Source organism: Acinetobacter pittii ATCC 19004 = CIP 70.29 (assembly GCF_000369045.1).
Taxonomy (GTDB): domain Bacteria; phylum Pseudomonadota; class Gammaproteobacteria; order Pseudomonadales; family Moraxellaceae; genus Acinetobacter; species Acinetobacter pittii.
In genome coordinates this window covers 288,356-346,026 of sequence record NZ_KB849790.1, presented here as the reverse complement: position 1 = coordinate 346,026, position 57,671 = coordinate 288,356, and the positions used below count along the sequence as shown (strand labels likewise).

At 36.4% G+C, this 57,671-nt stretch carries 57 protein-coding genes and 1 tRNA gene (2 of these 58 running past the window's edge); 20 read left to right on the top strand and 38 right to left on the bottom strand.

Annotated features, from left to right (window positions below; genetic code table 11):
• The 7 genes in view from metI to F928_RS14210 are tightly spaced (at most 14 nt apart) and all read right to left on the bottom strand, a layout consistent with a single transcriptional unit that may run on beyond the window.
• Nucleotides 1-445: the 5' portion of a methionine ABC transporter permease gene (gene metI / locus F928_RS14240; RefSeq protein ID WP_005069679.1), read on the bottom strand. Its footprint begins 215 nt before the window's first position; 445 of the gene's 660 nt are visible here — the first part of the coding sequence; the start codon lies at nt 443-445; the stop codon falls past the left edge of the window.
• Nucleotides 426-1,502 carry a methionine ABC transporter ATP-binding protein gene (locus F928_RS14235; protein WP_080632718.1) on the bottom strand — a complete coding sequence of 359 codons (1,077 nt, stop codon included), beginning with the start codon at nt 1,500-1,502 and terminating at the stop codon, nt 426-428. The genes metI and F928_RS14235 overlap by 20 nt, the downstream gene beginning before the upstream one ends.
• Before the next feature lie 5 nt (nt 1,503-1,507).
• Complete coding sequence (gene metQ / locus F928_RS14230; protein ID WP_005076387.1) at nt 1,508-2,341, bottom strand: MetQ/NlpA family ABC transporter substrate-binding protein; 834 nt, start codon at nt 2,339-2,341, stop codon at nt 1,508-1,510.
• A gap of 13 nt (nt 2,342-2,354) precedes the next feature.
• Entirely contained in the window at nt 2,355-3,185 is an 831-nt protein-coding gene (locus F928_RS14225) for a MetQ/NlpA family ABC transporter substrate-binding protein (protein WP_005076385.1), read from the bottom strand.
• Nucleotides 3,186-3,199: 14 nt separating this feature from the next.
• Nucleotides 3,200-4,612, bottom strand: a complete 1,413-nt coding sequence (gene soxA, locus F928_RS14220; RefSeq protein ID WP_005076383.1) for an LLM class flavin-dependent oxidoreductase — start codon at nt 4,610-4,612, stop codon at nt 3,200-3,202.
• Complete coding sequence (locus F928_RS14215) at nt 4,612-5,835, bottom strand: SfnB family sulfur acquisition oxidoreductase (RefSeq protein WP_005076382.1); 1,224 nt, start codon at nt 5,833-5,835, stop codon at nt 4,612-4,614. Before F928_RS14215 ends, soxA begins: the two co-directional genes overlap by 1 nt.
• Nucleotides 5,836-5,847: 12 nt before the next feature.
• Nucleotides 5,848-7,083, bottom strand: coding sequence for an SfnB family sulfur acquisition oxidoreductase (locus F928_RS14210; protein ID WP_080632717.1), 1,236 nt, complete (start codon nt 7,081-7,083; stop codon nt 5,848-5,850).
• A 345-nt stretch (nt 7,084-7,428) separates the two neighbouring features.
• Here F928_RS14210 and F928_RS14205 point away from each other — a divergent pair, with 345 nt between their 5' ends.
• The 5 genes from F928_RS14205 (at nt 7,429) to gltL (ending at nt 11,994) form a co-directional block, all read left to right on the top strand.
• Nucleotides 7,429-8,193 (top strand): glutathione S-transferase family protein, encoded by a 765-nt coding sequence (locus tag F928_RS14205; protein WP_005076380.1) that lies wholly within the window; start codon nt 7,429-7,431, stop codon nt 8,191-8,193.
• Between the two features lie 533 nt (nt 8,194-8,726).
• Nucleotides 8,727-9,620, top strand: coding sequence for an amino acid ABC transporter substrate-binding protein (gene gltI, locus F928_RS14200; RefSeq protein ID WP_005076378.1), 894 nt, complete (start codon nt 8,727-8,729; stop codon nt 9,618-9,620).
• 94 nt (nt 9,621-9,714) lie between these two features.
• Nucleotides 9,715-10,557 carry an amino acid ABC transporter permease gene (gene gltJ / locus F928_RS14195; protein ID WP_002114400.1) on the top strand — a complete coding sequence of 281 codons (843 nt, stop codon included), beginning with the start codon at nt 9,715-9,717 and terminating at the stop codon, nt 10,555-10,557.
• Between the two features lie 2 nt (nt 10,558-10,559).
• Nucleotides 10,560-11,237 carry an amino acid ABC transporter permease gene (gene gltK / locus F928_RS14190; RefSeq protein WP_005076376.1) on the top strand — a complete coding sequence of 226 codons (678 nt, stop codon included), beginning with the start codon at nt 10,560-10,562 and terminating at the stop codon, nt 11,235-11,237.
• 13 nt (nt 11,238-11,250) lie between these two features.
• The gene (gltL, locus tag F928_RS14185; RefSeq protein WP_002114298.1) at nt 11,251-11,994 is read left to right on the top strand and encodes an amino acid ABC transporter ATP-binding protein; all 744 of its coding nucleotides are present in this window, start codon (nt 11,251-11,253) and stop codon (nt 11,992-11,994) included.
• Between the two features lie 51 nt (nt 11,995-12,045).
• Here the strand turns inward: gltL and F928_RS14180 are convergent, their stop codons facing one another.
• Entirely contained in the window at nt 12,046-13,359 is a 1,314-nt protein-coding gene (locus F928_RS14180) for a DcaP family trimeric outer membrane transporter (protein ID WP_005076375.1), read from the bottom strand.
• A gap of 344 nt (nt 13,360-13,703) precedes the next feature.
• Here F928_RS14180 and F928_RS14175 point away from each other — a divergent pair, with 344 nt between their 5' ends.
• On the top strand, nt 13,704-14,174 hold the full coding sequence (locus tag F928_RS14175) for an Lrp/AsnC family transcriptional regulator (RefSeq protein ID WP_002050132.1): 471 nt from the start codon (nt 13,704-13,706) through the stop codon (nt 14,172-14,174).
• Nucleotides 14,175-14,219: 45 nt separating this feature from the next.
• On the opposite strand, the gene F928_RS14170 is transcribed toward F928_RS14175, so the two are convergent.
• The 3 genes from F928_RS14170 to F928_RS14160 all read right to left on the bottom strand — a co-directional run bounded on the left by F928_RS14170 (nt 14,220) and on the right by F928_RS14160 (nt 16,435).
• On the bottom strand, nt 14,220-14,969 hold the full coding sequence (locus F928_RS14170; RefSeq protein ID WP_002114471.1) for a YebC/PmpR family DNA-binding transcriptional regulator: 750 nt from the start codon (nt 14,967-14,969) through the stop codon (nt 14,220-14,222).
• Nucleotides 14,970-15,130: 161 nt separating this feature from the next.
• Nucleotides 15,131-15,676 (bottom strand): 1-acyl-sn-glycerol-3-phosphate acyltransferase, encoded by a 546-nt coding sequence (locus F928_RS14165; RefSeq protein WP_005076374.1) that lies wholly within the window; start codon nt 15,674-15,676, stop codon nt 15,131-15,133.
• 186 nt (nt 15,677-15,862) lie between these two features.
• Nucleotides 15,863-16,435 (bottom strand): TetR/AcrR family transcriptional regulator, encoded by a 573-nt coding sequence (locus tag F928_RS14160; protein ID WP_005076373.1) that lies wholly within the window; start codon nt 16,433-16,435, stop codon nt 15,863-15,865.
• A 278-nt stretch (nt 16,436-16,713) separates the two neighbouring features.
• Between F928_RS14160 and F928_RS14155 the strand changes: the two genes are divergently transcribed.
• Nucleotides 16,714-17,577: a heme oxygenase-like domain-containing protein gene (locus tag F928_RS14155; RefSeq protein WP_005076370.1), complete on the top strand. Its 864-nt coding sequence runs from the start codon at nt 16,714-16,716 to the stop codon at nt 17,575-17,577.
• Between the two features lie 169 nt (nt 17,578-17,746).
• Here F928_RS14155 and F928_RS14150 read toward each other — a convergent pair.
• Both F928_RS14150 and F928_RS14145 read right to left on the bottom strand, forming a co-directional pair.
• Nucleotides 17,747-17,823, bottom strand: a tRNA-Ile gene (locus tag F928_RS14150).
• A gap of 1,111 nt (nt 17,824-18,934) precedes the next feature.
• Nucleotides 18,935-19,819 carry a LysR family transcriptional regulator gene (locus F928_RS14145; protein WP_005076369.1) on the bottom strand — a complete coding sequence of 295 codons (885 nt, stop codon included), beginning with the start codon at nt 19,817-19,819 and terminating at the stop codon, nt 18,935-18,937.
• Between the two features lie 89 nt (nt 19,820-19,908).
• On the opposite strand from F928_RS14145, the gene F928_RS14140 reads away from it, so the two are divergent.
• Nucleotides 19,909-20,346 carry a PACE efflux transporter gene (locus F928_RS14140; RefSeq protein WP_005076367.1) on the top strand — a complete coding sequence of 146 codons (438 nt, stop codon included), beginning with the start codon at nt 19,909-19,911 and terminating at the stop codon, nt 20,344-20,346.
• 59 nt (nt 20,347-20,405) lie between these two features.
• Here F928_RS14140 and F928_RS14135 read toward each other — a convergent pair whose 3' ends face one another.
• From F928_RS14135 to yyaM, 3 genes are all read right to left on the bottom strand, one after another.
• Nucleotides 20,406-21,821 carry a purine-cytosine permease family protein gene (locus F928_RS14135; RefSeq protein WP_005076365.1) on the bottom strand — a complete coding sequence of 472 codons (1,416 nt, stop codon included), beginning with the start codon at nt 21,819-21,821 and terminating at the stop codon, nt 20,406-20,408.
• 241 nt (nt 21,822-22,062) lie between these two features.
• Nucleotides 22,063-22,527 carry a hypothetical protein gene (locus F928_RS14130; protein ID WP_005076363.1) on the bottom strand — a complete coding sequence of 155 codons (465 nt, stop codon included), beginning with the start codon at nt 22,525-22,527 and terminating at the stop codon, nt 22,063-22,065.
• A gap of 225 nt (nt 22,528-22,752) precedes the next feature.
• Nucleotides 22,753-23,682, bottom strand: coding sequence for a DMT family transporter (gene yyaM, locus F928_RS14125; protein ID WP_005076361.1), 930 nt, complete (start codon nt 23,680-23,682; stop codon nt 22,753-22,755).
• A gap of 94 nt (nt 23,683-23,776) precedes the next feature.
• Between yyaM and hvrB the strand changes: the two genes are divergently transcribed.
• Entirely contained in the window at nt 23,777-24,628 is an 852-nt protein-coding gene (gene hvrB / locus F928_RS14120) for a LysR family transcriptional regulator (RefSeq protein WP_005076359.1), read from the top strand.
• A gap of 62 nt (nt 24,629-24,690) precedes the next feature.
• Here the strand turns inward: hvrB and F928_RS14115 are convergent, their stop codons facing one another.
• From F928_RS14115 to F928_RS14085, 7 genes are all read right to left on the bottom strand, one after another.
• Nucleotides 24,691-25,317, bottom strand: coding sequence for a sterol desaturase family protein (locus F928_RS14115; protein ID WP_005076356.1), 627 nt, complete (start codon nt 25,315-25,317; stop codon nt 24,691-24,693).
• A 103-nt stretch (nt 25,318-25,420) separates the two neighbouring features.
• Nucleotides 25,421-26,419 (bottom strand): AraC family transcriptional regulator, encoded by a 999-nt coding sequence (locus tag F928_RS14110; protein WP_005076352.1) that lies wholly within the window; start codon nt 26,417-26,419, stop codon nt 25,421-25,423.
• An 81-nt stretch (nt 26,420-26,500) separates the two neighbouring features.
• Nucleotides 26,501-26,680, bottom strand: a complete 180-nt coding sequence (locus F928_RS22530; RefSeq protein ID WP_005076350.1) for a hypothetical protein — start codon at nt 26,678-26,680, stop codon at nt 26,501-26,503.
• Nucleotides 26,681-27,238: 558 nt separating this feature from the next.
• A complete protein-coding gene (papC, locus tag F928_RS14100; RefSeq protein ID WP_005076347.1) occupies nt 27,239-28,258 on the bottom strand; it encodes a fimbrial protein in 1,020 nt (339 codons plus the stop codon).
• Nucleotides 28,255-30,711, bottom strand: coding sequence for a fimbria/pilus outer membrane usher protein (locus tag F928_RS14095; RefSeq protein WP_080632733.1), 2,457 nt, complete (start codon nt 30,709-30,711; stop codon nt 28,255-28,257). The genes papC and F928_RS14095 overlap by 4 nt, the downstream gene beginning before the upstream one ends.
• 139 nt (nt 30,712-30,850) lie before the next feature.
• On the bottom strand, nt 30,851-31,594 hold the full coding sequence (mrkB, locus tag F928_RS14090; protein WP_005076341.1) for a fimbrial biogenesis chaperone: 744 nt from the start codon (nt 31,592-31,594) through the stop codon (nt 30,851-30,853).
• Between the two features lie 73 nt (nt 31,595-31,667).
• Entirely contained in the window at nt 31,668-32,240 is a 573-nt protein-coding gene (locus F928_RS14085; protein WP_005076339.1) for a fimbrial protein, read from the bottom strand.
• Nucleotides 32,241-32,649: 409 nt separating this feature from the next.
• On the opposite strand from F928_RS14085, the gene F928_RS14080 reads away from it, so the two are divergent.
• Together F928_RS14080 and F928_RS14075 are read left to right on the top strand one after the other, a co-directional pair.
• Entirely contained in the window at nt 32,650-33,000 is a 351-nt protein-coding gene (locus F928_RS14080; protein WP_005076337.1) for a hypothetical protein, read from the top strand.
• A gap of 63 nt (nt 33,001-33,063) precedes the next feature.
• Nucleotides 33,064-33,276 (top strand): hypothetical protein, encoded by a 213-nt coding sequence (locus tag F928_RS14075; RefSeq protein ID WP_005076335.1) that lies wholly within the window; start codon nt 33,064-33,066, stop codon nt 33,274-33,276.
• A gap of 48 nt (nt 33,277-33,324) precedes the next feature.
• On the opposite strand, the gene bioB is transcribed toward F928_RS14075, so the two are convergent.
• On the bottom strand, nt 33,325-34,314 hold the full coding sequence (gene bioB, locus F928_RS14070; RefSeq protein WP_005076331.1) for a biotin synthase BioB: 990 nt from the start codon (nt 34,312-34,314) through the stop codon (nt 33,325-33,327).
• An 87-nt stretch (nt 34,315-34,401) separates the two neighbouring features.
• Complete coding sequence (queG, locus tag F928_RS14065) at nt 34,402-35,502, bottom strand: tRNA epoxyqueuosine(34) reductase QueG (protein ID WP_005076330.1); 1,101 nt, start codon at nt 35,500-35,502, stop codon at nt 34,402-34,404.
• 26 nt (nt 35,503-35,528) lie between these two features.
• Here queG and F928_RS14060 point away from each other — a divergent pair, with 26 nt between their 5' ends.
• A complete protein-coding gene (locus F928_RS14060; RefSeq protein WP_005076328.1) occupies nt 35,529-36,989 on the top strand; it encodes a bifunctional ADP-dependent NAD(P)H-hydrate dehydratase/NAD(P)H-hydrate epimerase in 1,461 nt (486 codons plus the stop codon).
• A gap of 4 nt (nt 36,990-36,993) precedes the next feature.
• On the opposite strand, the gene ruvC is transcribed toward F928_RS14060, so the two are convergent.
• Nucleotides 36,994-37,539 carry a crossover junction endodeoxyribonuclease RuvC gene (ruvC, locus tag F928_RS14055; RefSeq protein WP_002121356.1) on the bottom strand — a complete coding sequence of 182 codons (546 nt, stop codon included), beginning with the start codon at nt 37,537-37,539 and terminating at the stop codon, nt 36,994-36,996.
• A 198-nt stretch (nt 37,540-37,737) separates the two neighbouring features.
• Here ruvC and F928_RS14050 point away from each other — a divergent pair, with 198 nt between their 5' ends.
• Complete coding sequence (locus F928_RS14050) at nt 37,738-38,331, top strand: helix-turn-helix domain-containing protein (RefSeq protein WP_005076324.1); 594 nt, start codon at nt 37,738-37,740, stop codon at nt 38,329-38,331.
• Nucleotides 38,328-38,873 carry a GNAT family N-acetyltransferase gene (gene yncA, locus F928_RS14045; protein ID WP_005076321.1) on the top strand — a complete coding sequence of 182 codons (546 nt, stop codon included), beginning with the start codon at nt 38,328-38,330 and terminating at the stop codon, nt 38,871-38,873. The genes F928_RS14050 and yncA overlap by 4 nt, the downstream gene beginning before the upstream one ends.
• An 80-nt stretch (nt 38,874-38,953) precedes the next feature.
• Here yncA and bla read toward each other — a convergent pair whose 3' ends face one another.
• Nucleotides 38,954-39,775: an OXA-213 family carbapenem-hydrolyzing class D beta-lactamase OXA-272 gene (gene bla / locus F928_RS14040; protein WP_005076320.1), complete on the bottom strand. Its 822-nt coding sequence runs from the start codon at nt 39,773-39,775 to the stop codon at nt 38,954-38,956.
• Between the two features lie 416 nt (nt 39,776-40,191).
• On the opposite strand from bla, the gene fxsA reads away from it, so the two are divergent.
• Nucleotides 40,192-40,758, top strand: coding sequence for an FxsA family protein (gene fxsA, locus F928_RS14035; protein WP_002121432.1), 567 nt, complete (start codon nt 40,192-40,194; stop codon nt 40,756-40,758).
• Nucleotides 40,759-40,824: 66 nt separating this feature from the next.
• Here fxsA and F928_RS14030 read toward each other — a convergent pair whose 3' ends face one another.
• Nucleotides 40,825-41,016, bottom strand: coding sequence for a hypothetical protein (locus F928_RS14030; protein WP_002121357.1), 192 nt, complete (start codon nt 41,014-41,016; stop codon nt 40,825-40,827).
• 259 nt (nt 41,017-41,275) lie between these two features.
• On the opposite strand from F928_RS14030, the gene F928_RS22525 reads away from it, so the two are divergent.
• Nucleotides 41,276-41,524: a hypothetical protein gene (locus F928_RS22525; RefSeq protein ID WP_002121448.1), complete on the top strand. Its 249-nt coding sequence runs from the start codon at nt 41,276-41,278 to the stop codon at nt 41,522-41,524.
• 128 nt (nt 41,525-41,652) lie between these two features.
• Here F928_RS22525 and metK read toward each other — a convergent pair whose 3' ends face one another.
• Complete coding sequence (gene metK / locus F928_RS14020) at nt 41,653-42,819, bottom strand: methionine adenosyltransferase (protein ID WP_005069601.1); 1,167 nt, start codon at nt 42,817-42,819, stop codon at nt 41,653-41,655.
• A 536-nt stretch (nt 42,820-43,355) separates the two neighbouring features.
• Here metK and tkt point away from each other — a divergent pair.
• Nucleotides 43,356-45,344, top strand: a complete 1,989-nt coding sequence (gene tkt, locus F928_RS14015; protein WP_005076314.1) for a transketolase — start codon at nt 43,356-43,358, stop codon at nt 45,342-45,344.
• A gap of 55 nt (nt 45,345-45,399) precedes the next feature.
• Here the strand turns inward: tkt and F928_RS14010 are convergent, their stop codons facing one another.
• Nucleotides 45,400-45,807 (bottom strand): OsmC family protein, encoded by a 408-nt coding sequence (locus F928_RS14010; protein WP_005076313.1) that lies wholly within the window; start codon nt 45,805-45,807, stop codon nt 45,400-45,402.
• 213 nt (nt 45,808-46,020) lie between these two features.
• Here F928_RS14010 and yceI point away from each other — a divergent pair, with 213 nt between their 5' ends.
• Nucleotides 46,021-46,611, top strand: a complete 591-nt coding sequence (gene yceI, locus F928_RS14005) for a YceI family protein (protein WP_005076311.1) — start codon at nt 46,021-46,023, stop codon at nt 46,609-46,611.
• A 45-nt stretch (nt 46,612-46,656) separates the two neighbouring features.
• Here the strand turns inward: yceI and F928_RS14000 are convergent, their stop codons facing one another.
• Complete coding sequence (locus tag F928_RS14000; protein ID WP_002121452.1) at nt 46,657-47,247, bottom strand: lecithin retinol acyltransferase family protein; 591 nt, start codon at nt 47,245-47,247, stop codon at nt 46,657-46,659.
• A 193-nt stretch (nt 47,248-47,440) separates the two neighbouring features.
• Between F928_RS14000 and F928_RS13995 the strand changes: the two genes are divergently transcribed.
• A complete protein-coding gene (locus tag F928_RS13995) occupies nt 47,441-48,187 on the top strand; it encodes a phosphodiester glycosidase family protein (RefSeq protein WP_005076308.1) in 747 nt (248 codons plus the stop codon).
• Between the two features lie 35 nt (nt 48,188-48,222).
• On the opposite strand, the gene F928_RS13990 is transcribed toward F928_RS13995, so the two are convergent.
• From F928_RS13990 to putA, 4 genes are all read right to left on the bottom strand, one after another.
• Nucleotides 48,223-48,453 carry a hypothetical protein gene (locus F928_RS13990; protein WP_000011679.1) on the bottom strand — a complete coding sequence of 77 codons (231 nt, stop codon included), beginning with the start codon at nt 48,451-48,453 and terminating at the stop codon, nt 48,223-48,225.
• A gap of 248 nt (nt 48,454-48,701) precedes the next feature.
• Complete coding sequence (gene trmA, locus F928_RS13985) at nt 48,702-49,787, bottom strand: tRNA (uridine(54)-C5)-methyltransferase TrmA (protein WP_002121354.1); 1,086 nt, start codon at nt 49,785-49,787, stop codon at nt 48,702-48,704.
• A gap of 108 nt (nt 49,788-49,895) precedes the next feature.
• The gene (locus tag F928_RS13980) at nt 49,896-50,369 is read right to left on the bottom strand and encodes a GrpB family protein (protein WP_005076305.1); all 474 of its coding nucleotides are present in this window, start codon (nt 50,367-50,369) and stop codon (nt 49,896-49,898) included.
• 105 nt (nt 50,370-50,474) lie between these two features.
• A complete protein-coding gene (gene putA, locus F928_RS13975; protein WP_002121411.1) occupies nt 50,475-54,227 on the bottom strand; it encodes a trifunctional transcriptional regulator/proline dehydrogenase/L-glutamate gamma-semialdehyde dehydrogenase in 3,753 nt (1,250 codons plus the stop codon).
• 124 nt (nt 54,228-54,351) lie between these two features.
• On the opposite strand from putA, the gene F928_RS13970 reads away from it, so the two are divergent.
• Entirely contained in the window at nt 54,352-54,840 is a 489-nt protein-coding gene (locus F928_RS13970) for an Lrp/AsnC ligand binding domain-containing protein (RefSeq protein ID WP_002121376.1), read from the top strand.
• Nucleotides 54,841-54,873: 33 nt separating this feature from the next.
• Here F928_RS13970 and putP read toward each other — a convergent pair whose 3' ends face one another.
• The 3 genes from putP to gcvH form a co-directional block, all read right to left on the bottom strand.
• Nucleotides 54,874-56,364 carry a sodium/proline symporter PutP gene (putP, locus tag F928_RS13965; protein WP_002121403.1) on the bottom strand — a complete coding sequence of 497 codons (1,491 nt, stop codon included), beginning with the start codon at nt 56,362-56,364 and terminating at the stop codon, nt 54,874-54,876.
• Nucleotides 56,365-56,775: 411 nt separating this feature from the next.
• Nucleotides 56,776-57,483, bottom strand: a complete 708-nt coding sequence (npdA, locus tag F928_RS13960) for an SIR2 family NAD-dependent protein deacylase (protein ID WP_080632713.1) — start codon at nt 57,481-57,483, stop codon at nt 56,776-56,778.
• A 99-nt stretch (nt 57,484-57,582) separates the two neighbouring features.
• Nucleotides 57,583-57,671 carry the final stretch of a glycine cleavage system protein GcvH gene (gcvH, locus tag F928_RS13955; protein WP_002121417.1) on the bottom strand. Its footprint extends 286 nt past the window's final position, so the window shows 89 of its 375 coding nt (coding positions 287-375); its start codon lies beyond the right edge, outside the window; the stop codon is at nt 57,583-57,585.

The following is a 57,671-nucleotide window of genomic DNA, read 5'->3' as shown; positions in this document are numbered from 1 at the left end:
CTGCCACAATACCTGGCAAAGCCTCTGGTAAAAGTACATGCCAAATAATTTGTTTGCGGTTACAACCCATGGCTTGTGCAGCTTCAATTAAGCCTTGATCGACTTCGCGTAAGCTGACTTCTGCAATACGCGCAAAGAAAGGAATTGCAGCAATAGTCAGCGGAACAACAGCTGCCCAAACCCCATAACTTGTACCCACAATCCAGCGAGTAAGCGGAATAAGCGCAACCATTAAAATAAGAAAGGGTACAGAGCGAGTAATGTTGATGACCCAACCTAAAGCTTGATTAATCTTTTGTGACGGATGAATGCCGTGCTCAGAAGTACTGACTAAAACAACAGCAATCGGTAAGCCAATTAAAAAAGCAATAAATGCAGATGCACCTACCATGAGTAAGGTATCTACAGTTCCAGTAATTAATAAATCAATGAGCTGGTCGTGCATAGCCAAGTACCTCAAATTGTGCAATTGCAGTTAATGCATCTTGTCGTATAGATGAAATATCAATTTCTACGTTAGGAATACCGACTAAAAGTGAACCAATAATATGCCCTTGAATGGTATCGACCTGACTTTGATATAAATTGATGGGCGCTTTAAATTTGGCAAGTAATTCTTGAATATCTGGAACCTGATGTGCTTCAGCCTCATATTTCAGTTTTACAATAATATGAGTCGAATCTTCATCGGGTAGAGGACTGATTTTAAAAGGCAGGGTAATTTGCTCAAGGTTTAACAATTCTTGAGTAATTTGTTGTTCTGGTCGTGAAAATACAGACCAAACTTGTCCAGCCTCTACTATCTCACCTTGATCAATCACCACCACTTGATCACAAATTTCTCGAATGACCTGCATTTCATGAGTGATGAGTACAATCGTTAGACCCAGTTCCTGATTAATCTTTTTAAGTAAAGCCAAAATAGTGGCGGTACTTTCAGGGTCAAGTGCCGAGGTGGCTTCATCACAAAGCAAAATTTCTGGGTGGTGAACAAGTGCACGTGCAATACCGACACGTTGCTTTTGTCCGCCTGAAAGTTGCGATGGGTAGTAGCCAGACTTATCTGCAAGACCTACGAGTGCCAAAACTTCATTTACACGTTGGTCGATATCTGCTTTGTTGTAATTGGAAACTTTTAAAGGCAATGCCACATTTTCCCAGACTGTTTTTGCAGACATTAAATTGAAATGTTGAAAAATCATTCCAATTCGTTGGCGAGTTTTAATAAGCTCGGCATGACTCAATTCAGCAATGTTTTGTTGATGAATATGAATACTGCCTGTATTTACTTGTTCTAAGCCATTTAAAGTGCGGAGTAGGGAAGATTTTCCTGCACCACTTTTACCAATAATGCCTAAAATCTTACCTTGAGGAATATCAAGGTTAATTTCTTTTAAGGCATGCAGTTTTTGACCCTGCGATTGGTAAAACTTATTTAAACCACGAATTTTGATATGGGGTAGAGAAAAATCAACTTGTGATCCAAAACTCACCATTGTCATTCTCCTTATTTCCAGCCTTGAAACCACATACCTTGGCCAAAATCTTTATCCAGAATGTCTTGTGCTTGTTTTGAGTTCTGGAATGCTTTAACAAAGGTTGCAAGTTTTTGGTTTTTATCTTGGTAATCGCGACGGGTCACAAACAAAATTGCATATTTTTTATCGATTGGATCTAAAAATAATGCGCTATGTGGGTCGGTTACCTTTGCCATTTTTAAGTAGTGAGGGAAGCCGAAAATTAAATCGACATCGTTATATGCATGTGCTGTTTGAGGGCCTTCAACCTCAACAAAGCTTAGCTGTTTGGGATTAGCAATAATGTCTTGAGTGGTTGAAAGTTCATTATTAATGTCTTTAAGTTGAATTAAACCTGCACGGTGCAATAAAATTAAAGCACGGGCTAAATTGACCGGATCGTTTGGAATAGCTACACGTGCTTTTGAAGGAAGGTCTTCAAGTGATTTATATTTTTTTGAATATAAACCGACATGACTTCCTGAACCCACACCAAATGCATGTAGGTCATAGCCCGTTTCTTTAACAGCATTACGTAGAAATACGCTTTGCTGGAAAAAGTTCGCATCAATATCGCCGTTTTGTACGGCAACATTGGGTGCTCGCCAATCAGAAAATTCAACGAGTTCGACATGAACACCTTGCTTTTCTACTTCATTGGCAACGCTTTGTAATAGCTCAGCATAAGGCGGGCTAATCCCGATCGTTAAAACATCATCGGCTTGTTTATTTTTAATATAACGGTAACCTACGAGGCCCAGAACTACGATTAAAATCGTAATTCCGAGTAACCAAGGTTTATGCTGTTTGAACTGAATCGCCATAATCTTTCCGTTATTACTTCCAGCCAGGGAACCAAAGTGTTGGCCCAATCTCAGCATCTAACACAGCTTTAACTTTTGGCGAGTTTTGATAGATCTCAACAAATTTCTTTAATTTGTCGCCCTTATCTTGGTAGTCATCACGCACTACAAACAAAATTGCATAACGTTTATTGGTATTGTCATCAAGTAGAAGTGCACTTTCAGGGTCAGCTGTTTTTGCTAAGCGTAGGTAATGCGGATAGCCAAAAGCCAAGTCAACATCATCAATTGCACGAGCAGTTTGTGGTCCTTCAACCTCTACGAATTGCAAATTTTTAGGGTTTGAAACTACATCTTTTAGTGCAGATAAATGATTATTTGAATCTTTAAGCGTTATTAATTTAGCTTGCTGTAAGAGTAGCAGGGCACGACCTTGATTGACTGGATCATTTGGAATGACTACGCGCGCGTTTGGTGGCAATTCATCTAAGCTTTTGTACTTCTTTGAATAAAGTCCCACATGTGATGCTGCACCCACTGCAAATGCCTTTAATTTAAAGCCAGTTTCTTTAATTGCATTATCTAAGAAAGGTTGGTGCTGGAAAAAGTTCGCATCAATATCCCCGTGATTTAAAGTAATGTTTGGTGTATTCCAGTCAGAAAATTCGACCAGTTTTACATTTAAACCCTGTTTCTTTGCTTCATCGGCAGCAGCTTGTAAAGTTTTTGCAAATGGTGGGCTAATACCAATCACAAGTTCATTTGAGCCACTTTGGCGATGTTTATTCCAAAAGAATAAAGCAACAATAAGGACTACAACGACTAAGCCTACGCCTAGCCATTTTTTTGAGGCTGTTTGAGCCATGTCTATCTCCAAATTTAAGCGGTTATTTCTTCAATTGTTGTTAGGTTTTTGCTGTTGTTATAGGGACTACATCGGAACGCTTGAACAGGGTGTTGTTTTGGTAATTGATCACCCCGATTAAAAATTTTGTTCCGCAGTGAACCCGTTTTATATGCAGTTTTATAGCGACCACGCTGTTGTAGCTCAGGAATAACCAAGCGAATAAAGTCGTGGTGAGACTCTGGTGCAACTGTACGTGTCAAATTAAAGCCATCAATATCTGTTTCATCTAAAAGATGAATTAAGTATTCAGCAACTTCTTCGCCACTACCCACGATGAGGGGATAACGCCCACCTAAAACATGCTGAGCTTTTAAGTCATTTTTCGTGATTTGTTGCTCTTTAAATTTTTCGGTAATCGAAACAATACTGTTACTTTTTTGGTAAGGAATCGCTTCATCGTCGGCAAATTTACTTAAGTCGATACCAGTTGAACTCGCATAATGTGCTAAGCCTGCTTCAGGACTTGCATACTGACGATATTCATTCAGTTTCTGTACAGCGAGATCATGTGTTTCAGCAACAACAACGGTTATACCGACAAAGACTTTAATGTCATCTGCTGAACGGCCTTGCTGTTCTGCAAGAGCACGAATCTTTTTCACTTGTTCGCGTATTTTTTCGGGTTTGTCGCCTCCAATAAATACACATTCAGCATGGCGAGTCGCAAACTGCATGCCTTTTGGTGAAGCACCTGCTTGAAACAGTGTTGGGGTGCGTTGCACAGAAGGAGACACCTGAAAAACACCTTCACTCTGATAATATTTTCCGTGGTGGTGAATGGTGTGAACTTTAGAAGGGTCTGTAAAAACACGCTGTGCTTTATCTTTTTTAACTGCGTCGTTTTCCCATGAACCTTCCCAATATTTATAGCAAAGTTCTAAAAACTCTTCGGCTTGTTCATAGCGAGCATCGTGGTCTTTTAAACCTTTTTGACCAATTAAGCGTTCGGCGCTATCTAAATAACCTGTCACGATATTCCAGCCAATACGACCTTGAGTTAAATGGTCGAGACTCGCAAAGCGGCGTGCAAATTGATACGGATGCTCATAGCTTAAGTTTACAGTGACCCCAAAACTTAAGTTTTGAGTGACTGCTGCCATAGCTGAAATGAGTGTAGATGGGTCATGGCTCGGAAGCTGAATGGACTCTTTTAAAGTCAGGTCAATACCGTTTTGATAGACGTCATACACACCTGTAATGTCCGCAATAAATAAACCATCAAATAAACCACTTTCTAAGGTCTTGGCTTGTTCTGTCCAATAACTGAGTTCGTTAAAACGATGTGATTCATCACGTGGATGTGTCCATAAGCCATGATTGATATGACCAACACAGTTCATGTCAAAGGCATTGAGTAAAATTTCTTTCGCTTTGAAATCTGCCACTACAATGTCCCCCGACGAGGTGGAAGCACACCGTTAAGAACGTAGTTCCCAATAAAGTAATATTTCCATCGTGCGGCATCATGTAAGGTATGTACACGGGCATTACGCCAAAAACGGTCTAGACCATCTTGAGACTGACTACCACGGCTACCAGCAAGTTCAATCAGCTTAGACGATGCTTTTAGAGCGATATCGCTACTATGAGCACGCACTTTAGCCACATCAATGGATGCTTTAGCAATAGTTTCAGGTGTGGTCTCAATTTTTGCGGCATCGATTGATTGCGCAGCTTGTTTTAATAACACTTCGCTTGCCCGTACATCGACAGCAATACGTCCTAATTCATAAATCGTTAAAGGATCTTGGTTGGCTGTTTCTACATTTGAATCAATCCATGGGCGAGCTTGATGTACTCTTTGCAAGCTTTCTTCAAAGGCTGCACGTGCAATACCGACCTCAATCGATGCATGCATAATTTGCGCAAAAGGACCCACTAAGGTTGGTTGTAAAAATGCAGTATCAAAAGGAATAACATCATCTGCATCGACAAAAACCTGATCAAATTTAACTGTACCGCTGCCTGTAGTTTTCTGTCCAAAGCCAGACCAGTCATCAACAAGTTTTAATCCTTGTGAACCACTTTTTACAAAGGCTAGATACTCTCGACCCGCATCGTCTAAAACTAAGGTTGGAATACGGTGAGCAAATAAACTTCCTGTGCAGTAAAACTTTTCACCCTGAATGAGATATCCATTTTCGTATGGACGAATATTGGTTTGTTTATGAGTTGAAGTTTTGGTTTTAAACTCAGCAAGTGCATTACCAAAGCGAGTGCCATTTAAAACTTCGCCATATAAACGTTGTTTTTGAGCTTCTGTGCCTGTATTTCGTAATACTTCTAAAGCATAAAAATGGTTTTGTGGAATTTGTCCGATTGAACCATCGGCACCGCTTAAAAGAGCGATTACTTTAGCAACGGTATGGCTTGAAACTTCGGCACCGCCATATTGCTTAGGTACTGTAATTGCCCAAAGACCAGATTGGCTCAAAGCATCGATTTCGGTATAGGGTAAAATTCGTTTAGCATCTCGCTCAACTGCGGTTTTTTTAAATTGCTCAGCAAACTGTTTGGCAACTTCTAATGCTTCAGCATCATTTTGAATAATGTGCGCTTGGCCAGATGCCGATGTTTGTTTGGTTTGAACCGATTGATATGAAGTCATGACAATTTCTCCTTAAATCCAAGCATGGCGGGTAGGGAAATGACCATTAAGGTAATAATTGCCAATGGCATGTAATTTCCAGCGAACAGGGTCGTGTAAGGTATGTACACGGGCATTTCGCCAATGTTGATCTAAATTATGTTGGCTTAAGCTTGAACGACTACCACCCAGCTCCAGCAATTTTTCTGAAATTTGTAGAGCCGCATCATTGGCGTAGACTTTCGCTTCAGCCACCAAAATTGAAGCTTTAGCTACTTGTTCATCAGTCACCGTTTGAAGTTGGTCAAGTTCATCTAAATATTCAGCAGCTTCATCCAATAATAAAATTGCAGCATCGAGCAAAATATTTAACTTACCTACCTCTTGCAGGGTGTAATGTTCAAAGCTGGCTTTTTCAACATTTGCATCAATAATTGGACGTGCTTTATGAATAGTTGATAAAGTATCGTCAAATGCGGCTTCTGCAATCCCTACATCAATTGCCACTTGTAATAACTGAGAATAAGCACCGCGATAAGTAGGGGCTTTAGTTAATAAGCGTTCATCAAAAATGAGTTCTGGATTAACTTCAACATGATTTAATTTAACCGTACCACTCGCTGTCGTACGTTGCCCAAATCCATTCCAGTCATTAATGACTTCAATACCTTGAGCCTCTCGGTTAACAATCACTAAAACGACATAGCCTTCGGGATGAATCGCTTTAATTGCAAGCCAATGCGCAAAACTTGTTCCCGTCGAATAAAACTTTTCGCCGTTTAAAATATATTTGCCGTTTTCAACAGTAAGAGTGGTTTTTAAGGTTTTTGAATCATGGGTATTACGTTCTGGTCCACCATTGGCAAGACGCTTACCGGCTAATATTTCTGAAAAGATAAATTGTTTTTGTTGTTCTGTACCCATGATTTCAATCAGATTTAACAAGCTAATCTGATTTTGTGGAATCTGACCAACATTCGCATCGCCTTTACTTAGAATACGGAAAACTTGTGCCAGTGTTTTATTGGAAACAAAAGCACCGCCGTATTTTTTTGCAATGCGAATACCACCTAGGCCTTTTTGGCTAAAGTTTTCGATTTGCTCATGCGGTAATAAGCGTTGTTGATCACGTGTATTACGACCCTCTAAAGTATAATCCGCCACTTGATAAGCAGCATTAATCGCTTGTTGATCATTTTGAATGATTTGGACGTATGCAGTCGTTTTTGATAGAGAATTAGACATAATGACACCTTGTATTGCTGTCATTACCTTACAAAAGAAATATTTTTCCACTAAACGAGGACTTATGCTCAGCTTATGAAATAAAGTGCAAAGCATTTTTTTTGCTTTTTAATGAAAAAATAGAGATATTGAAAGATTATAAAAAACAATAGTTTAAGTTTGTTATGCGGAAAAATAATAATAGAATTGGTTTTAATATGAAAAAGAGCAATAAGTACGGTAAAAAAAGATATAAAAAAAATAGACTTAAGTGTCAGTGAAAAATGAGCACAATATCCATTGTTTTAACTAAAAATAGCTTCTAAAGTATCTACTTACCGACGACCATTTTTGTACAAATAGTCAAATAAAAATAAACGTGGAGATTTTATGCGGGTTTTGTATCAGTTTCCTTTGTCCCATTATTGTGAAAAAGCTCGCTGGTTGTTAGACCATAAAGAACTTGATTATGTGGCTCATAACTTAATTCCAGGCTTTCATCGTGCTTTTGCACAACTCAAAACAGGCCAAAATTTACTGCCTATTTTGAAAGATGATCATCAATGGATCGCTGAGTCGACTAAAATTGCACTTTATCTGGATGATACTTATCCAGAGCATTCACTGTTACGTCGTGATGAACAATTAAGGCAACAAACATTAAAAATAGATAGTTTGGCTGATGAGCTGGGTATTCATGTCCGTCGTTGGGCTTTAGCTCACACGTTGGCGCATGGAGACCATGCTTTAGAAATTATGATGGGTGAACAAGGCTATTTACGTCAGTTTGAAAAAATATCGAAGCCATTCCTCAAAACACTGGTAAAGAAGAACTATAAACTTGAAGAAGAGCTAGTCAACCAGTCAAAAGAACGTATGGATGAACTCATAAATGAACTAAATAACTGCTTAATCGAAAATCAGGCACGTTATATGGTAGGTGATCGCTTAAGTCTTGCTGATATTTCTGTATGTTCTATGCTTGCTCCTTTATTAGAAATAAAGGGCACGCCATGGGAGCGGGAAGAAGCTGAAGGTGTTTCGGAAGAATGGAATAACTATCAGCAAAATTTACTCGATTTACCTCTAGGTCAGTATGTTTTAAGAATATATCAAACTGAGCGTAATGCGCGAGTAGATTGGCGCGGAATTTAAAATTATAAAATGCCCTGAGAAAATCGGGGCTTATTTTTATCTTTGCTAGTTATTTTATTAATGTAGATATTACTATCAATTTTCTAAATGATTTTTATTAAGCCATTTGTTTATATTATTTTGATGCCAAAATTACTTTTTACAATATAAATTCCATTTTATCTAAATGACTAATAACTTTAATTTTTATGATTTTTTGGAAAATACAATTTTTCTAAATACTATTTTTAGCCAAAGTTAAGCCACTTTATTGTGCATGTGTTTACAATGTAATCAATAATTGCCACATTTAAGTGTAAATAGATGAGCTTAATAATAGACAGAAGATTAAAACATAGATTAAAGTAGAAACATGTGAGCAGTTTTAAAGGTATTAATTCTGCAAAACAGATTGAATAGAATAAGTGAAGCAAATGGATGGGTCCGACTTGGAAAAGTTGGCTCGATAATTGCAATTTAATAAAAAATCACTCTATTGCTCTATATGAATGATTCTATAGATAAATAGAGAGAATGATCATCAAGGAGTTCTTATGAAACGTTCTGCAACCTCTCTCATTATTTCAACAGTTATGCTTTGTACGGTTGGCGCTACTTCTCAAATTCAAGCAGCAGATACATTAGCTAAAATTAAAAGTACCGGAAAAATCGTAATTGGTCATCGAGAATCCTCAGATCCAATTTCATATGTTGTTGCAGGTAAACCAGTAGGTTATGCAGTCGATATCTGTAACCAGTTTGCAAATGACATTAAAAAAGAATTGAAAATGCCTGGCTTAAAAGTTGAGTACAAGGCAGTAACTTCATCAACACGTATTCCTGAGCTTTTGGCAGGCAATATCGATATGGAATGTGGTACCACTACAAACTCTAAACAACGTCAGCAACAAGTTGGTTTCTCAACTAACTACTATGCAACAGAAGTGCGCATGGCTGTTAAAGCAAACTCTGGCATTAAGAGTTTGGCAGACTTAAATGGTAAAGCAGTTGTTACTACTCAAGGCACTACATCTGACAAATACATCAAGATGAATGAAAAAGGTCAGGCTGTTAATGTTCAAAATATTTATGGTAAAGATCATGCTGACTCTTTTGCCATGATGGCATCTGGCCGTGCTGCTGCATTTGTAATGGATGATAATATTTTAGCAGGCTTGATTGCTAAGTCTTCTACACCTAAAGCTTTCGCAATTGTAGGTCCGGTACTTTCATCTGAACCTTATGGAATTATGCTTGCTAAAGATGATCCAAAATTTAAAGCGGTTGCAGACCGTACTGTAAATAACTTGTGGAAAACTGGTAAAATGGACGCTTTATATAAGAAGTGGTTCTTATCTCCAATTCCACCAAAAAACACGAATTTGAACATGCAACAAAGTTCATCTTATAAGAAATTAAAAGCTAACCCAACAGATGCAGGAATCTAACTGGATCTTTTTGTCCTAAATTTACTTGTGTAAGTGTAAAGATTCATTTGCACAAGTGGTCTATTTTCTAAAGATATTAATTTAAGGGGCAAACATGTCAGTCGGCTCGCTAAACTGGACTATATTCTGTGCGGAGTCTAATGAATATGGTGTCGATAAAGCCGCATGGGCAGAATCAGTTTGTAAAGCTATTGGTAGCTCAAGCTACAATGCTTATGCTGAGGCACCCACATGGTTACAAATGTTAGGTTCAGGCGTGTTCACTATGGTTTGGACAGCTATTATAGCCTTTCTTATCGCATTTTTATTAGGTTCTCTCCTAGGGGTAATTCGTACATTACCCAACAAACCTCTCGCATTTATCGGCAATTGTTACGTTGAAATTTTCCGTAATATTCCACTTATTGTGCAACTATTCTTCTGGGCTTTTGTTTTTCCCGAGTTTTTACCGGACAGCTTAAGTGCAGGTAGTGGGGATGTAGTTGCTGGTGGTTGGTGGAAAAATATTTTAAATCAGCAACCTGCGGTTATTGGTGTTTTTGCATTAGGTCTCTACACGGCTGCCCGTGTATCTGAGCACATACGTGCCGGAATTAATACCGTTTCTCGTGGACAGAAGTTCGCAGCTTCCGCTATGGGTTTTACTACTGCACAAAGCTATCGTTATGTCATTTTACCGGTTGCATATCGTACCGTATGGCCAACGATTACATCTGAAGCAATGAACGTTTTTAAAAATTCAGCTGTTTTATATGCGTTGAGTGTGTTGAATTTCTTTGCTTACACTAAAACCATGCGTGAAGAAACTTCTCAGGACATTATCATTCTTATTCTCTCTACACCTGTTTATTTGATTATCACTTATAGCATTAAGTTTGTGATGGCATGGATTGAGAAACGAATGGCTGTACCTGGCTTAGGTTCAGGAGGGAAGTAATCATGGATTTTTCTTTATTACAAAACCCTGATGTGATCGCGGCACTCAAAGAAGGTTTCATTTTTACGCTTACCGTAACGGTATTAGCAATGATGGGCGGTATCCTAATTGGAACCCCATTGGCAATGATGCGTTTATCTAGCAGTGCCATCGCAAGTAATTTTGCAAAATTTTATGTTGATCTGTTTCGTGGTATTCCACTGATTCAGGTGATCTTTATCTTCTACTTTTTGTTGCCGAAAATATTTGAGTTTCAATCTGATACCTATTGGGGACCGTTGTTTTCGAGTGTTGTAACTTTTGCCATTTTTGAAGCAGCTTTTTTCTCGGAAATTGTACGTTCTGGAATTCAGTCTATTTCAAAAGGTCAGGTACATGCAGGCTATGCGCTAGGTTTTACCTACGGTCAATCAATGCGCTACGTGGTATTACCTCAAGCCTTCCGTAATATGCTCCCAGTATTGTTAACTCAAACAATCATTCTATTTCAGGACATCTCTTTAGTTTATGTGATTAGTGCACCTGACTTTTTAGGCCGTGCAGATACATTGGCTAATACTTATGGACCTGAAACAAAAGCAACATTCTATTTAATCGTCGCTGTAGTGTATTTCTGTAGCTCGTTTGTGCTGTCGCATTTAGTCAAACGCTTACAGCAAAAAATTGCCATCATTCGCTAATTGGAGATTTTAAATGCCAATGATAGACATCCAACATATCTCTAAATGGTATGGTGATTTTCAGGTTTTAACAGATTGCACGACGAGTATTGAAAAAGGTGATGTCGTTGTTGTTTGCGGACCATCTGGTTCGGGAAAATCAACACTCATCAAAACAGTAAATGCTTTAGAACCATTTCAACAAGGTGACATTATTGTTGATGGAATTTCGCTTAAAGATCCAAAAACAGATCTTGCTAAATTCCGTTCACGAGTGGGAATGGTCTTTCAGCACTTTGAACTTTTTCCGCACATGACTGTTTTGGAAAATTTGACGATTGCTCAAGTTAAAGTGTTAAAGCGTTCAGTTGCAGATGCTCGTGCAAAAGGTCTGAAATATTTAGAGCGTGTAGGCTTACTTGCTCATAAAGATAAATTTCCGGGTCAGTTGTCGGGTGGTCAGCAACAACGTGTAGCGATTGCTCGTGGCTTGTCTATGGACCCAATCTGTATGTTGTTTGATGAACCAACTTCAGCACTTGATCCTGAAATGGTCGGTGAGGTTCTTGAAGTTATGGTACAGCTCGCACATGAAGGCATGACCATGATGTGTGTTACGCATGAAATGGGCTTTGCTAAAAGAGTATCTAACCGTTTAATTTTTATGGATGAAGGTAAAATTTTAGAAGACTGCCCAACCCATGAATTCTTTGACAATTTAGAAGCTCGTCATGAGCGTGCTAAACTTTTCTTAGAAAAAATTCAGGCGATGCACTAATAACCCTAATAAAAAAAGAGCCATTAAAGGCTCTTTTTTTATATCTAATTTTTAGAAACTATACTTTGCTAGCAGGTTGATACGTGAATAATCTCCCTTGTCACCCGTAAAAGTTTCACGTTGACCGTAAGTATATTCGGCTCCTAAATCAATATTTTTAACTGGGTTCCAGATTAAATTGACTAAAGCGTTATAAATTTCTTTGTTATAGCTAGTATTGGTTAAATTGCTATTTGCATAGACATTATCATCTTTATATTGAATACCACCTACAGCAAAAGTAGAACGCAGAATAGGGCTCCATTTACGCTGATACCCAATTACTGCGCTATCGAATTCTCCTAAATTAATATCTTGTGTTGTTGTGTCATAGTTATAAGCCGAATTGCTATAAAGTAAATAACGGCCATCACCTTTAACATGATAGTAGTTAGCAACCACGCTATCTTGAGGCGTTAAATCATATTTACCACCAACACCGACACCCCAGCCAAATTTCTCTTCAGAAGTGCTATCTTTTGGAGCCACACGGTTTTCATGGGCAAGACCATGTAACTGTAATAGGCCTTTGTTATCCGTAGTTTTGAAATCATATCGTGCTGTTAAAGCAGGAAAACGGCTTCCACCGGCAGCATTACCAGCTTTTTCAACATCGCCACCCTCTAAGGCAACTAATATTTTTTGTTGTGCATTAATTGGCTGGGTGTAACGAACCTGTACTGTACGTGTAGTACCTGTACCAATAGCGCCATTAAAATCTACTGTTTCTGGTGATGTATCTGTGTTTACAAAAGGTGAGGTCGTTTGACCAGCTAACCATTTTCCTAAAGACATATAGGCATGACGAACACGGAAAGTACCATTGCCATTATCTCCATTGCCACCCATGAAATCGGCTTCAATTTTACCTGTTAAATCTCCATATTGAGTTGGACGAGTAATATCTAAGCCAATTCGTGAAGTTGCTGCAGATACATTTAGTGAGTCTTGTTTTGGATCATCTTTATTGAGTGGATAATTGGCACCATTTGAAATACTGCCATTTGAACCTTTAAAGTCATAGGTTGCATCTGCGCGAACACTACCATAAAGCTTGACTTGAGTTTGCCCATCGGCCATAGCCATCCAACCTGGTTTTGATGCAGGAGGTGTAGGGGTGGCAGGAGTCGCGGGAATTGTTGCTGGAGCAGTGACAGTTAAAGCTGTTTTTTGTTGATCAGATAGTTTCTGAACGAGTAGTTTTAATTCCTTTACCTCATCACGTAAGGCGTTAACTTCAGCATCTGTAGCGGCATGCACAGGCATCGTCACGCTCATTGCACCTAAAGAACTCATTGCTAACACTAGTGTTTTGATTTTATTCACAGGAACTCCCCCGACATGGATAAAAATTTTCCTGCAAATACATAACAAAAATGATGCCAACTTTAAGAAACTTGAAAAATAGTCAAATTTTGATGATTACTTCCTTTTTAGCGTTAAATAGTAATGAGAATAAGGATTTTGCATCGATAAAACAGATTTAAGCATAAACCGACTCTCTAAAATGAATCGCCCCTGACACTACTTGCACGTTTAAAAGGCATAAAAGAATTAGGCTCTATAAAGGAAAAAGAGTTTTACTGTCTATAAACCTTTGTATTTTCAATGCAGAGGTGGTGGTATAGGGTTATACTGTCTTTACTGTGAAATTCTGGCTGGAGATAAGAGTGGAGTTAGATCGTTTTGATAAACAAATTCTAGAAATTTTGTCTCATGAAGACTTAAATTTGAATGAACTTTCAGAACGGATCAATCTGTCAGTCAGTTCTGTACATCGCCGTATTAAGCACCTGATTGAAGCCAACATCATGGGACAGCTCAAAAGGGAAATTAATTTTAGTAAGCTTGGTTTTACTTTACATATTTTATTGCAAGTTTCATTGAGTAAACATGATAGTGAAACATTTGATAAGTTTCTGTCTGAAATAGAAGCAATTCCAGAAGTAACCAATGCATTCTTGGTAACGGGTCAGAGTGCTGATTTTATTTTAGAGCTTGTAGCACGCAACATGGATGACTACAGTGAAATTTTATTAAGACGTATTGGAAAAATCGACAACGTAGTTGCTTTGCATTCTAGCTTTGTCATTAAAGAATATAATGTATTTAATTGCTATAACTTGCTCAACAAGCTATAAAAAAACGCACCATTTGGTGCGTTTTCTTTGACTCAAATGTTTGATTTAAGCATCAAGTTGAGCCAAAACCTCATCCGAGAATTCAACGTTAGTATAAACGTTTTGTACATCGTCAAGATCTTCAAACATATCAATCATTTTAAGAATTTGTTTTGCTTGGTCAACATCTGTAATTTCAGCTTTTGTAGATGGACTCATCACAACTTCTGCGTTATCAGATTTTAAACCAGCAGCAGTAAGGGCATCTTGTACTTCACCGAAAGTTTCTGGTGAAGTGATTACCAAAATTTCATCTTCTGAAACTTCAATATCTTCAGCGCCAGCTTCTAAAGCAACTTCCATGATTTTATCTTCTAAAGAAACATCTTCAAAAGTAATCTCACCACGTTTAGTAAATAGATAAGATACAGAACCCGCAGTTCCTAAGTTACCATTTGTTTTACTAAAACAGTGACGTACGTCTGGTACTGTACGGTTTAAGTTATCTGTCATTGTTTCAACAAGAACAGCAACCCCGCCAACACCATAACCTTCATAAGTTACTTCTTTTAGATCATCATTATCTTCACCACCAGCACCACGTTGGATAGCACGGTTAATGGTGTCACGTGTCATATTAACTGAGAGAGCTTTTTCAACTACTGCACGCAGACGAGGGTTGCTAGCAGGATCTCCACCACCAAGTTTGGCAGCAGTCACAATTTCACGAATATATTTAGTAAAAACCTTACCGCGACTTGCATCTTGTTTAGCTTTACGATGCTTAATATTGGCCCATTTAGAATGACCCGCCATGGACGTGAACTCCAAAAAAAGAAAATGCAAAAGTGCTGGAATATTAGCATAGGCTTGGTTTTGTTGAAAACTGTTGCCCTGCGTTTTGTTAGCCAATTGAATAAGAACAATAAGCTTAAGACCTAATGATTGAGATTAGGTCAAATCAGGTCCAATTTGATTTAGTTAATTTTTACATCTATACCAAATTGAGCGTAGAGCTCTTTAATGGTTTCCAAGTCTTTTTGTAAATCAGTCGGGTAAATTTTACCTAAAATTCCACCTTGTTTACTTCGAGCATTGGCATACATTAAAACAATAGGAACATTGGCTGCTTTTGCAATATGCCAAAAACCTGTACGGATAGGCTTACGTTCAGAGCCATCTTTAGCACGTGTAGCTTCTGGAGCAATCACTAAGTTAAAAGTTTCATGGGTTTGAAATTGTTCAACCATTTGCGAAACGATATCTTTACTTGCTTTACGATCAACAGGAATGCCACCCAATTTTTCTAAAATTGGCTTAAGTGGGCCTTTGAAAAGTTCTTTCTTTATTAAAGTATGAATTTTGATGTCTAACATTTGGAAGAGGGCAATCGAGAGCACTGCATCTAGATTTGAAGTATGTTCAAAGCCAATAATAACTTGTTTTCTCTCAAGAATTTGTGGGTCTACATTGTAGGTCCAACCAACGGCTTTAAAGATAGAGTTACCTAGAAATTTTTTCATACATCAGTGCAAATTGATAAATTTTCAGGATTCTAATATGAGTTTGTAAAAAAGCCTAGAAAAATTATGAAAGCTAAAGTAGAGCACAAAAGTTAAGGATTATCTAAGTTCTAAAATACTTTAAAAGTTCTTTTTTTATTTTTCTCAAACTTCGTCTGAAAGTAATAAACCTAGATAATTTTAAAATTAAGATACTGGCTGTGGTATCTCTTCATTAATTAAATATTCAATATATTTCCAAATTTTTTCAGGGTTAATAAGGTTTTTATCTGTCGTTCCATCAATAATCATCCCATCAATAATAGAAATAATGATATGAACAAGGGGAGTTGGGTTTTCTATACCTAACTGAGTAAGTTTTTCATGTAACAGATTAGTCAACCATTTTGTATATTCATAAAATGGTTCACGAATTGAAGTATATTGTTTAGATACTTCAATAAATGCCTTTTTAAATAAACAGCCATTAAATGTTTCGCTATTGATCCATTCAATATACCAATTAAAAATAATATGAATTTGCTCAAGAGGACTAGCATCTTGATGTAAACTCAATTGTTCATTGATTGAGTTTTGAATATTTATATTTCGATGTTGCAAGCATTCCATAATTAAATTTTCCTTTGACGGAAAATATTTATAAAAAGTCATTTTTGCAACATTTGATTCAGCAATAATACGGTCAACACCAGTAGCATTGTACCCAATCTGATTAAATAAATTTAAAGCAGTATTTATAATATCTTCTTTTTTTGACATTACTATTCCATATAGTTAAAACTAATTATAACTTAATCTAAAATATTAAATTTTTAATACAAATTATGATAATAAAAAACTGATTTTGATTCAAGTTGAGATTGTGATAATGATTATCATTAATTGGAGTTTTTTTAAATTTTTTATTTGATTTCGTACGATTTTAATTCTAATATTAATCAATGAAGGAACATATTTAAATATTAATTTAAGTCATTGTTTTTATAATAAAATATGTAAAAATCGATCATGCTTCAATAAGTTTAATGAGAGCGGATATGCCTAAGAAATTTGAGAATTTTAATAATCCTAGAAAGAAAGCACTCGCAGGGATGAAACAAAGCATTTCAGCTGAACTATGGGAAAAAAATTCAAAGTTTTTGACCCGATTAAGAGCAAAGATTGCGAAACATCCTGTATCTCATCATCCTGCAATCGATACTTTAAATAATGGCGAAATTAATAAAGAAGATTTAAAAAAAATTCATTTAGAGTATCGCCATGCAATTGTGCAAACTTTTACTGATGCATTGCTCATGGCTCAATTTCAAACTAAACAATTAGAGCCGAGATTGCATGCTGGTGCAAAAATGTTCCCGCGTTTTCTTTTAAGTTTAAATATTTTTGATGAGTTTGGATTTCGGCCAGGATTAGATAAAGACGGCTACTATCAGGGAAATCCTGAATATGCTCATTATCCCTTATTTGAAGATATATTGAATGATTTTGGTATTACAGAACAAGATCGTCTAACTTATCATCCGACTGAAATTGCAGATCAGGTTAGAGTATTTTTAGAAAATGCTTATGATGACTATAAAGCTGTTTCAGCCTTATTAGCAGTCGCAGAGGAAGAAGTCATTCTATATAGTCCACCTTTACGTAGAGCAACTAAAGCAGTTGGTCTAGATGTGGAGGGTGGTGGTTATTATCATGTACATGGTATCTCTGAGGATGAAAGTGCTGAAGCAGCAGATGATGATCATGAAGAAGATTTATGGTATGTCTTGATGCAAGCTTGTACAGAAGAAGACTATAACTATATTGAAAAATTATGCTTAGAGTATTGTGATTTATGGGAAAAGTTTTGGGATACACAATTAGAGAATTCGGAGCCCATGCGAAAGCAAATCTTAGCCTAATACATGAAAGATGGATATTTAGTACGGAACGTAAGTGTATTTTAAAACATCTAAAATTTAGGGATAAAATAAATTTAAATTTTGAGTATTTTTTATAAGAGTAAAGCATATTCTATTTGGATATATATTAAAAAACCCCATAAACTTTTTGTTTATGAGGTTCGGTATTTGGTGGGCCCACACAGACTTGAACTGTGGACCAACGGATTATGAGTCCGCTGCTCTAACCAACTGAGCTATAGGCCCTATAAGTCAGAAAAGCTTTTAATCTCAATGCTTTTCAGTGCGTGCAATACTAATCAATTTTTTAATTAAACACAAGTCATTTTCTGAAGTAGACGCAAACTAAACCCAAAAATATTGTGTCATATTGGTTAATATTTCAAGCGATAGTGATTCTAGCTTATGTGTACTTCAAGAGTAAAGTGGGAGAAGTTATTTATCGATCAATTAGAATTTATTCCAACAATCTATTGTAACGATGACTTAATTGTATTTGTAATTTGAGACATTAATTTATATAAAATAAATTTTGTTTAAAATATAATCAGGAAGTGTAGATGTGCTGTTTGAGTGTTGTGAAAATATAGAATTAGAAAAACTTATTTAAGATAAATATAAAGGGTGATTAAAAATATTATATATTTTTATATTGTAATTAAGCTTTAGATACATGGTAGATTGCCTTTTTTAATTATATTTTTGAAAAATAATAGTTACAATAATTCTCTTAATAAGTTCTATCCTATATATAGTAAAAAATATAGACTATTATTGTTAAATGACTTAAGAAAAATAATATTATTAATTTTTAGAGTAGGTGTGAAACTTAAATTCAACTTAATAAAAAGTAAAAATTAACATATAAAGTTAGCAACTTTAATTATGAAATATAAAAATAATGAATAGAAGATTTCAATATTTTTGAGGTAAATATATTTAATTAAAATATAATAACTTTTATTAAGTTGTTGTTGTGTTTTTCTAAAAAAAAGCTGTTAAGGGCAGTAAGAGAAATTTTTATCATTAAAATATCTTTCCTTCTCTAAAGTATTTTCTAAATAAAACCTAAATTGTGATTGTCTTCACAACAATACAAATATTTGTATCTTATAAACTTTATTCTTGACTAAAACACTTGGTTTTAATAAAGTATAAGTGTATTTTTTACAAAACAAAATATTATTGCTTAATCCTGAAATACAACAAGAGGCCTACTTTCTAAGTAGGCTTTTTGTTTTTAGTAGTATTTAGAGAGATGGTACAGAGTAATAAGCTTAAGCTTTAAATAAACTAGATTTAACAAGAGTAAAAATTATAAAAAATCTTTAGACTTTCAGAACTATCCTATAAAGTTTTATAAATTTTCTTGAATAATTTGAATTAACTCTCTAGCTGCTTTAGGTAAAGGGCGGTCTTGGAGCCAAATTAAATAAATAGATAGAGGTAAATGATTTTTCGTATTTTTAAAATCTAAAAGGACTAAGTGACCTTGATCAATTTTATCTTGTACTAGTGATAACGGAAAATTTCCCCAACCAAGTCCAGCTTCAACCATATTAATTGCTGTTTGTAGACTATTGGTTTTCCAGTACATTGCACCAATAATTGAGCGGGAATCTGTCATTTCATGCTCACTACTCGCCACAACAATTTGTCTAATATTAATTAATTCCTCAATAGAAAAGCGTTTTGTTCTATCTTGTAGAAGAGCATGGTTAGAAGAAATCGTAGCCGCCACTGTTTCGGTCATTACCAATTGTAGATTCTCGCGCATTTTTATATTGAGGTCTGAACCCGCTAAGCAAAGACTGATTTGCTCCGTATAAAGTAAATTAACAATGTCGTCTTGGGGAGCAGTAATAACTTCTATGTTCAGTAAAGGGAATTTATCGGCTAGTTTCTTTATTGAATGGAATAATAATTTTGTATTTACATCGGAAACAACGCCAATACGCAATTTACTTTCAAGTCCTAAAGAAAGTTCATGTGCATGAGTGCTAAATAGCCTAAGTTGTTCAGAAATGATCCGTGCTTGAGGTTCTAAGGCTAATGCTGTAGCTGTAGGAATGACCTTTCGAGGAGTCCGTTCAAATAATATATAACCCAATTCTGCTTCTAAATTAGCAACGGCCATACTTACTGCTGAGGGGACTCGATTTAGTTTACGAGCAGCCGCAGAGAAAGAACCCGTATCGAGTACGGTTATGAAAAGTTCAATATTTTCACTGTTAAAATTCATTTTGATATCAGTTGAACTGAAAGCTATTAACTTTATATATGATTTTGACTGAAATTAAAATATAAGGAATTAAGCAGAGTTTAGTGATTATGCAAGGTATAAAGCGTCGAATTGTATATGTTTCTTCCTATGAAATAATCGGAATGGTTATTTCATCAGTAGGGTTAGCGATTTTGGCAGGTGATAGTGTTGAACATACTGGACCACTATCTGTCATGATTACGACCATCGCTGTAACTTGGAATTTTATCTACAATATTTTATATGAGAAATGGGAAGCTAAACAAAGCAGTCATATCCGTACAGTTAAGCGTAGAGTTGGACATGCCATCGGGTTCCAGCTTACTTTGGTTCTGTTTTTAATTCCGCTTATTTCATGGTGGATGGATATTTCACTGATTGCTGCTTTTTGGTTAGATGTGGCCTTTATTATCATTATTCCTGTCTATACTTTTATATTTAATTGGAGTTTTGATAAGTTATTTGGATTGCCTATTTCGGCACAGGCTAAAGCGCTATCAGAATAACCGTAAAATTATTTTATAAGCTATCAAGGTGATCGACGTTGATAGCTTATCTAGTTTCATTATTTGATTTGATCAATGACTAACTGTTTTGAAAACTTGAGTTGAGCTTTCTTGGCGAAAATGTAGTAAATCAATGCAGTAGAGATAAGTCCTACAAGCCACGATAAATCGATTCCTCCTAACATTGCCGCAATTTGACCCGTATAGAATTTACTATCAATAAATGGTAGTTGAATCAAAATACCTAGAAAGTAGCAGGTAATTCCAATCCGATTCCAACGGCCATACTTACCATTTGGATCATAGAGTGCATCTACATCACATTCTTCTTTAGAGATAAAGTAGTAATCAACAAGATTAATAGCACTCCACGGAATAAAAAAGGTGAGTAAAAACAAAATAAATGCTTTAAAGGCGCTTAAAAAAGTATGTTCACCTAAAATTGCAATAAAGGTTGAGACTACAACCATAGCAAGGACAATCAATAATCTTGTTATTTTTGAGATTTGATTTGTCGATTTGAAACTATTCCAAATCGTAGCAATACACATAAAACTGCCATAGGCATTTAAGGTCGTCAGAGTAACTTTCCCAAAAGCGATACTAAAATATAGAAAGGTTACGACAAGGGCAATTGGGTTCATACCCACAACATATTGAACTTCATTTCCGACAAAATTGCCGTTTGCAACCTGAGCGATTAAAACGCCTAAGCTCATAGAAATTTGTGAGCCAATTAAAGAACCTAAGCCGACTGCCCAAAAAACACGAGATGAAGATGTTTTAGTTGGAAGATACCGAGAATAATCTGCAACATAGGGACCAAAAGAGATTTGCCAAGAAGCTGAAAGGGAAACTGCTAACAAGAATGAAGACCAGCTGAAATGACGTACTGCTAAGAGTTCAGAAAAATCAGAAAGTGCGAAGATCTGAGTCAAAATAATCACAAAAGCAATCAAACCAATAATACTGGCTACTTTGCCTACCAAATGGATTAAACGGTATCCAATTGTTGCGAATAAAATGATTAAACTTGCATAAATTAAGATACCAGTTGTATTGCTGACATGTGCCAAATGTGCAATTGCTTTACCCGCTAATACCTCTCCAGTTGCGGTAAAACCAATATACATAAGGCAAACGAGTATGATTGGAATACAAGCGCCATAAACCCCAAATTGCACACGGCTTGAAATCATTTGAGGGAGACCAAGTTTAGGACCTTGGGCAGCATGCAGTGCCATGACGGCAGCACCAAAACATTGTCCTACTAATAAGCCGATAATAGACCAAAAAACATCTCCGCCTAACACAACGGCTAGCGCGCCTGTCACAATGGCTGTGATTTGTAAGTTGGCACCGAACCATAGGGTGAATTGAGCAAATACTCCGCCATGTCTTTCATTTTCAGGAATAAAATCAATACTTCGATTTTCTATAAAACTACTATTAGGTTTCCCAGCCGATGAGTCCATTTCACTCTCCTTATCCTTTAAGAGCCATCCTATTCTTATTTATTCATATTTGTATAAGCAAATATAAACATGTATATACAAGTAATTTTGAGAAGAATCAAATATTTTTGAAGTATGGGACGTTAAAATTGAGTTAAATAATTCATAGATAAATAGAAAAAGTATTTGACTGATTTTATTTTTTTAAAGTTAAATGATAAAAAAATAATATATAAAAAAGCCCTCTGAAGAGGGCTCGATTTTATGCGTTTGCGTCTAAAACAAGTTGGAAATAAGTGGGAAGTTCAGAAAATTGTACCAGTTGGGTCTTATCTTCTTGCTTAAAATAATACTGATAATTGGGGGTGTCTAAATGGTTATGTAGATATTGGGTTGCATCTGTAAACTGTGCTTTTGCAATCGGCTTATCTTTCTTGCATTTAATAATAACAGGGTTTACGGAGTTTAATTTTACAGGAACGCCATTTTCAAATTTAGCAGTTTCAATCAATAAGGAAATTTTGAAATCACCGAAGGTTACACAGAAGTGACCTCCATTTTCAGTCTTAATTTCTCTGTCAGAGAAAAGATCTTTAAATAAATTCTTAAGGGATTCTCTGTGTTTATCTAAAGCAACTTGAAATTCATGATCACGTTGCTCGATCTTTTCTTGCTCTTCTTGTAGCAATTTGGCTTGCTTTTCAATTGTTGTAAAATCCAGCTTCATTTTAATATCTCCTTTGGTTGTTTTAAAACTATATATGGCAATCTTTTATTAAGTTTTAAAGAAACATACAGTATTTGTTACAACGGAATAATTAAGATGAGCTTTTGTATAAACCATCACAAATGTAAAAAATATTTTGAAAATATAAGAATTTAAAGAAATAATTTATATACTTGAAATGCTGCTACATATTAAAGATAGATTTTTAATGTAGCAGCATATTTCTTATTTTGTACAATGTTTTGCCATAAGTGGAGTGCTTTTAATTTTAAAAAATCCTCCGCTACTCATTACACCAAGCATTACTAAAACTGTTCCTACTAATTGCCAGATATTAAGGGCTTGTCCAGTAAGTAGAGCAATTATCATACTGAACACTGGCACAAAGTTAAAAAAGACAGAAGCACGACCAGCACCTAACTTTTGTATGCCATTAAACCAGAATAGATAAGCAATCATGGTAGAGCAGATAACAACATATCCCATGGCTAAGTGCGCATTTATAGGGGCAGATGTAATCGCTGTAAGAGGATCTTCAAATATCACACTCAACAAACCAAGTGTTATTGCCCCGAACAGCATAGAAAAAGTTGTTGTTTCTAAGGGAGTAGCATTTTTTACATAACGGCGAGACAGTACATTTGCAAGACAAAACCCAAATGCGCCCAATAATATAAATAGATCTCCAATGTCTATTTTGAGGTGCAGCAAAGTCGTTATATGTCCCTGACTAATCACCAGTAACACGCCACTTAAGCCAAATAAAACGCCTAAGAATTTATTAGTAGTAAGTTTTTCACCATCTAAAAGGATTGTCATTAATAGAGTCATTAATGGCGTGGTTGCCATAATTAAAGCACCGTTAACAGCTGATGTGGTTTGAAGTCCATAAAAACAGCCAATGTTAAATCCCGCAATTCCGATAATACCAATAATCAGATAGATAGCTAGATTCTGTCTTAAGGCTGTCCATCTAAGCTGGCCTGTTATTGAAAAGATTAAGAGTAAGCCTAGACTTGCAATAAAAAAACGTTCAGACGCAGCAGATAACGGGGGCATATGTTGAATAATATAAGACATTGCATTAAATGCTGATCCCCAAAAAAACATCGTTAAGACAACACCAGCATAGGCATAAGCCACCGTTCTGTTCATGGACAGGCTCCCATTAAGAAAGGTTTTATTCTCGACAAATCTATAAAGGTGTACAATTCCATATTAATACACTTCTAATGTGAAAATTTGCACAATGATTGATTGGGAAAATTTGCATTACTTTTCAGTTTTTACAGAAGAAAAGTCACTTTCTGCTGCTGCCAGAAAATTGGGAGTAGATCATGCAACTGTATCTAGAAGAATTGCCCAGCTAGAACAAAATTTAAAACTTAAATTAGTTGATCGTAGGCCACGGACATACATTCTGACTCCTGACGGAGAACGTCTTGCACAAGTAGTTGCTCGTATGATGGAAGAAACTTTTTCTATTGAACGTTTAACTCAAGCAGGTCAGCAAGAAGTAATGGGAAGTGTCTCTATTAGTATGCCTCCTTTAACTGCTGCACATCTCATCATGCCTCATTTGGGTAAATTTTATCGCTATTATCCGCAATTAAAATTACGGGTGCTCGGTGATGTTCATTATGTTTCTTTACAGCATAGTGAGGCTGATATTGCGGTACGATTTGGACGTCCAAAGGAGGAAAATTTAGTTGCTCGCAAAGTAGGTGAAATACCTTTTGGAATATATGTAGGTCCAAATTATTTAGCTTCAACAGATCCTGAAAATTATGATTGGATTAGCGTAGAAGTGGGGGGAGTGCATGGTCAAAAACAGCAAAAGTTAAAAGAAAGGTTAAATCATAAAGAACCTATAATGGTTACCAATAATCCCGAGTTACAGTGGAGAGCTGCATGTGGGGAAATTGGTTTAGCGGTCTTACCAGATTTTTTAGGAGCTCTTAGTAATTTGGTCAGATTACAAGATGATTATCCGATGAGTGCTGAAATATGGTTAGTCACACACGAAGATTTACGGCATAGCCCTGCAATACGTGCAGTAATGGATTTTCTTATGTCTTGCTTTGAGCCATTTAAAGTCTAAGCTATTAACTGCATTCATTTAAAAAGCTGCTGGAGTCCGCAGCTTTTATATTGAGATAAATTTTAAGCCAGACTGACTTCTATTCCTCTACGTAAATTAGATTGGTCCTGATCGGAGTTTAAATCAATTTTGGCATACGATTTGGCAAGTATGCGTCGAGCAGCAAAATTAATTGGTTTTTCTATCAACTTAGGTAATTTGATACCTAAGGGGTTGCTTTCGGTTTGAGATACCTCGGTTTTGACCCTAGTTCCCATAATATAGTCAAACCATGGTTTGGTAACGCACCAATTAGCATTTTGATTGCTTGTCATATGATGATCATAGTGCCAAGGGATGCGTTTCTTAGCATATTCAGGATCTAAATGGGCTTTTGAATGTACACGCCAATAATTCCATAAGCCATAATAAAGCCCAGCTGTAAAAAAGGGCGCTACTGGTAAGAATACTGTTGCAGCACCAGCTAAACTAATTAATGCTGTTTTTTCATTATAAATTTCTGCATTTTTGAACATTGATTCTGCATAACCTTCATCAAGAAAATTATTTAAGCGAGCACGTTTATGATGAGCAATATGAGTAAAAAAAGGGCTGTTACGATACTTGGTTGGATATTCGTGTAACCAAACTTTATGGAAGTACCATTCAAGGCCATTTGCAACAAAAATACCGACAGGAAACCCGAGCATACTAATTACTTCTCATGAATCATAATTTAAATGCATTGTAAAATAAGAAAGTTTTATCGCTTTGACTCCATAGGCAGTCCAAGAACTGCCTATAAAATCAATTTTATTGCTTTTGTTTGCGTTGGCGATATGCGCTTGGAGTTTCACCAGTCCAACGTTTAAAAGCCCGTGTAAATGCGGAGGGTTCAGAAAAACCAGTTAAATAAACAATTTGATCAAGAGTTTCTTTGGTGTTTGCAAGTAAACGTCTTGCAAGCTTCTCTCGATGCTGGTTTAAAATTTTCTCGTAATTAGTATTAATTGCTTGTAAATCAGCTCGAAGGGTACGCGGGTTACGATTTAATTGTTCAGCAATAAATTTTTGATCGAATTGACCAGATTCAAGTAAACCATTGCTGAGCAAGCGCTTAATCGCATAAACAAGTTGATGCTTTTCTAAGTTTGATAGTTGCTGTTCAGCAATTGTTTCATGAATTTTTAATAATTCAGGTTCAGCCGCTGGTGATGCTTTATTCAATAATGTACTAGGAAAAATTATAGCGCCTTGTTTTTGGTTTAAAATTACCGGGCATTTCCAAGCTTCTTGATAATTATTAGCTGAAGCACCTTGTTGATAAGGTAATGTAATTTGGCTAGGCCTAAACTCGTTATTTGTAATATATTTAAAAAAATTAAGAAAAATACCGATGCCACATTCAAGATAATGTCTTACAGGGTGTTCAAAACCTACTAATAACGCGATATCTTTTTCAACAATTAAAGAAAGATTAAATACATTGGTTAACAGGTCCTGATATCTTAAAGCACGTTGTAAACCTTCACCGAAAGTAGAACTACTTAAAAATAAATATTCAATAACTAAACCTCTGAAAGCAGGCATTTGACTACCTACATGCAAACCAATATCAGGATCTTCACTTATTTCTTCTGCCGCTGTCCAAAATCGCTGTTGAGTAGAATTGTCTCTACGAATATTTTTATCGGGCGGTTGATTGGGTAAATTTACACTTGCAAAAATAGATGCTGCATCTAATCCCATTTGCTGCATAGTTTGATAAGTCATCCATAAAAAAATTCCAGCATCGGAAGAATTTTTTGACATGTTTTTTATAAATATCCAGAAAGTTGTACAATGCATTCAATCATGAATTTATTGTTAATACGATATTCTTACCTATAAATTTCATTGATCAGAAAAAAAGCCTGCATCTTCACGTGCCTGTTCTAAAGCTAAAATAAAAGATATTAGTAAAAGTAGCCCTATGAGGAAAAGAAAAAGATCAATTTTACTGATCGCGTAACCTATACTTGTAGCTCCTAGACCTAGTAAAACAATACATAATATTTTCCAAAAAATGAGCATGTTACGTTCTGATAAAAGCCTAAGAATATTGTTTGTAATTGAAGGGGATTTCTAAATTTATTTATGTTTTTTTTATTATAGTTTATGTAATTCTTTATAATTTCATAAAATTCGTTTTTTATTAAGCTTTTGAAAAATAAATAAATTATTTTTAGGTCATATAAATCAATTTCTTTCATTTTTTCTTAAAATTAAGTTTTTATTAATTAATAGAATGATAATTCTTTAGAAACACTATAAAATAGGAATGTAAAAAATAAATTTAATTTTTTAATTAATATAAAACAATAGTTTACTGTGCTTATTTAAATTTTTGTTAAAAAAAAGACTTGATTTTTAAGCTAAATTTTGGAATTATAGTTATGCAAATTGTGATCTATTTCCCACAATTTGTATTTCAGGTTAAGTGGTTATCACTAATGCTCATTTGCTATTTTTGCTTATGAGCATTTTTTTATGTGACTTTTTAATATAACTACAAAATTTTTGAAGCGTTAAATTTTAAGATTATTTAGCTGAGCTAAGCTTAATTATTTTTAATAAATTTTTAGAGATAAATTAATCATATTGAATAGTTACAGTTGCTGTTGCCGTAACCTCACCCGCGCTTACATTAGCCGCTGTTTGATAGTAACGAGCAGTTAAGGGGATATCGTACTCTATAGTCTGATTAGAGCTGACTGTGCCTATATTTTGTTTTATTGTTTTTTGAATTGGGGTAGTGGCACCATTCATATTCCATAATAGTTCTACACCCACACCATTGGCTTTGGTTGAGTTTGCTGCACTATTATTAATGACCTGATTATTTTTGGGATCAGAATTATAGTCAAAACTTAAGCTGATGGTGTTACTTGTTGCTATACCCGAGTTGTTTTCGCCGCCGTTACATAAAATCGATAGATTAAAGCTCTGCTCGCCTTGTGTTGAACCAATCGCTTTAAAACCTGACTTTGTAACAGTCGGGAGTTGAATAGGTATATCTACACCATTTTGAATTTCACATGATGAAGACGCGATCAAAATAGGAGCATTACTTAATACTGTAGTAGTTAAAAATGGTCGGTTTTGTTGACCTGATACATAATAGGTGCTGTAACGTCCTGCTACTAATGCTCCTGAACCTGTGGTCATGGATGTTTTAATAACTTCCATAACAAAATATCCCGGTGAAAGGGTATATGCAGTATTTGGGGTTAAAGTACGTCTATATGGGTAATACCCAGAAAAATCTGAAGCATCTGCTGCTTCACGATAAAGACGAATACCAATACCGGGAATATTGGTTGCATATACATTATTACCTATTGGGCTAACTGGATAATTTAAGGGGAGAGCCGCAATAATTTGATCACTAGCACGACTACATGTTGCAGTGGAATTATTGGGAGAAATCGTAAAAGTATTCCTTTGTAAGATAGTCCCTATAGGGTCAGTCGGTTTTACGACGATTTTACCAATGTTCATCGGGATATCGACGGTGGTAAATCCCTTACTTAAATTACAATTTGCATTTGTATGGCTATAAGCAAATAGACTCGCTGCCAAAAATCCAATTTTTTTTAAAATATTATTCATTTACAGACTGCCTTTGTCATAATAATTGATTGATTGTTATGCTTTATTTGATCCGTGATATCGTATTCAAGTTCGCATTTTTCAGTATTCCTTTCTCCCCATCTCACATATAAAAGGTCATGGGTTAAGGGGGTTCGTAAATAAATACGGCTGCCTTGCGCAACAATACCTATTACTTCGTTATTCTGGTTATATACCTGTGCGGCAAAAGGTAAATGTGAGCCATCTAAAGTGGTCGGTCTGATAAAAAGTGCGTAACCTTTTTTTGTTGTGAATTGAACTTTAGTGATTGAGCCTGCATAGGGAGCAATACGTAAGCTACTTTCAGCTAGCTCAACCTGTGTAGACATGTTTTGTGGGTCAAGGCTAATGTCATTCATATGGTAAGGCGTAACATATGGGATAACCGCATATCCCTTTTTGTTTATGCTGAGGCCTGGTGTATTACCGACTTGTGCTCCTGTTGCATCTGGTGCATAAACTAAAACCATTGTTTGAGCTTGATCTGGACCAAACAGAATTCCTTGGGAGTGAGTAACGATATTGCCACTCAAGTTAAGCATTTCTTGTTGATATGAGTCAGCGTAACTAAAAGAAGCACCTAATGTTGTGTAGTTTGTCTTATAGTTGCCATTGATATTGAGATTCGTTTGCCCATGGTTTTGACTGAAAATTGATGCGCCGTAATTCAACCGGTTTCCTGTAAAACCGCTAAAACTCAGAATTTGGCTATCTTCACTTATAAGACTATTAAAATTTAAAGAGCTTTTCTTAAAATCTAAGGGAAAGGATAGAGAAATGAGATATTGAGTATCTTGGTTAGCTCGCCCGCTAGCTTCAATAGTTTCACTATTAATTGCAGAGAAACTATAAGTTAAATCTTTAAATTGGTTGCTATAACCTAATTGGAATTGCTTATTAGTAGTAGACTGGTTCCAATAGTTTGTCCACGAACCTACTAAATAGAAATTTCCCCATTGGTTTGGAAGAGCTTGATTTAAATTAAGCTGGAATTCACTTTTTTGCTTACCTACCGAAAAACTATCAATGTTTTGCTCTTGTAAGTCCCGAATCAAAATTGCATCATGTAGTTTGAGATAGTTTTGTGTTGAATAACGATAAGTTGCTAGTGTTAAGTTAGTATGCGTTGGAGAAAATAACTTATTGTAACTTAGACGATAACTTTGCCCTGTCATTTTAGGTTGATAAGAAAAATTGGCATTTGAATGTGTTGCATCAAAAGAAATAGCGCCAATAGGCATTGAAAAAGCTGTACCTAACAATACAGAGAAATACTGCTGTGTTCCTTGAATTGCGCTATAAGTTGTAAGGTAATTATTGATTCCGCGTTGATATTTACCCTGTATTAGCCATGGAGTTAACTTAATGTTTGGGTCTCGAAATTGTCCTAAGGTGAATGAATATCGGCTCATTTGAGGACGTAGCATTTCAATTACAGAAGCATATGGAATAGAATATTTTTGAACTACTCCATTAGATTCAAGTACCGAAACTTGTAACTCACCTCCAAATCCTGTGGGATAGAGATCATTAATTTCAAAGTTTCCTGGTGGGACTGTGGTTTGGTAAATTAAATTACCTTGTTGTCTAACTTCGACTTTTGCATTGGTTTTGGCATAACCTCGAACTCTTGGAGCATAACTGAGCATACTATTTGGAAGCATTCGGTCATCACTTGAAATATTCATTCCACGATAGGGCAAAGAGTCAATAAAATCGCTATTAGTAAAATATTCTCCTAAAGTCACCACACCATGGATATCTGGAAATGCCTTTTGTACATATGTATTTGTCGAGGTATAAGAAAAATTATTAGATTGAGAATTAGATTGGCTTTGCCATTTCCATTGTCCATTATGGCGAAACTGCCAACTTGCTAAATTTGCTCCAAGATTGGTTCCCATAAAAGCATAACTATTTGCATGTTGTTCATTGACTATTCGATATGCTGTAGCGTTATAGCTTAAAAAAGCTGCATTAATACCACGATCCCACAAATGTGGATCGATATAGCCTTGCGGATTTTTTTCTAAGACGACTTGCGGGATCGAAATATCAATTCTTAAACGGGAACTATCAAATACATAAAAAGCACTATCTATCCATGAAGCGAGCGCTTTACATGAAAGAGATGAATTAGAGTCATGTTGACTTAGAATATTAGCTTTTACCCCATATTCAAGCAACATGACCTCTGTAAAACATGTTTCAGCATTTATGTTAGGGGCTGAGGCAGTAAATCGCATACGCCGTTTACCCAGCCATTGACCATTAACATAAACATCTAAGCTATATTCACCAGGCAAGATCGGGTTTCCGTATTTGAAGCGAGCTATATCAATTTTTTGTGCATTACCTACTAAGAAATTGCTATCAAATTCAGCCTTCGTAAAATGTGGAACATCAGTATTATTTTCAGCATATATAGCCACAGGCATGAATAGCGTAATACTTGAGACGACATACCAAGTAAAGGGGCTTTTTAAACATATATAAGGTATAAACCATTTAGACATAGTTCTAGAGCCTACTCATGATAGGTTTTAAATTTTCTTAAAAAATACAATGAGGTTAGAATTTTATTGGGTGCTCAACTCGTCCACCGTAATCATTGATATACACAAAGCTCATATCTCCTAAGTTTTTATTTTTTAGTTTAATTTTATCCTCTGAATAAGGGGCAATCATTAAGCCTTGTTGCAATAAGTCTGTTTTATGGCCTTCACTTCCTTGAAAAATGGAGGTAATAGTAAGAAAAAAAGGTGTCGGATTTTTTATCATTAGATATTGATCATTTATTTTCCACTCGACTTTGTCACTTAATTGATCAATATTTTCTTTTAGATCTATAGGGCGGTAAAAAAATTTAATTCGCGAACGAACAGCGAGTTGCAAAAAATTGTTAGAGGTTGTTGTGGTTTGACCTTGTTGAGTTCTTCCTTCAGGTTTAGGAGGGATATCTAAAACATTAAGCCAAAAAATAGATTCTTGTTGTTGGCTTAGTTGAGATGTAGTAGGTAAAGCTGTAATTCTTAAGGTTTGCCCCTTAGTTGCTTCTACTCGTGAAATTGGTGGAGTAATAATGAAAGGTACATTTGTTTCATCTGGTGTTGACTTTGCATTTCCATCATCGATCCATGCTTGAACAAGAGACGGGGCCGTGCCGTTATTACTTAGTTGTAATGTGATCTCACGTGCATTTGAAGGGTAAATGACACGAGTACCATGTAAAACAATTTCAGTATGGCCTGTAGTAGTGAGCACTACTTGCAGACACACTAATCCCCAAAAAAATTTACGACCACGAAAAAGCATCAGTCATATTCTCAATAACAAATAATAGGAAGGAGATAGCTTCTATTCATGAATAGAAGCTTCATTTTTAAGTTTATTGATAAATGATCGTGTATTTTACTTGCGATGTTACCGTACCAGCAGTAGAAGCACCTGTAGCATAATATTCAGCATAATAGTTAAGATCAGCACTACCGCCTGCTGAAACATTTACCCATTGTGAATTCGTTTGAGTTTCATTTGTGCTTGTAGCAAGTACAGGAATCACAGCATTATTACTGCCAAGTAATTGAATATTTACATTTGTTGCTGCACCAGAAGTTGCTTGGTTTAATAAACGACCCGTATTAAAGTCAACGGTTGCGCCTGGTTCAAAATAAGTTGCGACTTTACCTGCAGCGGTACAGTTCGTTAAATTAATTTGAAAAGGTGTACGACCAGCTACATCACCAGCATTTTTTAAAGTTTGAGATGAAACAGTAGGCAAATTGATTGTTAAATTTTTATCTCCAGTATCAATAGTACAAGTATTATCCGTGACAAGACCATTAATAGTAATTGTGCCATCTGCTGCTTGTGCATTTGCTATATTTAAGAAAGAAACTGCTGCCACAAAAATAAATTTTTTCATAAAATCCCCAGAATAGCTTTTTAAAATAAAATCCATTACTTTTCAGTAAGTTTATTCTGATTAAGTAAGGCGAAGGAAATATATCACTTTTCAATCAAAAAACAAGAAAAACATTATATTTATATATATTTTGATCAATTGCTTTTATTAATGAAAATTAAAAAATTTATTTTTTATCATTTGGTAAAATAATTAATTAGTTTTTATTTAAAATAGAATTTAAAAATTGGTAATATCTAAGTTATTGTATTTTATTGAATTAATGAAATTTTAAAATGTTTAAGATAATATATATCTAATGTTTTTGATTAACACATTGTTTTTTAATGATAAAATTGTTTTGTGTATATCTTATAAATATATTTAATTTTTTAAGAATTTTTTAAGGTTCAATTCCTACTGTTTTAGTTGTAATTCAATAAAAGATAATCTGGAGTTCAGTTCCATGAATACTATGAAGTATAGCTATAAACCTAATTACTTTTTCTTTGCTCATAAATTAGTTTTATTTTTAAAGGATTATCTCATCAAGCATCCGACGGAGCAGCAAACAACGTTTAACTTGCAAACGATTTATGACATCTTTAGCCATGATCTTGCTTCAAGTACGACAAACCTTGAAGGTATCTTAAATATTGCAGATGAATATGTCTTTGAAACAGAAGATGGCTTACTTCCATTAATTAGCAAGCATTCAGTCAATCTCAAAAATCATGTACTTTCTTTAGAATTTACACCTCAAGCCTTGTCAAGGTTATTATCAGGACATTCGTTAGTAAATCCTAAAGCAGCTTAGATTTTCTTTTAAGGTAGAGTGAACTCATATAAAATTCATAAAATTTATTTTTAAGAGTTATTTATGAGTAAAGACTTCAAGGCCTTAACTTATATTGCGGATGAAAATGTAGCAGATACAGTGACTTGGCTTTTACACCATCAAGATGTTTTTGATTCTTTCAATTTTGATGTGTTGAGCCAAGAACTCACAGTAACGCATGCAGCAGGAAAGGATATTATTCGAGTCGGAACCTTTCTAAATGCTACTTACGGAATATTAGTAACTTCTATATAAATGAAAAAAGCCCTGAATGATCAGGGCTTTTAAATTTTCTAATTTGAGTTAAGCACTCATTGCATCTACTGATAAATCAGCAACTGTTGGCTTTGGTTTTTCAGCCGTTAAACCTAGTTTATTAAATAAAGCTTGGTCTTTACCTTCACCGGCATTTGGTGTGGTTAGTAGTTTATCACCAGAGAATAATGAGTTTGCACCTGCCATAAATGCTAATGCTTGGTCTGAATCACTTAATGATTCGCGGCCCGCAGAGAGACGGATATAGCTATACGGCATGATAATACGCGCCACAGCAATAGTACGAATCCACTCAATTACATCAAGCTTTTCAACATCAGCTAAAGGTGTTCCTTCAATAGGAACAAGCATATTGATTGGCACAGATTCAGGGTGAATTGGTAGGGTAGCTAGTTCATGTAATAAACCAATTCGGTCTTCACGAGTTTCGCCTAAACCCACAATACCGCCACTACAAACTTTCATACCAGCTTGACGAACATAATCAAGGGTATTTAAACGGTCATCAAAAGTACGAGTACTAATGATGTGAGAATAATACTCACGAGATGTATCTAAATTGTGGTTATAGTAATCTAAACCAGCAACCTTTAGGCGTTCTGCTTGAGATTGGTTAAGCATCCCTAAAGTCATACAGGTTTCCATACCTAATGCTTTAACTTCACGTACCATTTCTAAAACATAAGGCATATCGCGCTCATGTGGGTTACGCCAAGCAGCACCCATACAAAAACGTGATGAACCTGAATCTTTTGCAGCTTTCGCTTCACTAATCACTTTTTCAACAGCAATACGTTTTTCTGCTTCTAGTTTTGATTCGTAATGTGCCGATTGTGAGCAGTATTTGCAATCTTCAGGACATTTACCCGTTTTAATAGATAAAAGGGTACTGACCTGAATTGAATTGGCAGTGAAGTGCTCACGATGTACTTGCTGAGCCTTGAAAACTAAATCCAAAAAAGGTTGTTCATATAAAGCTTGGATTTCTTCACGATTCCAATCATTACGTAGAGTCATTGTCATATCCATGATGATGGCATTAATTCACTATACATAATCATACAGAATTCGTATTAAAGCTATAGGGCAAAAAACATCATTTTTTTAATTTGATAGCTGAAGTTGATTAAGTTGCTGTTCAATTGCCCAATCAATATGCACATTGACGATTTCGTCATGTAAATTTTTGCCATTTTGTAGTTGATCTACAATTTCTTTTGAATAAGGAGCATTTCCTAATCCGATTGCAATATTACGTTTAAATGATTGATAACCTGTCCGGCGGATAGGGCTACCTTCCGTATTGGCTAAAAAAGTGGCTTCATCCCACTGCCAGATATCAAGCAGACTAATATTATCTAACCCATGTCTAGGATTAAAATCAGAAATAGATGCTGTTTTGGCAAAGCTATTCCAAGGACAAATTAACTGGCAGTCATCACAACCAAATATTCGGTTTCCAATACCTGCACGTAATTCTTCAGCAATAATTCCTTTATATTCGATAGTTAAATAGGCAATACAACGTCTTGCATCTAACATATAAGGCTCGACAATTGCTTGCGTCGGGCAAATATCAATACAAGCGCTACAAGAACCACAATGTGCTGTTGCAGGCTCGTCGAAAGGTAGCTCGAGTGATGTAAATAGCTCACCTAATACGAAAAAAGAACCTGACTTTTTATGAATGAGCAAAGTATGTTTACCTGTCCAACCCATTCCAGCACTTTCAGCTAATGATTTTTCAAAAATAGGCGCTGAATCTGCAAAAGGACGAGATTCAAAGTCACCAACTTTTTCACGAATTCGTGTTGCTAGCGTTTTCAATCTACCACGCATGACTTTATGGTAATCACGGCCACGTGCATAGCGGGCGATAATGGCAGAATTAGGCTCTAAAGGTACATATCGAGGCTTTGGAGATTCCACAAGATAATTCATGCGGACACAAATAATACTTTTTGTACCAGGCACTAATAGTGTTGGATCAGCTCGCTTTTCTAGATTTTCTTCTAAATAGGTCATGTCTGCATGATAACCACGTTCAAGATACTCTAAAAAACGTGGCATTTGCTCTTGAGCATCTGGTTTTGCGATGACACAATCAGCAAAACCCAAGTCTAATGCTTGAGCTTTGATCCATGCTTTTAATTCATGTGGATCAATTTGTTGCACTGCAATGCGTGATGTGTCGGAAGATGTCATAAACCAAAATGCAAGAGGATAATAATATGCAGGCGGTAGTTTACCATAGCGATGATATTCGAGCATGGGAGCGGCGCTGGTTTGCTGCGCAAAACTCCTCATTAGGTTTAATGCAGCAAGCGGCTTGGTCAATTGCCCAGCAACTTATTGAGCTTTTTAACGATCGGGCTATTAAGAATATTGCTATTTGGTGCGGACAAGGCAATAACGCAGGTGATGGTTACTTTATAGCAAGTTATCTGAAACAAGCTGGATTTCAGGTTGAAATCTTTGCAGCTCAATTGGGTGAGTCAGCCGATTTACATTGTGCAGCGCAATTTGCTAGAGAAATAAAAGTCCCAATTCATTCAAATTTTGAGATTAAAAGAACATTTGATTGTCATATTGATGCTTTATTTGGCATAGGCTTAAATCGTGAATTAAATACTAATTGGCAACAGGCTATTCAACAATTTAATGAACAATCTGGTCTAAAAATTTCAGTTGATATACCTAGCGGATTACAAGCAAATACAGGACAAGTCTTACCCTGTTCAGTAAGAACTGATCATACCTTTACTGTTTTAGGTCTTAAAGCAGGACTATTTACAGGGCAAGGTAAAGAGTACGCAGGACAAATTCATTTAATTAATTTAATTCCTATAGACCACGAGGTGAAACCCTTAGCTTATTTGTCACCCACAAATATTAGACTTCCTCAGCGTATGGCATTTGGCCATAAGGGAAGTTATGGGCATGTTTTAGTGGTGGGTGGACATGAGCAAATGGGCGGTGCAGTTATTATGGCTGCTGAAGCTGCCTTTCATGCGGGTGCAGGCAAAGTGACAGTGGTTTGTCATCGCAACCATCATCAGGCCATTTTGTCGCGGGCACCTAATATTATGCTTCGTGATATTAATGCTTTAGATGAAAACAATATTAAAGAGATTCTATCTCAGGTCGATGCAGTATGCTTTGGAATGGGATTAGGCCGTGACGATTGGGCAAAGCAGATTTACCAACAATGGTTTAATTTGTTAAATCAGAGTATACGCCTAGAAGTTGTTTTAGATGCAGATGCTTTATGGTTTCTGGCTAAACAGCCTGAAAAATTAAATACACATATTTATGCCACACCTCATCCTGGAGAAGCTGCTACTTTACTTGGTTGCTCTACAGCGCAAATTGAAAATGACCGAATTGCTGCAATTTATGCCTTACAACAAAAATATGCAGGCCATTGGGTGCTTAAAGGAGCGGGTAGCTTAATTTTAGAAGATAATTTGTATATCTGTACGCAAGGTAATGCTGGTATGGGAACGGGTGGAATGGGAGATGTGTTAGCAGGAATGCTTGCAAGCTTGAAAGCCCAATTCCACCAAGATATTGCGTTACATGAGATTGTTACCCTTCATGCACAAGCAGGAGACCTTTTAGCTAAAAATGGTATGCGTGGCTTGCAGGCTTTTGAGATGAATCAGGCAATTATTCAAGTCGTAAATCAATAAATTTTTAACGTCTGCGACTGCTAGAACGACTTCGCCCACGTGCCATACCACCTAAAGCATTTAAAACAGACAGTTTGCTCATACTTCCCGATGCATGAGCATGGCAAATGGCAGCAGCAAGAGCATCGGCTGCATCGGATTGAGGCTTAATCGTCAAATTAAGTAATCGCATGACCATCATTTGAACTTGTTCTTTATCGGCAGCGCCATAACCAACCACAGACTGTTTAATTTGACGGGCAGTATATTCTGCAACTTGTAAATCTAAATTCACTAATGCGGCTATGGCAGCACCACGGGCTTGTCCTAGTTTTAAGGCAGAGTCTGGGTTTTGAGCCATAAAGACTTGCTCAACCGCAGCTTCAGTTGGGCCATGGAATTTCACAATTCTCTCAACGCCAGCAAAAATACGTTTTAAGCGTTCTGGCATTTCTTGAGTTTCTGTTCGGATTGTACCGGCATCAACAAAACGTAGTTTACTACCATCTTTTTCAATGATTCCATAACCTGTTAAGCGTGAACCCGGATCAATACCAATAATCAATGCCATGTGAAGACTTATATAAATAGTTTAGAGAGTATTGTTACATAGCCAAAAAGGTTCTGCATGCGTAATTTAAAGAATGCTGCGATGAATGGTTATTTTGCGGTTTTTTATCGAACCAATTTATATCTTTAAAATCATTTGATGTAATTCTATTTTAATGGAATACTTATCTATAATTTTGGAATTGAAGTTTATCGGTAGATGGAAGATATTAATATCCGCATTGCGCAGCAAGTGCGTGAAATACGTCTAGCGCGTGGATATACCCTAGATGTTCTTGCTAGTCGATGTCAGGTAAGCCGTTCTGCAATTTCACTCATTGAAAGAGGAGAAGCGAGCCCTACAGCTGTTGTTCTTGAAAAGCTAGCAAATGGTTTAGGGGTGCCTTTGACTCAGCTATTCGATTCCCCCCAGAATACTCAATCGCCTCAACCTATGGTACGGCGTACTCAACAAGCAGAATGGAAAGATCCAGAAACGGGATATATTCGCCGTCAAGTTTCGCCTCCAAATTGGAAATCTCCATTTCAGATCGTTGAAATTGAATTTCCAGCTCAATCTCGAGTTACTTATGAAACAAGTACGAATTCCAAAGTTGTATTACAGCAAATTTGGGTAATAGAGGGGCAAATTGATATTCAACTGGGTGAAAACTTTTATGCTTTACAAAAGGGTGATTGTTTGGCGATGCAATTAGATCAACCGATCATATATAGCAATCCTTCTTCTAAAGCTGCTCGATATATTTTAGTTGTATGTAATGAGCTCGTCTCTATTCTTAAGGAATCTTCATGATTAAAAATCTTAATCCAAATTTACGTTTAATCGATTGTCATGAAGCTACACATGCAAAGGCTATATTAGATATTTTGAATGAAGCAATTATCAATTCTACTGCTTTGTATGACTATTTGCCGCGCTCTGAAGAGTCGATGAAAAACTGGTTTGCAGTTAAAAGAGAAAATAGTTTTCCTGTCATTGGTATTGTTGATGAGACAAACAAGTTATTAGGTTTTGCAAGTTGGGGAACGTTCAGAGCTTTTCCTGCCTACAAATATACGGTCGAACATAGTATTTATATTCATCATGAACATCGTGGCGGCGGATTAAGCAAAATTTTAATGCAAGAACTGATTAAGCGTGCTCAAGAGGCAGACTTACATGTATTGATAGGCTGTATTGATGCAACCAACCAAGCAAGTATTGGTTTGCATGAAAAAATGGGCTTTATTCATGCAGGTACTTTTAAGCAAGTCGGTTTTAAGTTTGGGCAATGGTTAGATGCTGCTTTCTATCAGTTAAATTTAAATACACCACATACCCCAGTTGATGGATAAACAATAAAGCTTTCAAATTTCAAGTTTAAGCAATAGCCTAGTTTATAATGTGAAATATGAACCCGGCTAAAGAGTCTAAACTATAAAATACCTAGCTGCTCTAATCCTTTATAAGCAATTTCTTTTCGAATAGAACTAGGTATGCCTTTCTTCATTTCTAAATTAAGTGAGAAAGCTATAATTTCTCCCTGAGGTTGAACTACCCAGCCTGTAAACCAACCCACTTGAGGGTCAACATCCCATCCCCAACCACTTTTGGCATAAATTTTTCGTCCATTTTTTTCTTCAATGAACACCATAGATTGAACTTGTTCTTGTACATTTTTACTAAAGGGAAGAGTTTTGTTGGCTAATTTGTAAGCAAACCGTACTTCTTGTTGAGGTGTAATTTTAAGTGGACCAACAAGCCAAAAATCATCTACTTTTGAACCAATATCAGCATTACCGAAACCAATGCGTTTTACCTCTTTAGACATAAGATCAAGGCCAATTCGTCGAGCTAGTTCCTGATAAACTGGAATAGCAGAAGCTTTCATAGCATCACCTAAGGTCATGTCTTTTTCCCAATCGGGAAATAAACGCTTTTGCCCATACCATTTAAACACTTCAGTTGGTGTTGCTTTATGATGCTCAAGTCCTATCAAAGCATTTAACATTTTAAAGGTAGAGGCGGGAACATATTCGGTTGATGATCTTTTAAGATCATTACCATAGATTTCCTCTGTTTGCCCACGTTTTATAACTAAAACACCTTCAGTTTGTGCTTGATCAAACAATGATTTAATTTTCTCTGAGTTTTTATTGGTAGAAATTGACTGTATTTGATGTTGTTGTACGGTATTAAAAGAACATGCCGACAAAAACATCGTACCAATGGCAAAGAAAAGAGCTTTTTTAGTCATGAGTTTATGTGGGTTTAAAAGAATTATTCTTTAATTTAACTTGAATAGAGGTACTTTTAGATAGAGAAAATGTAAGTTATTTAGGAAATTCTATATCTATGCACTACTTTTTTAAATTTTATAAAACAACTATATAAATAAAGGAATATATCCAATTTTTCTAAGAACCTAAGTTTTCAACTAGACTAAAAAACTGCTTTCTTGAAGGACTTTTCGTTTAACTAGAGTAAAAAAATTAAAATCTAATTGAAGTCGCACTTGATAAACTTGATACAGCACTCATTAATAATAAAGCATGTTTGTTTTTATCGAGTTAAAATCAAATGTACTCTAGTATTGCAGACTCTGGCTGTTTCGATAGGGTTGGGGCAAATAAACTGCAATGAATTTTCTTTTTGAGATAGATAAAGTTTTACATGAATTTACTTCTTATTGTAGTTCTGGGCGCGATTGTTGAAATTGCCGTATGGATTGGCGTAGCACAGTTCATCAGTGGATGGTATGTGTTCTTTTGGTTCATTCTTGCTTTCTTTATTGGTTTGGGGCTTATTCGCAGAAGTACTGCTGGTATTATGCCTCAATTACAGCAAATGCAGATGACTGGCCAACTCGGTAATGACCCAACAGTAACTAAAAAACTTGCTTATGCTTTTGCAGGTTTCTTATTAATGTTGCCAGGCCTTGTTTCTGATGTGTTAGCGGTTTTAATTTTGATCCCTGGTGTTCAAACTGCTTTCCGTAATATAGCCATGAGAACTCTTGCAAAACGCCAACAAGCTATGATGGATAAAATGATGGGTGGTATGGGCGGTAATATGGGTGGGCAAAATCCATTTGCTGATCTAATGCGCCAAATGCAAGATATGCAGAATCAACAAGGTGGTGGTAGCCAAGGTCAATACCGTGATTCAAGCATTATTGACGGAGAAGCGCGAGAAGTCACTCCAGATCACAAGAAAATTGAACATAAAAATAAGGATTAATAAATACCTTATCTACAGGCCTAAACCTCCAAAGTTTAGGCCTTTTTTATTTTAAGAAGATACAAATTATTTAGTTAGAGATTCAGTCACAGCAGAATCTGTTTGAGCCAATTCAGTTGGGCTTTCTTGTGGTTTTGTTTGAGGTTGGTATTTGTTTGAAGCTAAGGCTGTTTGCTTATTTTCAGATTGTTGATAACCTCGGCTTCGGTTGGCTCGTTCGCGAAACCCACCTTTATTAATGAGCTTTGTATGTGACATGCATTTGCCTAAAATGTGAGATTATTCGCTTATTTTAACAAATTTGGCAAAATATCAAAATAAGAAAAATAGTCCTATAAAAATAATATTTAACTTATATATGTGTTTTTAATTAATATTTTTTAATTGACTCAATTGTTCATCCAGATTGAATTATCTATTCATTTCACATAGGATAAATATAAAGGATGTATAAATTAAAAAATGTAGCAAACCTATTAAAACAACAACGGTTGAAATGAGGGAAGGAGGGTTACCTATGCTATATCAATACCATTGTGCGTGTTGCGACAAAGTTGTGGCATCAACTGATAAATCATGTCCATATTGTGGTTCACAACATATTCGAAGCCCGTATGGCTTATGGATGTTTTGTGTGATGGCTTGTCTAGCTGTTGTCGTTGTATTTAAAGTTGTCCATATTTATATCCAGAACCATCAAGATACTCCAACGCAGTCAACTTTACTGGATGTATTAAATCAGGATGATAAAACGACAAGACAATAGATTTTGATTACAACTACAAATGATATGGCGTCAAGGATGATTGCTAGAAGATTAAACCCTACATACCATAAAATTTGAACTATAAATAAAAAAGCCCGCTCAATGGCGGGCTTTTTTACGATTTTATTTTAGAGGCCAGCAGCATCTTTAAGGGCATCAACTTTATCAGTTTTTTCCCAAGTAAATGCAGAGTCAGAACCTTCGCGACCAAAATGACCATAAGCCGCGGTTTGTTTGTACATTGGTTGAAGAAGATCCAACATACGAGTAATACCAAACGGTCTTAAATCGAAATGATCACGTACAAGTTGAATAATCAACTCATCAGAAACTTTTGCTGTACCAAAGGTATTAATTGAAATTGAAGTAGGTTCTGCTACACCAATTGCGTAACTCACTTGAATTTCACATTTGTCAGCAAGACCAGCAGCTACAATATTTTTTGCAACATAACGACCAGCATAAGCAGCAGAACGGTCAACTTTAGATGGATCTTTACCAGAGAAAGCACCACCGCCGTGACGAGCCATACCGCCGTATGTATCAACAATAATTTTACGACCCGTTAAACCACAGTCACCTACAGGGCCGCCAATAACGAACATACCTGTTGGGTTAATGTGGAACTTAGTAGCTGCATGGAACATTTCAGCAGGGATGATCGGTTTGATAATTTCTTCAATAACTGCTTCTTTAAGCTGGCTTTGAGAAATTTCAGGATCGTGCTGAGTAGATAAAACAACAGCATCTAGACGTACAGGCTTGCCATTTTCATAGGCAAAAGTAACTTGGCTTTTTGCATCTGGGCGTAACCATGGAAGGGCACCTGAACGACGAAGTTCAGCTTGACGCTCCATTAAGCGGTGAGCATAAGAAATCGGCGCAGGCATAAGCACGTCTGTTTCACGGCTTGCATAACCGAACATTAGGCCTTGGTCACCAGCACCTTGATCTTCTGGTTTTTGACGGTCTACACCTTGAGCAATTTCAGGAGATTGTTTACCAATCATATTGATTACAGCACACGTTGATCCATCAAAGCCAAGATCAGAGTGGTGATAACCTATACCGTTAACAGTATTACGAACAACAGCTTCAACATCAATATTAGCAGTCGTTGTTACTTCACCAGCAAGTACAACAGCGCCTGTTTTTACCAGTGTTTCACAAGCAACACGTGCGTATGGGTCTTCTTTTAAGATTGCATCCAAAATAGCGTCGCTAATTTGGTCGGCCATTTTATCGGGATGACCTTCGCTTACAGATTCCGAGGTAAAAACAGCGTACTCGCGCATGAAAGTCCTATCTTGGTTATTTCAAAAGACATAATATGTTACATCGACTTGAGCTTGAGGACCAGTTCATACTGACTAAAAAGCATGAATTTATTTCATTTATAGTGTGTTTTAATTGATAAGTGTATTAGCAAAATTGATATAGAAAGCTTTAATTTAAAGTATTTATATTTTAACAACTTGTTGCTAGTGTGTTTTTTAAACATATAACTTAATAAAAAACTTAAATATCAGAATTTGAATTTTAAAGTAAAGAAATATGATCAACGCATACAAGATTAGCTAATTATTTTATCTATATATCAAAAGCTAACAAGATTAATGTTCTTACATTTAGTGATTGTACAGAAAAATGAACACTGTTTTGTATAACTTAAAGATTCAAATGTTTTTTGTGTAACCAAGAAACGGTTAAAAATAAAGAAATATATCGTGTTGGGGTTTACCCTAAGCCTTTTTTTTAAGACAATATAGCGGCATTGAATGGTTATTCATCTTCTTCTTTTCATCAATCTATTAAAATTGGATTCTGATCTATGACGACCCCTTTAAACGAACGTCGTATTGCAAATGCAATTCGTGTATTGGCAATGGATGCTGTGCAACAAGCAAACTCAGGGCATCCAGGTGCTCCAATGGGGATGGCAGATATTGCTGACGTCGTCTGGCGTGAGTTTTTAAATCACAACCCAACAAATCCACAATGGGCAAACCGTGACCGTTTCGTTTTATCAAATGGCCATGGCTCAATGTTGCAATACGCTTTGCTTCATTTAACAGGTTATGATCTTTCAATTGAAGATTTAAAACAGTTCCGTCAATTGCATTCTAGAACTCCTGGTCATCCTGAATATGGCTATGCACCGGGTGTAGAGACGACAACTGGTCCTTTAGGTCAAGGTATTGCTAATGCTGTTGGTTTTGCTTTAGCAGAAAAAACATTGGCTGCTCAATTTAATAAAGATGATTTAAAAGTTGTTGATCATTTCACTTACTGTTTCTTAGGTGATGGCTGTTTAATGGAAGGTATTTCTCACGAAGTATGTTCTTTAGCTGGCACCTTACAACTTGGTAAATTGATTGCTTATTATGATGATAATGGCATTTCAATTGATGGTGAAGTAGAAGGCTGGTTCAGCGACGATACAGAAGAGCGTTTCAAAGCCTATGGTTGGCAAGTTCTTCGTGTAGATGGTCATGATGCTGATGCGATTCGTCAAGCGACAATTGAAGCAAAAGCTGAAACTCAAAAACCAACAATCATTATGTGTAAAACGATTATTGGTTTAGGTTCACCAAATAAGCAGGGTAAAGAAGACTGTCATGGTGCGCCATTAGGTAAAGATGAGATTACTTTAACTCGTGAAGCATTAGGTTGGAACGAAGAAGCATTTGTTATACCTGCTGACGTATATGCTGCATGGGATGCAAAAGCAAAAGGTAGTGAATCTGAAGCAGCTTGGAATGCGGTATTTGCACAATATCAAGCAAAATATCCAACTGAAGCGGCTGAGTTACTTCGTCGTATCAGTGGTGACTTACCAGCAGAATTTGCAGCGCAAGCAGATGCTTTCATTCGTGAAACAAATGCGAAAGGCGAGACAATTGCAACTCGTAAAGCAAGCCAAAATACATTACAAGCATTTGGTCCTTTATTACCTGAATTGTTAGGTGGTTCTGCTGATTTAGCAGGTTCTAACTTAACACTTTGGAAAGGTTGCCAAGGTGTTCAAGAAAACCCAGCTGGTAACTATGTCTACTATGGCGTACGTGAATTTGGTATGACTGCGATCGCTAATGGCGTTGCATTGCATGGTGGTTTCGTTCCTTACGTTGCAACATTCTTAATGTTTATGGAATATGCACGTAATGCAGTACGTATGTCTGCATTAATGAAACAACGTGTAATTCATGTTTATACACATGACTCAATTGGTCTGGGTGAAGATGGTCCAACTCACCAACCGATTGAACAAATTGCTTCATTACGTGGTACACCTAACTTAAATACATGGCGCCCTGCGGATACTGTAGAAACTGCAATTGCTTGGAAATCTGCTCTAGAACGCAAAGATGGTCCTACAGCACTTATTTTCTCTCGTCAAAACTTACCATTCCAAACACGTTCTGAAGAGCAAATTCAAAACGCTGCAAAAGGTGGTTATGTACTTGCTCAAGAAAAAGGCGAATTAAAAGCGATTATTATTGCAACAGGTTCTGAAATTTCTTTAGCAATGGAAGCTTATGCACAACTTGAAGGTGTGCGTGTAGTTTCTATGCCATGTGCAGAAGAGTTTATGAAGCAAGATGCGGCATACCGTGAAGCAGTATTACCAGCTCATATCCGTGCGCGTGTTGCTGTTGAAGCAGCTCATGTTGACTACTGGTGGAAGTTTGTTGGTCTTGATGGCAAAGTAATTGGTATGACAACTTATGGTGAGTCTGCACCAGCAAAAGATTTGTTCCAATTCTTTGGTATTACGACTGAAGCTGTTGTTGCAGCTGTAAAAGAATTAACTGCTTAAATATTAAAGTAGTGTAAAAAAGCGCTCTAGATAGAGCGCTTTTTTATTTGAGAAGTTAAATAGTGAGTTCTGTTTGGATATTAATTTGAGAAGTTAATAACTTATGAATAGGGCAATTCTCTGCAACTTTTAGTAATCGCTTATGCTGGTCTTCAGTAAATTCACCTTTGAGTGTAATTTTTTGTTCAATATTATTTTGGCCTTTTTCAGGTTCGCCATTAGGGTTTAATGCTAAATCCACTTGAACATGCTCAAGCTTAATACCTTTAAGATTCGCATACATTTCTAAAGTAATGGTGGTACAAGCTCCTAAAGCGGATAATAAAAGCTGAACCGGGTTCGGAGCTGTATCTTGTCCACCTTTATCAGCTGGTTCATCTGCAAACCATTGATGACCTGAAGGATCGGTAAGAGTTACTCGATATGGGGTAGAAGTACTTTGTGCTTGGGCTGTATTAACCATGTTTTACCTTGTTATTCATCAATAAAATCGTAATAAAAATTAATAAATCTGAAGCTTCGAATAGAAGAATATCTAAACTTTATAATATTGTTTTTGAATAACAACTGTAACGCTTTTATTGTTGCATGGATGAAACATATCGTTTTATAAAGAATGGTGAATTAAATTACTTGATGTATACACTAACGACTATATCAATAAAGGATACGAAAAATGCATCTTAAAACATTAAGCTTCGGTTTGGCAGTAGCATTGGCTAGTTCAGTTACTTTAGCTGCACCAGTAGACTACAAAATTGACCCAACACATACAGCTACTGTTTTCTCATGGAATCACTTTGGTTTCTCTACTCCAAGCGCTAACTTCTCGGATATCCAAGGTGTAATTAAAGTTGATAATGCTAAACCAGCAAACTCATCTGTAAATGTGACTATTCCTTTAAGCAGTGTAAATACAAACGTACCTGCTTTAGATAAAGAGTTCCAAGAAGAAGCTTGGTTTAATGCTGCTAAATATCCAAATATTACGTTTAAAAGTACTAAAGTTGAAACCAAAGACAAAAAGCACTTTAAAATTACTGGTGACTTAACTGTTAAAGGCGTAACTAAGCCAGTTGTACTTAACGCTGTTTTAAACAAGCAAGGCGAGCATCCAATGGCTAAAGTTCCAGCAATTGGTTTTAATGCGACAACTTCATTCAAGCGTTCTGACTTTGGTTTAGGAAGTTATGTGCCTAATGTTGGCGATAAGATCACTGTAAACATTACCACTGAAGCAACTGCTGCTAATGCAGCTAAAAAATAAGCTATAAGTTTTCTAAAAAGCCCTCAAATATGAGGGCTTTTTTATTTAGATTGGCTCTTTTTTATCTGGATCTATAAATACTAAAGGCGCTGAAGGATCGATATTTCTTTTCTGAGATTTTTCTCTTAAGAACTGGTAAGTAGGAACTTTTCTTTTTGCTTGATCACGTAGTTTCTTTTTAATATACAGAACCAGAGCAAAACATGTAGTTGCAACGGTCAACATCATACCATTCATATAGCTCATGATTGAGCTTACATAGCCAATAGTCGTTAAACGATGCATCATACGTTCAACTTGAGTGCTACTTTCAATACCCGTAATTGCCCAACTGCATAGATGTTCACAGTTATTAATAATCAAATGATAGTGATTTTCATGCATACGTGAACGCATTCGGCGAACAACAATCTTTCCTTTATAACGAGGTTTGTCATAAGAACGGACGTGTATTTTTTTGCCATGCGAGAAAGCATCTATTGAAGTGATTTCAATCGGGCGTTTTTTGATGAAATGAGCTAAGCCGGAATAATGGATAACTCGACCTCTCCCTGCATATATACCATGATGGCTATAGCCGAGATGCTTTACGATGAGGTGAGCCCCTAAAGGGTAGCGTTTATTCAGTTGTTGCATGCTTACGCTGATCCAATAAAGTGTAAATGGCTTTTATTGAAAAGCTGCTAAACATTATAACCAATATCAGCAATTTGCAGTGTATTGATTACGTCGAATGAAGGAATTTGATGCATATCCAATCTATTTATATTTCTTGTATATAATTTAAGAACTTAATATGAAGGAAAAATGTCATGTCAGGTGTTATTCAATGAAATGGGTAGTTGGGTGCTTCGCTTTGTATGGGCTTTTGTTTCAGGCCGCATATGCTATAGCGCATCAGCAGATTAAAACGGTGGAAGGTGACCAATACGATGTGATCTCGATCAGCGAATTTAAAGCATTACGCTTGTTTTTAAAGAATCCTAATAATCAGCAATACTATAAAAGCTTTAACAATATTGAGGAACAATTAAAGCAGTGTGAGCAGCTTAGCTTTGCAATGAATGTGGGGATGTTTCATTTAGGATTTTCTCCAGTAGGGTTGTATATTGAACGAGCTAAGGTAGTTCAGCCCTTAAATGAGCATAAAGGATTGGGAAATTTCTTTTTACAGCCGAATGGGGTAGTAGCTTGGAATAAAAAACAGGCCTTTGTTTTAACTACGCCACAATATAGCCTACAAAATTTGAAAGTTGATTATGCAACCCAATCTGGGCCAATGTTAGTTATTGATGGAAAGATAAATTCCCTTTTTTTACCAGACTCTCAATCAAAGAAAATTCGTAATGGAGTTGGTATTCGAGATAATAAACTCTACTTTGTAATATCTAAGAATCGTGTGAGTTTTTACAATTTTGCCAAGTTTTTTCAAAGAAATCTTAAAGTAGAGCAGGCTTTATATCTCGATGGTTCTATTTCTAGTTTATATATGCAAAAGAACAATCGGAACGATCAGCAATTTCAAATGGGACCAATGGTCGGTTGGGTAGATGAGTCCAATTGTGCAGTAAAGTGAAATATAAAAAAGCCAGTACAAGACTGGCTTTTTAATTAATGAATAGACGGTTTTTGAGTGAGTTCATTTAACTCTTTTCGGCTATAACCACGGGAAATAAGAACTTTTTTAATTCCCTTAATGACATCTTCATCTGTTGCTTGTGCAAGTGCACTTAGAAGTTGTTCATTAGTTTTACATGAGCAGTCATTTTCAACACAAGCAGTTTGGTTTTTATGCTCGTTATGCTGTTGATCTGCCAAGAACAGCTTTTGCCAAAAACTCATAGAGCCTTCATATACAACCTAACATAGCTCGAAATATAGCCAATTTAAAATAAAATACAAGACTCTATAAGTGATAAATCCACCACTTGAACTCGAGAATTTTCGATGGGAATGCTTGAGTTAAACGAAATTATGACGAATAGATGACTTGATATTTTTTGAAAATTTAAATACTTAACTAATAAAACGTTAAAAAATAAGGAGGTATGTAGCCTCCTTATTTAAAACTTTACAATGAAAGATTTTGTTTAAATCTTCTCAAGTAAAACACCAGATTCTACATGATGTGTATAAGGGAACTGATCAAATAAGGCGAATTTAGTCAATCGATGAGTTTGACTGAGCGTTTTTAAATTTTCATATAGCGTGTCAGGGTTACATGAAATGTAGATAATATGTTCAAAACCTTGTAGAAGTTTTAAAGTCTCATCATCAATTCCTGCACGCGGTGGATCTACAAATACGGTGTCAAAGTCATAGCTTTGAATATCAATATTCGCTTCTTGTAGACGGCGGAATTCGCGCTCACCTTGATAAGCTTGAGTAAATTCTTCAGCCGAGAGACGTGCTACTTGAATATTATCGATTTGGTTTTGTTCAATGTTCCATTGAGCAGCATAAACAGATGATTTTGCAAGTTCAGTCGCGAGTACTCGTTCGAACTTTAAAGAGAGTGGAAGCGTAAAATTACCATTACCACAATAGAGTTCTAATAAGTGTTTCTTTGATCCTTCAGCTGCATCGCATGCCCATTGCAGCATTTTTTTGCAAACTTGTGCATTAGGTTGGGTAAAGCTACTTTCGATTTGTTTATATTTAAATGAACGATTTAAAAGTTCGAATTCTTCAACGACGAAATCATCGCCAATAACAATTTTCTGGCCACGACTACGGCCCATAATCTTAATATCTAATTTATAGGCAAGCGCTTTAGCGGCTTGTTCCCATTCTTGATCCAGTTTACGATGATAAATTAGGGTAACCAACATTTCTCCGCTAAGTGTTGCGAGGAAGTCAGCTTCAAATAAACGGTTAGAGAGCTTAGGCTCAGCCTTAAGTTCTTCCAAGAGTTTTGGCATTAAATCATTGATGCTTTGATCTGCAATTGGAAACTCATCAATGCGTACAACGGTTTTTTGCTTGTCGTCATCGTTACGCTCAAACATGGCATAGAACATATCATTTTCTGTATGCCAGATACGAAATTCAGCACGCATACGGAAATGTTGTTCAGGTGATTCAAACACTTCTAATGTAGGTGGTGTAAATTCAGAAAATTGAGTAGTAATGCGTTCAATTTTAGCTTGAAGTTGTTGACGATAAGAAGAGGTCATAGACAAAGAAAATTTAGACAGAATCAAATATTGAATGGTATCAAAAAAATTGAACTTACAGGAGCCAATTTTAACCAGATATTCATAAGAGAAAAGGAGGTACCTAAACTAGAGATGATTTAAAACGCGATTAATAAAGTCTGATTTTATTGTTCTATATTGATCGGGGTCTAAATGGCTACACTGTAATTTTAATTGATTATATTCATTGACCAATGTGGGTGAGCTTATAAGCTTATTTTTAAATGTTAAGAAAAATGTAAATACTGAATCCGTGACTACAATTTGAAAAGCTACATCATCATTGTTGAGTGATTCGAGCATACAAAGCTCATGTGTTCTTAATGTGTTTTGTTTTTCGATAAAGTTAAGTGTTTTTAATTGTTCTATTGCGAATTCAAATTGCTCAGGTATAACTTCAATATAAATATCTAAATCACCTTTTGAAATTGCATTCGGTATAGCGGAAGAACCAATATGCTCAATTTTGGCAAATGGTAGAAGGGCGCAAATAGCTTTGTGATATGAATTAAAAAGTTGAGCGCATCTTTGTTGATATTTTTCTGGTTCTAAAAAGACCATTATTCGAATCTCGAATTGATAAAGTTTATATATTTAAGAATAGATTACTCGATTAAATAAAAAAGCCCAAATACTGAGATTTGGGCTTTTTTTGAAACTTAGGTATTAATCAGTCATTGTCATTAAGCTTGCGTTACCACCAGCTGCAGCTGTATTCACACTAATTGCACGTTCAATCACTAAACGCTCAAGTGGAATAGCCTCATTTGGTTCAACATGGGTAATACCGACAATTGCACCAGAGCGAGTAGCAATCTCTTGCTGTAATGAGAAGATCTCTTCGCGATTACCATGATGTAAAACTGCATCAAAATCATCTGATGCGATATTTTTAACTGTAGTAATTGCAGCAAGCACATCTTTTGGCAATGTTTGTTTGTATTTTGCCAATAACGGACTATTTGGCATTACGGCCGCTTGGCTACCCACTGCAAAAATTGCGAGTAACTGATGCAACTGATTTTGTTCTGTATCAGCGATAGAAAGAACACGATGACGTGGCAAAATAATATATTGGTTACTTTCCCCAGTAGGGCCTTGTAACTCATAAAATTTACCAACACCAAATGGTTCAATTTCGCGATTTGCTTGTGGTAAATGTTGTTTTGCCCAATTTTGTAAGCTCTGATAAACCTCACGGTTAAAGCCTTCAAAAGCAGTTTGCTCAGTCTTCATAGCAAATGGTGTTGCCAATACTTTGTTTGAACACTGCTGCATCAAGCGATACATGTAAAGCGGACCACCAGCTTTCGGGCCTGTACCAGATAAACCTTCACCACCGAATGGTTGTACACCAACGACAGCACCAACAATATTACGGTTGATATAAAGGTTACCAACTTCAGCATGTTGAATGACCGTTTGAATGGTTTCATCAATACGGGTATGTAGACCCATTGTTAAACCATAACCTTTGGCATTAATACGTGAGATCAACTGCTCAAGCTCGCCATACTTATAGGTAATGATGTGTAGAACTGGACCAAAAACTTCGCGTTGCAAGTCATCAAGGTTAGGGAGTTCAATTGCTGTTGGTACAACAAAGGTTCCTTTATCTAGTTCATTCTGACTTGTTGCCCCGAACATCAACTGATGTACTGGATAGCCTTTCGACTTCATTTTCTGTATGTGTTGATCAATCGTTCGTTTTGCTTCTTCATCAATCACAGGACCAATGTCAGTTTTTAAAATTGCAGGGTTACCTACAATTAACTGTTGCATTGCACCTTTAAGCATTTTAATTACGGTTGCAGCGCTGTCTTCTTGCACACATAAAATACGTAAAGCAGAGCAACGTTGACCCGCGCTATCAAAAGCGGAACTTACAACATCGAGTACGACTTGTTCAGTTAATGCTGATGAATCCACAATCATTGCATTTTGACCGCCAGTCTCTGCAATGAGAGGAATCGATTGACCATTTTCAGATAAACGTTTCGCAACGGTTTTCTGTAAAATTTTTGCAACTTCAGTTGAACCAGTAAACATGATGCCATCGATACGGCTATCTTGGCTAAGCTGAGCACCTACTGTTTCACCGCGGCCAGGAAGTAGCTGTACAGCACCATGTGGAATACCAGCTTCCCATAAAATCTGAACGGCTTGAGCAGCGATTAATGGGGTTTGTTCAGCAGGTTTAGCAATAACGCAGTTACCACTGACTAATGCTGCAGCAATTTGACCAGAGAAAATTGCAAGAGGGAAGTTCCACGGGCTAATACAAAGTACAGTACCTAAAGGCTGAATAGCTGTATTTGCAGGAAGATTCTCAACTTGAGTTGCGTAGTAACGTAGGAAATCTACAGCTTCACGAACTTCTGCAATGGCATTGGCATAAGTTTTCCCGCTTTCACGGCAAAGTAAAACCATCAATTCTTGAATGCGACTTTCCATTAGGTCAGCTGCACATTTTAAGTATTGAGCACGCTGTTCTTTAGGCGTATTTGACCATTCTGATTGAGCTTGTTCAGCTGCATTAAGCGCAATTTCAACATGCTTAAGATCAGCTTCTTGCACATAACCAACAATTTCATCATTTTGTGCTGGGTTTGTAATTGCAACAGAATGACCTTGCTCTAACGACTCGTTATTTGCCAATAATGGATGACTTTGCCAAATACGATTACGTAATTCTTGAGCTGTGCTATCTAAAGCTGCAAGTGGGGTGTCATTTGCTAAGTCATAACCTTTAGAGTTTTTACGAAGTGTTCCGTACATATCTAAAGGTAGAGGAATAGATGGGTGTTTTAAACCAACTGAACCTTCAAGCTTAGCTGCATGACGAATATCATAAATTGGAGACTGGATAAGATCTTCAACTTTAAGTGTTTTATCGGCAATACGGTTAACGAATGAAGTATTCGCGCCATTTTCGAGTAAACGACGAACTAAATAAGCTAACAAAGTTTCATGGTTACCAACAGGAGCATAAATACGGCATGGTACGCCTAATTTATTTTGCTCACGTGGACCAACAACTTGTTCATAAAGCGGTTCGCCCATGCCATGTAAGCATTGGAATTCATATTGACCAGCATAATATTTGCTTGGATCCGCTAAATGATAGATCGTTGCCAATGTTTGAGCATTATGAGTTGCAAATTGCGGATAGATGAACTCAGGTGCTGCAAGTAGTTTTTTAGCACACGCGATATAAGATAAATCCGTATGTACTTTACGGGTAAAGACAGGGTAGTCATCCATACCTTCGATTTGCGCTTTCTTAATTTCGCTATCCCAATATGCACCTTTCACAAGGCGAATCATGAGACGCTTTTGGCTGCGTTTAGCAAGGTCAATAATATAATCAACCACGAAGAAACAGCGTTTTTGGTAAGCTTGAATAACGAAGCCAATACCTTTCCAGTTTGCAAGTTCTGGCTCGAAGCAAAGACGTTCTAGTAACTCAAGAGAAATTTCTAAACGTTCTGATTCTTCGGCATCGATATTTAAGCCAATATTGTACTTTTTAGCCAAACGAGCGAGTTCAAATACTTTGCCGTAAAGTTCTTGATGAACACGTTCAATTTGCGCGCGTTGATAGCGAGGGTGTAAAGCAGAAAGCTTAATTGAAATACCCGGACCATCATAAACGCCTTTACCATTAGATGCTTTACCAATTGCATGAATGGCTTGTGTGTAATCGTTAAAGTAGCGTTCAGCATCATGTTCGGTTAAGGCTGCTTCACCTAACATATCGTAAGAATAGCGGAAACCTTTGTCTTCGAGTACTTTCGCATGATCTACAGCTTCTTCAATGGTTTCACCAGTTACAAACTGTTCACCCATCATACGCATTGCAACGTCAACAGCTTTACGAATGATGCCACGTCCACTGCGTGCTAAAAGGCCAGTAAGTACACTTGAAAGACTGGTTTGCTTAGGAGTTTCCATGAGCTTACCAGTTAACATGAGGCCCCATGCTGCAGCATTTACAAACATTAAGCTGCTTTGGCCAACATGTTCTTTCCAGTTACCTTGATTGATTTTATCTCGAATAAGCAAATCACGTGTTGCTGAGTCTGGAATACGAAGCAAAGCTTCGGCAAGACACATAAGCGCCACGCCTTCTTGTGAAGAAAGAGAGAATTCTTGTAATAATCCTTGAACAATACCTGCTTTGCCCGAAGAGGTCTTACGTTCACGTAAATTATTGGCAAGATTAAAAGCAAGGTCATAAATTTTATGATCTAAATCATCAGATACCGCGGCAGCTTGTAATAGCTCTTCTACAGCTTCTGGTTCAGCACGTCGCCAAGCTGTATTGATGCGTTGTTCAAACTCACTTTTATCGTTAAATTCGGTGATATAGCCTTGGTGAGATTTATCCATTTGATGAAAAGTATCCATTGTGTTCATATCAGTTTCCGCCAACCAGCTCTCGTAAACTCATCTTGAGTAGAGAGGTTTAGATAATTTATCATTACAGAAGAAACACCGAATAACTCACTATATTTAGCCCATTTTTTAGAGGAAAATTCAGATGAATGGCCCAATATTAAGCCTTGACCGTACTGATTTAAAAATTTTGGATATTCTTCAAACAGATGGGCGAATTTCTAATAGTAAATTAGCCGAACTTGTTAACTTGTCGCCAACTGCTGTTATGGCTCGAGTGCAGAAGTTGACAAAGGATGATTTCATTTTGGGATATGAAGCGAAATTGAATCCAATCAAGTTAAATGCAAATTTTTTGGTGTTCGTAGAGGTGCTATTAGATAAAACAACACCCAATGTTTTAGATGAGTTTATTGATGCTGTGGTTCACTATCCAGAAATTGTTGAATGTCATATGGTGAGCGGTGGCTTTGATTTTTTAATTAAATTACGAAGTGGCAGTATGGAAGAATTTAGACGGATTGCGGGACAGGTGCTGTGGCAATTGCCGGGGGTAAAAGAGACTCGTAGTTATCCAGTCATGCAAGTTGTAAAAGATACTTCAAAAATTAAAATCAAAATTAAAAATAAATAAAGGGGCCGAAGCCCCTTGATTTATTTCAATAACTTATACGCTTTCTTTGTAGAGTTCATCTGCTTTTTCAAAGCGGCCGGTTACTGTCGTGTTTGGCGCTTTAGTTAAAAGACTCACTACAATGATGCTGATAAATGCAAGGATAAAGCCTGGAATAATCTCGTAAACACCAGTGTCTGCGAAAAGATTTTTCCAACCAATCACTACAACTGCACCAACGATCATACCCGCTAGTGCACCTTGTAAATTCATACGTTTCCAGAACAATGACAAGATGATAAGCGGACCAAATGCAGCACCGAAACCAGCCCATGCATAAGCAACAAGGCCAAGAACTTTACTGTCTGGGTTACCAGCAAGAGCAATCGCAAGAACAGCAATCGCAAGAACCATGACACGGCCAACCCATACAAGCTCTTTTTGAGATGCATTTTTACGAATGAAGCCTTTGTACAAATCTTCTGTTAGCGCACTTGAACATACCAAAAGCTGGCAGCTCAATGTACTCATCACAGCAGCTAAAATCGCAGCCAGAATGATACCTACAATCCATGGATTGAATAAGATTTTAGTCAATTCCATAAATACAGTTTCAGGGTTTTTGCTTACAACTGCTGCTAATTCAGGGTGTTGCTGGAAGTAGGCAATACCGAAGAAACCAGCACCGACAGCACCAACTAAACACAGGATCATCCAAGTCATGCCAATACGACGAGCAGCAGGGATTGATTTTACAGAGTCAGCAGCCATGAAACGTACAAGGATATGTGGTTGACCAAAGTAACCCAAACCCCATGCCATGGAAGATAAAACTGCCACTACACTTAAATCTGAAATAATATTAAATGCATGTGGACGAGCAGTTTCAATGAGTGTCACAAATTGTGTTGTATCGCCAATTGCAAGATAAGTTACAATTGGTGTTAATAACAAAGCAAAAATCATTAGGCCAGCTTGGAATGTATCTGTCCAGCTAATCGCTAAGAATCCACCGATACAAACATAACTGATGGTTGCAATTGCGCTGAGCCAAATAGCAGTGGTGTATGACATTCCGAATAAATTTTCAAATAAACGGGCGCCTGCTACCATGCCTGAAGCACAATAAATTGCGAAGAAAACCAAGATGATAACGGCAGAGAAAATACGAAGTACTTTTTTCTGATCGTCAAAACGACTTGTAAAATAATCTGGCAACGTGAGTGCATTATTTTGGACTTCAGTATGAACGCGTAATCGACCAGCAACCAGTAGCCAGTTAAGCCAAGCACCGATAATAAGACCAATTGCAATCCACGCTTCAGATAAACCAGAAAGATAAATCGCGCCTGGTAAACCCATGAGCAACCAACCACTCATGTCTGATGCGCCTGCGGATAATGCAGTTACGAAACTGCCTAAACTACGACCACCGAGAATATAATCTGAGAAGTCGCTTGTAGCACGGTAGGCAAATAAGCCGATAAGAACCATTGCTACGATGTACACCATAAACATGATGAGGGTGGGATCAAAATAACTCATAATGGATGTGTGTCCTTATATCCATAATCCGTGATTGTAACCTAATCCAGGTCGCTGTTTTCTTGTACGGCATCCAAGAGGTTGAGATTCAACCACAAAAGATTTTTTTGCACTGTTATTTTTATATTGTACTTTTGTATCATTGTGTAACTTGAAATAAATTGATTTTATAAATATAAAATTATAATATTAATCATTAACTTATAATTTTTTAATATTTATTTTTTAAAATTTTTTCAACAAAAAAACGCCATTCTGAAAAAAATTAAATCGATATAGAGTTATAAATAGGCTATTAGTCAAAAAAAATGTATAGAAATTTAGAATAAAGTTAAAAAAATCGACAATTTTTTGTTCAATTAATAATTTTTTTTATTCACGTTGGGCTTATTTAGTGTCTATAAATAGCAATTAGCCGATTAAATTTTCAAAAAGTCTATGCATTCCTTGAGTCGCTGACATCTTTAATAATTCATATTGGTGGGGAACACGCAGATGATCAGCATTTGGATCTATATAGTAGGCTTTACATTGATTTGAAATTTCATGAACTAAAGCTGCAACTGGATATACGCTTAATGTCGAGCCGATCACAATAAAAATATCTGCACTCTGTACTAATTGAATTGCTTCTTCATAAGCAGGTACAGCTTCACCGAACCAGACTACATGTGGACGTAGCGGATAGCCATCTGGGCAAAAGTCTTGTTCTAAATCTAGCTTCCAACCATTAATATCGTAAAACTGTGTTGTAAATTGTGCATTCGGGCCAGAGCTTTTCGCTAAACGAATATTTCCATGCAAATGTAAAACGTTAGAACTTCCAGCCCGTTCATGTAAATCATCAATATTTTGAGTAATCACTTGTACGTCGAAGTAGTCTTGTAGTTTGGCAATATAGTGATGAGCTTCGTTAGGTTCAGCCTCTAAAATATTTTTACGTCGCTCATTATAAAAGCGTTGAACTAGAGCAGGGTTCTTTTGCCATGCTTCAGGTGTGGCAACTTGTTGGATGTCGTAATTTTCCCATAGACCATTACTGTCACGAAAAGTGCTAATTTCACTTTCAGCACTCATGCCAGCGCCAGAGAATACAACAAGCTTTGTCATAGAAGTCACCGATTCGTAAAACTGAATTTGAATAGATTTTGAATGGATAAAAAAACCAGTTTAAGACTAAACTGGTTTTTATTAAATATGAAAAGATATAGCTATCTTTTATAAGCCAGCTTCATATTCTGCATTTGTTAAAAGTTTTTCAACATCTGCAATATTGTCTGGTTTGATTTTATAAATCCAGCCTTTTC

Bases quoted from the DNA above. Each gene is read 5' to 3' on its own strand.
- F928_RS14030 (WP_002121357.1), bottom strand. From the start codon at position 41,016: ATGTCACATACAAAGCTCATTAATAAAGGTGGGTTTCGCGAACGAGCC.
- F928_RS13995 (WP_005076308.1), top strand. From the start codon at position 47,441: ATGAAATGGGTAGTTGGGTGCTTCGCTTTGTATGGGCTTTTGTTTCAG.
- F928_RS14140 (WP_005076367.1), top strand. From the start codon at position 19,909: ATGCAAGGTATAAAGCGTCGAATTGTATATGTTTCTTCCTATGAAATA.
- F928_RS13990 (WP_000011679.1), bottom strand. From the start codon at position 48,453: ATGAGTTTTTGGCAAAAGCTGTTCTTGGCAGATCAACAGCATAACGAG.
- F928_RS14085 (WP_005076339.1), bottom strand. From the start codon at position 32,240: ATGGATTTTATTTTAAAAAGCTATTCTGGGGATTTTATGAAAAAATTT.
- F928_RS14000 (WP_002121452.1), bottom strand. From the start codon at position 47,247: ATGCAACAACTGAATAAACGCTACCCTTTAGGGGCTCACCTCATCGTA.
- F928_RS14080 (WP_005076337.1), top strand. From the start codon at position 32,650: ATGAATACTATGAAGTATAGCTATAAACCTAATTACTTTTTCTTTGCT.
- F928_RS14110 (WP_005076352.1), bottom strand. From the start codon at position 26,419: ATGTCAAAAAATTCTTCCGATGCTGGAATTTTTTTATGGATGACTTAT.
- F928_RS14155 (WP_005076370.1), top strand. From the start codon at position 16,714: ATGCCTAAGAAATTTGAGAATTTTAATAATCCTAGAAAGAAAGCACTC.
- mrkB (WP_005076341.1), bottom strand. From the start codon at position 31,594: ATGCTTTTTCGTGGTCGTAAATTTTTTTGGGGATTAGTGTGTCTGCAA.
- F928_RS14060 (WP_005076328.1), top strand. From the start codon at position 35,529: ATGCAGGCGGTAGTTTACCATAGCGATGATATTCGAGCATGGGAGCGG.
- F928_RS14205 (WP_005076380.1), top strand. From the start codon at position 7,429: ATGCGGGTTTTGTATCAGTTTCCTTTGTCCCATTATTGTGAAAAAGCT.
- bioB (WP_005076331.1), bottom strand. From the start codon at position 34,314: ATGACTCTACGTAATGATTGGAATCGTGAAGAAATCCAAGCTTTATAT.
- gltI (WP_005076378.1), top strand. From the start codon at position 8,727: ATGAAACGTTCTGCAACCTCTCTCATTATTTCAACAGTTATGCTTTGT.
- trmA (WP_002121354.1), bottom strand. From the start codon at position 49,787: ATGACCTCTTCTTATCGTCAACAACTTCAAGCTAAAATTGAACGCATT.
- F928_RS14075 (WP_005076335.1), top strand. From the start codon at position 33,064: ATGAGTAAAGACTTCAAGGCCTTAACTTATATTGCGGATGAAAATGTA.
- F928_RS13970 (WP_002121376.1), top strand. From the start codon at position 54,352: ATGAATGGCCCAATATTAAGCCTTGACCGTACTGATTTAAAAATTTTG.
- metK (WP_005069601.1), bottom strand. From the start codon at position 42,819: ATGCGCGAGTACGCTGTTTTTACCTCGGAATCTGTAAGCGAAGGTCAT.
- F928_RS14010 (WP_005076313.1), bottom strand. From the start codon at position 45,807: ATGGTTAATACAGCCCAAGCACAAAGTACTTCTACCCCATATCGAGTA.
- F928_RS14160 (WP_005076373.1), bottom strand. From the start codon at position 16,435: ATGTCAAAAAAAGAAGATATTATAAATACTGCTTTAAATTTATTTAAT.
- gltK (WP_005076376.1), top strand. From the start codon at position 10,560: ATGGATTTTTCTTTATTACAAAACCCTGATGTGATCGCGGCACTCAAA.
- papC (WP_005076347.1), bottom strand. From the start codon at position 28,258: ATGAATAATATTTTAAAAAAAATTGGATTTTTGGCAGCGAGTCTATTT.
- hvrB (WP_005076359.1), top strand. From the start codon at position 23,777: ATGATTGATTGGGAAAATTTGCATTACTTTTCAGTTTTTACAGAAGAA.
- yncA (WP_005076321.1), top strand. From the start codon at position 38,328: ATGATTAAAAATCTTAATCCAAATTTACGTTTAATCGATTGTCATGAA.
- gltJ (WP_002114400.1), top strand. From the start codon at position 9,715: ATGTCAGTCGGCTCGCTAAACTGGACTATATTCTGTGCGGAGTCTAAT.
- F928_RS14050 (WP_005076324.1), top strand. From the start codon at position 37,738: ATGGAAGATATTAATATCCGCATTGCGCAGCAAGTGCGTGAAATACGT.
- putP (WP_002121403.1), bottom strand. From the start codon at position 56,364: ATGAGTTATTTTGATCCCACCCTCATCATGTTTATGGTGTACATCGTA.
- fxsA (WP_002121432.1), top strand. From the start codon at position 40,192: ATGAATTTACTTCTTATTGTAGTTCTGGGCGCGATTGTTGAAATTGCC.
- F928_RS14165 (WP_005076374.1), bottom strand. From the start codon at position 15,676: ATGAAAAAATTTCTAGGTAACTCTATCTTTAAAGCCGTTGGTTGGACC.
- F928_RS13980 (WP_005076305.1), bottom strand. From the start codon at position 50,369: ATGGTCTTTTTAGAACCAGAAAAATATCAACAAAGATGCGCTCAACTT.
- F928_RS14130 (WP_005076363.1), bottom strand. From the start codon at position 22,527: ATGAAGCTGGATTTTACAACAATTGAAAAGCAAGCCAAATTGCTACAA.
- F928_RS14235 (WP_080632718.1), bottom strand. From the start codon at position 1,502: ATGACAATGGTGAGTTTTGGATCACAAGTTGATTTTTCTCTACCCCAT.
- tkt (WP_005076314.1), top strand. From the start codon at position 43,356: ATGACGACCCCTTTAAACGAACGTCGTATTGCAAATGCAATTCGTGTA.
- bla (WP_005076320.1), bottom strand. From the start codon at position 39,775: ATGACTAAAAAAGCTCTTTTCTTTGCCATTGGTACGATGTTTTTGTCG.
- F928_RS14135 (WP_005076365.1), bottom strand. From the start codon at position 21,821: ATGGACTCATCGGCTGGGAAACCTAATAGTAGTTTTATAGAAAATCGA.
- F928_RS14215 (WP_005076382.1), bottom strand. From the start codon at position 5,835: ATGACTTCATATCAATCGGTTCAAACCAAACAAACATCGGCATCTGGC.
- F928_RS22525 (WP_002121448.1), top strand. From the start codon at position 41,276: ATGCTATATCAATACCATTGTGCGTGTTGCGACAAAGTTGTGGCATCA.
- F928_RS14210 (WP_080632717.1), bottom strand. From the start codon at position 7,083: ATGACAGCAATACAAGGTGTCATTATGTCTAATTCTCTATCAAAAACG.
- yceI (WP_005076311.1), top strand. From the start codon at position 46,021: ATGCATCTTAAAACATTAAGCTTCGGTTTGGCAGTAGCATTGGCTAGT.
- ruvC (WP_002121356.1), bottom strand. From the start codon at position 37,539: ATGGCATTGATTATTGGTATTGATCCGGGTTCACGCTTAACAGGTTAT.
- queG (WP_005076330.1), bottom strand. From the start codon at position 35,502: ATGACATCTTCCGACACATCACGCATTGCAGTGCAACAAATTGATCCA.
- gltL (WP_002114298.1), top strand. From the start codon at position 11,251: ATGCCAATGATAGACATCCAACATATCTCTAAATGGTATGGTGATTTT.
- yyaM (WP_005076361.1), bottom strand. From the start codon at position 23,682: ATGAACAGAACGGTGGCTTATGCCTATGCTGGTGTTGTCTTAACGATG.
- F928_RS14170 (WP_002114471.1), bottom strand. From the start codon at position 14,969: ATGGCGGGTCATTCTAAATGGGCCAATATTAAGCATCGTAAAGCTAAA.
- F928_RS14115 (WP_005076356.1), bottom strand. From the start codon at position 25,317: ATGCTCGGGTTTCCTGTCGGTATTTTTGTTGCAAATGGCCTTGAATGG.
- metQ (WP_005076387.1), bottom strand. From the start codon at position 2,341: ATGGCGATTCAGTTCAAACAGCATAAACCTTGGTTACTCGGAATTACG.
- F928_RS14145 (WP_005076369.1), bottom strand. From the start codon at position 19,819: ATGAATTTTAACAGTGAAAATATTGAACTTTTCATAACCGTACTCGAT.
- putA (WP_002121411.1), bottom strand. From the start codon at position 54,227: ATGAACACAATGGATACTTTTCATCAAATGGATAAATCTCACCAAGGC.
- F928_RS22530 (WP_005076350.1), bottom strand. From the start codon at position 26,680: ATGCTCATTTTTTGGAAAATATTATGTATTGTTTTACTAGGTCTAGGA.
- F928_RS14225 (WP_005076385.1), bottom strand. From the start codon at position 3,185: ATGGCTCAAACAGCCTCAAAAAAATGGCTAGGCGTAGGCTTAGTCGTT.